Origin of the sequence: Pseudomonas sp. 32_A (assembly GCF_017490905.1) — a bacterium.
GTDB lineage: Bacteria > Pseudomonadota > Gammaproteobacteria > Pseudomonadales > Pseudomonadaceae > Aquipseudomonas > Aquipseudomonas inefficax.
Map to the genome: position 1 here is coordinate 1 of NZ_JAFGYI010000035.1, position 57671 is coordinate 57671.

A 57671-nucleotide genomic window follows, 5' to 3' on the forward strand; every position below is an offset into this window, starting at 1 on the left:
TTGGCCCTGGCGCCACCAACCTGGTCACCGCCAGCGCCTACGCCTACCTGGGCGGCATGCCGATGATGATGATCACCGGCCAGAAGCCGATCAAGAAGTCCAAGCAGGGCCGTTTCCAGATCATCGATGTGTGCGGCATGATGGACCCCATCACCAAGTACACCCACCAGTTCGCCTCCGCCGACAACATCCCGGCGCGTATGCGCGAAGCCTTCCGCCTGGCCGAAGAAGAGAAGCCGGGCGCGGTCCACCTGGAGCTGCCGGAAGACATCGCCGCCGAGCAGACCGAAAGCCTGCCGATCCCGCCTAGCCTGAGCCGCCGTCCGCTGGCCGAGCACAAGGCCATCGAAGCCGCCGTGGAAAAACTGCAGAAAGCCCGCAGCCCTATCCTGGTAATCGGTGCCGGGGCCAATCGCAAGATGACTGCCAAGGTCCTCAAGCAACTGATCGACAAGACCGGCATCCCGTTCATCACCACGCAGATGGGCAAAGGCGTGGTCGACGAGCGCCATCCGCGCTTCCTGGGCAACGCTGCACTGTCGTCCGGTGACTTCGTGCACCGCGCCGTCGAAGCTGCCGACCTGATCGTCAACATTGGCCACGACGTGATCGAGAAACCACCATTCTTCATGGTTCGTGGTGGCACCGAGGTCATCCACATCAACTTCCGCTCCGCCGAAGTCGATGCCGTGTACTTCCCGCAGGTGGAAGTGATCGGCGACATCGCCAACGCCGTATGGCAGATCAGCGAAGCCCTGACCGACATCACCCATTGGGACTTCACCCGCCTGATGGCGATTCGTGAAGCCAACGAAGCGCAGATCGCCGAAGGTGCCGACGACAACCGCTTCCCGGTGTACCCGCAGCGCATGGTTGCCGACATCCGTCGCGTGCTGCCGTCCGAAGGCATCGTCGCCCTGGACAACGGCATCTACAAGATCTGGTTCGCCCGCAACTACAAGGCGCACAAGCCGAACACCGTACTGCTGGACAACGCCCTGGCGACCATGGGCGCCGGCCTGCCATCGGCCATGGCCGCGCACCTGGTGCACCCGGACCGCCCGGTGATTTCGGTGTGCGGCGACGGCGGCTTCATGATGAACAGCCAGGAGCTGGAGACTGCAGTACGCTTGGGCATGCACATCACCGTGGTGATCCTGCGTGACGACGGCTACGGCATGATCCGCTGGAAGCAGGCGAACATGGGCTTCACCGATTTCGGCCTGGATTACGGCAACCCGGACTTCGTCAAGTACGCCGAAGCCTACGGAGCCAACGGCCACCGCGTGGAAAGCGCCGAAGGCCTGCTGCCGTTGCTCGAACACTGCATCAAGACCCCGGGCGTGCACGTGATCGACTGCCCGGTCGATTACAGCGAAAACGACCGCATCCTCAACAGCGAGCTGCGTGAGCGCGCGCTGGCGGTGTAAGGCGTAACGGCTTTATTGACATCAATCCGGCCATCACAGCGATCTCACGATCCTGCGGTGGCCGGTTGGTGCTAATTCAACCTCTTCACGCATCTCGTGATTGATCATTCTCATGTTCTCAACTCATAGAGAACACGAGACCGATGACCATCGGCTCTACACACAACCATCCTGCTGATCTGACTATCGAGCCATCCCTGCCCGTAAAGCCGTGGGCTGCGCGTTACCCTAATCCTCCTGATCTTTGCTTTGATTATCGGCGTCTACTCGAACAAGAGGGCGGAGTCGCATGCGCCACTCAACCGGATCATCGGATCTGTATTGTCGGTGCTGGTGTTACCGGGCTAACTGCAGCCCGTGAATTGCTACGTTGCGGCTTTACCCGTATCACTTTGATCGAGCAGTCCAGGCGTGTGGGCGGGCGCCATCTCACGCTGGTAAATAACGCAGGAAATCAAAAGCAGCCTGTAACCCCTTTTGAAATGGGCGCCATGCGCATGCCGTTCTTCAACAGGACTGGCGAACCCCCGAAAGATGGGCGCTCGCTTATGGCCTATTACGCCAAGCTGTTCGAGCTACGAATTTCCGATTTTCCAACTCCCGGGACACCTTGGGTGAATGCCACTGGAATATATCTTCGTGACGGGCAATTAGAGGGTAATAGAGACCCTGTGCTGTTGGTCTGGCGCAATCCTGAAGGAAACACACCACCCCCCACTGCGATGCTTCAGCAGGTCTACGATAAATGGCGCCATTTTGCGGAGCAGTTCGCCGAGCGTATTGCAGCGGGTTATGGCACTGAAAGCTGGGAATCGATGTGGTCGGCGATCGTCGAGCGCTACCATCGATTATCGTTTAGAGATCTGGTGCATTTACCAGCTCTTGCGGCTTGGGACCCTGCAAACCCTGGTGATTTTGGTGGTCTAGGTATGAGTGGCGACGAGTCGGCCATCTTCTATTCAATCGGGATTGGAGACGGTAGCTGGGGAGCGTTTTATGATGTCTGCTGCCTGTACCCGCTGCGCACAGCAATCTTTGGCTTTAGCAGTCACCTACAGTTGGTGCATGGGCGTGTTGACCAGGACGGTATGCCTTACGTTGCGCCCCATCTTGAAGCCAGCAGCGTCCCTGACAGTAAAGGGTTGATGTTTCAGGGGCCCGCCTATATCGGGCTTGCGGCGATGGACGAAAGCCTCATGTTTCTGGACGCCGGGATGGCGGCTCCTCGCTGTGTGACCACCTGCTGCAACGAGATGATGGGTTACTAACCGACACTTCGGTCTGTTCCCTACAAAAGCTGGAGGATGGTCGCATACGGGTCGGATACCGTTGGCATTGCAGTGATCCGGTGCAGGGGAACGTCCAATATGAAGACTTCGACAGTGTGATCTTGACCATCCCTTCCTGGCTGATCGAAACCAACATCCGCCTCGACGGTTTCAGCCGTCAGATGTTGCCGCAGACGATCTTGGATGCCTGGAAGCATGCTCACTGGGAGACGAGCTGTAAGGTCTATGCCCCGCTGAAGAAGAGCTTCCTGGACCGCAACCTAGCTTTTCCGCAAATTCTGGTCACTGACAGTTTCGTTCACGATGTCTATGCCTATCGCTACAACGACCATTACGCTGATGACTGCATCCTGCTCAGTTACACCTGGGAAGACGATGCAACGAAACTGGCCGCGTTCTCAGATGAGGAACTTGCCCACAAGTGCGTGAAGGAACTCGATCGGATCCTCCTTCGCTGCAGCAACGTGGCTGAACCCATATCGCCTTATATCGATACCCGCAACATTCGCATACAGCGTTGGATGACTGATCGAAACGCGCTTGGCTGCGCAAAGTTGTATCGGGCTGGGACCTATTACGATGCAGTGAGCCTGATGAAGTACAACCGTGATCTGAGTGCCAGTTCAGGATTGTATCTGGCTGGAGAGTCCTTCTCTGTTGACGCCGGCTGGACCGAGCCGTGTCTACGCACGGCGCTCGATGCGGTCATCAACCTGTGCAACAGAACATCGGCATCGTTCAACGGTGGCTTTACCCTGAACCACTACCCACATTATCAAGCTGGGAAATAGCTGCATCCGGGAGTTTTTGTGGGGAATTTCCTACTGGAAGACCTCTCTTGTCCTTCGATCCCATAGGAACTCCCCGACTGTCACTCCCCAGCCCAACCCCGCTTTACTGGCGCCCTTCCAAAACAACCATAAAAGGAAGCCGCCATGTCCGAACATTGCACGTCCGTCAGCCCTGTACGTATCGCCGTCATCCAGTACGACCCTCAGGTCGGGCTGGAGAATTGCGATGGCAACCTTAGCAAGGGCCTGGCATTGGCCCGGTGCGCGGCGCGTGAAGGCGCCAACCTGATCGTGCTACCCGAGTTGGCCAATACCGGCTACACCTTCCACACACGGGCAGAGGCCTATGCCCATGCCGAAATGCTGGAGGAGGGTCGCAGCCTGAAAGCCTGGGCGGATTTCGCCCGGGAGTACCAGGTCTACCTGGCTGCGGGTTTTGCCGAACGCGAGGGGCTGAAACTCTACGACAGTGCCGTACTGTTCGGTCCGAAAGGCTTGCTCGGGCATTACCGCAAAGCCCACCTGTGGAACCAGGAAAAGCTCTGGTTCACCCCTGGCGACCTGGGTTTCCCAGTGTTCGAGACACCGATCGGCCGTATCGGCCTGCTGATCTGCTGGGATATCTGGTTCCCGGAAGTGCCGCGGCTGATGGCCGCGCAAGGCGCCGACATCATCTGCAGCCTGAACAACTGGGTATGGACGCCACCACCGCTGTTCGATGAAGCAGGGCGCTGCATGGCGTCCTACCTGACCATGACAGCGGCGCACGCCAACAACCTCTACATCGCTGCCGCCAACCGCATAGGTAGCGAGCGGGGCGGTCGCTTCCTTGGCTGTTCACTGATTGCCGGTACCAATGGCTGGCCCATTGGCGAGGTGGCCAATGCAGAGGAGGAGTGCATTCTTTACGCCGATGTCGACCTCAGCAGCGCCCGCTCGGCGCCGATCTGGAACAGCCTCAACGACCTGCCGCGCGACAGGCGCACCGATCTTTACGATGCGACGCTTGGCTATCGCCTTCATGCACCTATGCCTCGCTGAGGAGTTGCACATGAAAACGCTACTCTTCCCCAACCGGCAGCGTTCGTCGGTGTTGATCCTTGCCTGTCTGCTGGTGCTGCTGGTTGCCAGCCTCGTACAGGGCCAATGGCCGGACTACACGCAACTGGCCGCGACGCTTGATCAGCCGCTCAGCCGCCTGCGCTGGATAGTTGGTGATATCAGCGAAGTGGCCTTCTACAAGCATGAGTTGCCTGCCCTGGGCTTGCTATTGGGAGCTTGCCTGGCGCACTGGGCCCACGTGCGCGGGTATCGCTGGCACGGCTTTGCCATCTGCTACGGCAGCGGATTATGGCCGTGGGTGTTCACCAGTTCGCTGCTGGGCTTGTTGCTCAGTCACGCGTTGTGGGGATGGACATTGGCCAGTGGCACCTGGCAACCGACCTTCGTTGCTTTCGTATCGTTGCCAGCAGCCATGGTGCTGTTGTTTGGTGCGGGTTGGCGGGTGACCATCAGCGGCGCACTGCTGGGAGCGCTGTTGGTAACACCTGCCAGCCTGCTGATGGTCAACTACCTGTGCTATCCCCTGCAGTTGCCGGTGGTAGTCGGCAACGTAAGTGGCATGGCGCTGGCAAGCGTGGTGGCGTTCATGCTGTGCTGGCACTTTCCATCATGGGTACGGCCCAGCCATCCGCCCACCACACATGAACCCGTTGCGGCCCAACCCGACTACGGTGTGTTCTGGACCCTGCGGCGTGTACTGGCCGATTTCAGCGAAGCGCCATTCTTCGGCAATGAACTGGCCAGCCTCGGGCTACTGCTGGGGGTGTTTCTGGCTTACATGCTGGCCCCCGCTGCGCCGGTCTACGGTTCGCTGCTGCTGATTCCGATGGTTGCCGGGCAGGCGCTGGCATCACTGGTAGGTGTCGTGTTCTGGCGTCGCCAATGGCAGGCGCGAGGCTGGTACCCCACTTACATTCCCATCGTCTCGATCGTCCCTGCCGCTGTGCTCACCCACGGTGGAGGCTGGCAAGTGGTCGTAGCCAGTGCAGTGCTGGGTGCGCTGGTAGCGCCACCGTTGGCAGTGGCCATCAGTCAGCGCTTGCCAGCCTACATGCATGGTTACATCGGCAATGTAGTGTCGATGGCCATCAGCACACTGGCGATCGTTCCGCTGGTCGGGCTGCTTGCTGGAGGTGGCGTATGAAAGCGCATGCAAACCTGCCCAGGTTGTCGATCGCCAGCCTGGGAGGGACGGTGAGTATGCGGACAAGTGCAAGCGAATGCGGGGTGATGCCCAAGCTTGACTGCGCTGAGCAACTGGCCGAGTTGCCACAGCTGCGTGAGATGGCCCATCTTGAGGCTGTCACTCTGGGCCTGCTCCCCAGTGCCTCGCTGGGCTTTGCGGCGATGCTCGAGGTGCTGGCCTGGGCCCGGGGCGAGGTGGCTCGTGGAGCACACGCGGTGATACTGACCCAAGGTACCGACAGCCTCGAGGAAACGGCGTATTTCCTTGATCTGCTCTGGCCGTTCGATGTGCCATTGGTAATGACCGGTGCCATGCGCGCGGCCAGCCAGCCGGGCAACGACGGCCCGGCCAATCTGCTGGCTGCGGCGCAGGTGGCATTGGCGCCTGGCAGTCGTGGTCGCGGTGTTCTGGTGCTGATGAATGATCAGGTCCACTGCGCTGCAAGGGTTCGCAAGACGGCAAGCCTCGCGATGGCTGCATTCGAATCGCCCGGGTGCGGAGCACTGGGCGATGTTGTGGAAGGTGTCGTGGTATATCGTCAACCGCCAGTCCCACGAGAGGTGCTGCCGTTACCGCATCGTACCGAGCATCGGGTTGCAATGCTGGAAGCGTGCCTGGACGCAGATACGGCGTTGTTGAAGGCTGTAGCGACACTGGGCTATGAGGGACTGGTCATAGCCGGTTTCGGTGCCGGTCACGTTTCCGCTAGCTGGTCCGAAGTGCTTGGCCATCTCGCGCCCACCTTGCCTGTGATTGTTGCCACCCGCACAGGCAGTGGTCCCACAGCCTCGGCCTCCTACGGTTTTACCGGAGCCGAGATCGACCTGCAGGCCAAGGGGGTACACATGGGCGGGCAGCTCTGCCCGCGCAAATGTCGTATTTTGCTGTGGCTGTTGATCGGCACGGGCAGGCAGCAGCAGCTGCATGGCTGGTTGCCACGTTAGATAATCTGCCCGCGTAGCTGCAAGCGCGGGCAGCCCTTCGGACGTTGCTGTGCTAGGGTGCACACACTTTTGCTTCCCAGGATGTCCACGCCATGCTCCCCCCTCTCAGCGAAAAAGAACTCGACCGCCTTGAAGACCTGCTGATCACCTACGGCAATGACTACTCGGTACTCAACCTGGCCGAGCTCAATGGCTTTTTCACTGCCCTGGCCAGCTCGCCGACTACCGTCATGCCTGAACAGTGGCTGCCTGCGGTGGCCGGCGGCAAGGTGCCGAAATTCAAGAAGCCGGCGCATGAAGAGGCGTATACGGCATTGATGCTGCGCTATGCCAGCCAGGTGGCGGAGGAGTTGGGCGACGATGTCGACCACTTTGAGCCGCTGTTCGAAGAAAGCGAAGGCGAAGAGGGCAATGTAATCATCATGGAGGAGTGGTGCTTTGGCTACATGCGCGGCACCCAGGTCGCCGGCTGGGCCGAGCTGCCGCCGGAGCAGGACCAACTGCTCAAGGCCATTTCGCTGCATGGGCTGGAGGACAACTTCGAGCTATTGGACCAGATGAGCGAAGCGGATATCCAGGCCTGCGTGCCTCAGGTGACCGAGGCGGCACGCAAGCTTTACCGTTACCACCGGCTGCAGGATTGACCTCTATGAGTAACCCCATCACCGACCAGGAGTTGGACGAGCTGGGAGAGCTGCTTTTCAAGTATGGCAATGATGACGCGATACTTGATGTCAGTGAACTCGATGGCTTTGTGAATGCCCTATGCAGCTCGCCGCATCTGCTGCCACCAAGTGAGTGGTTGCCGGAGGTTTCTGGCGGCAAACTGCCTCGGTTCAAAAGCAAGGCCCAGGCTCAGCGCTACACGGATTTGATCATCAAGTTTTACAACACCGTCGCGATTATGCTCAGCGAAGCCACGGATGAGCTGAATCTGTTCTTTGAGGTCAGAGATACTGCGCAGGGCGAAATTGTAGTGCTTGAAGAGTGGTGCTTCGGGTACATGCGGGGTGTTCGTTTGGGACGATGGACAGAATTACCTGCCCATCTTCAAGAATATCTCGACGCTATTGCCTTGCACGGTTCGGAGGAAAATTTTTCCGTCCTGGACAAGATGAGCCTCGAAGAACACCAGGCCACTGTGCCGTTGGTGGTTGATGCTGTGCATGTTCTTTACCTCTACCAACGGCAGCAGCGATTGGGTTGATTTCTCTGATTTAGCAGGGACCTGTGGGAGCGGCTTTAGCCGCGAACACCGGCGCAGCCGGTGCCAGGCACCGTGTTGGATTCTTCGCGGCTAAAGCCGCTTCCACGGGAGGGTGTAATGCTTTTGGAGCGGGCTTGCCCGCGAAGAGGGCAGAAGCCTGAGTGCATTATTCCGCCTCGCGAAATTATGGTTTCCCCGCCACGCGGATTCTGCTGTCAGTCGAACCAGTGCAGCATGTGCTCCACCAGCCCATCCCGGTGCTGACGAGGAGCCAAGCCCATGTCGAACCCGATCAAGCTTTACAACTTCCCCAAGTCCGGCCACGCCCACCGCATCGAGCTGATGCTCTCGCTGCTGAACCTTCCCACCGAGCTGGTGTTCGTCGACTTGGCCAAAGGCGCGCACAAGCAGCCGGACTTCCTCGCCCTCAACCCGTTCGGCCAGGTCCCGGTCATTGATGACAACGGCACGGTGGTCGCCGACTCCAATGCCATCCTGGTGTACCTGGCCAAGAAGTACGATAACGGCACCTGGCTCCCCGAGGAACCCGCTGCCGCCGCCCGCGTCCAGCGCTGGCTTTCTGTCGCTGCCGGCCCGTTGGCCTTCGGCCCTGCTGCTGCGCGTCTGGTCACGGTGTTCGGTGCCTCGTTCAACACCGATGAAGTGATTACCCGCGCCCACACCCTGCTGAAAGTGATCGACGCCGAGCTGGCCAACAGGCCCTTCCTGGCGGGTAGCACACCCACCATCGCCGATATCGCCAACTACTCGTACATCGCCCATGCACCTGAGGGCAATGTGTCGCTGGAGCCCTATGCCAACGTACGCGGCTGGCTGGCGCGGATCGAGGCGCTGCCGCGCTTCGTGCCCATGCCACGCACCGTGATCGGCCTGCAGACCAGCGCCTGACGCTCAGCCACTGCGAGGAACGCCGCCATGCAACAGAACCCGGACCACCACTCCTCCCCCTGGCATGCGGGAGAGAAGACCCTGCAGGAAAAAGCCGGTGTCGCGGAGCGCATGGAGGCGTTCGGGCAGAAGGTCATTCGTGACTACATGCCCGATCAGCATCGTATTTTCTATAACCAGTTGCCATTCATGGTCGCTGCCAGCGTGGACGCACTGGGGCGGCCCTGGGCGACGCTGCTGGAAGGGCCGGAAGGTTTCGTCAGCTCGCCGGACCCGCGCCAGCTGACGATCGACACTCAACTGCCGGCAGACGATCCCGCTACCCCGGGGCTGGCAGCCGGGCAGGCGGTCGGCCTGTTGGGGATCGAACTGCACACTCGCCGGCGCAACCGCCTCAACGGGCAGATTCGCGAGGCCGGCGACAGGCAACTGCAGGTGACTGTGGAGCAGTCGTTCGGCAACTGCCCGCAGTACATCCAGCTGCGTGACTACACCCGCGTCGCAGAACCCGCCCAGGGGCGTGTCGATGCGACGACACTCGATGCCTCGGCTGTCAGCATTATCCAGGCAGCCGATACTTTCTTTGTCGCCAGCTATGTCGAGCATGACGACGGCCAGCGTTCGGTGGATGTCTCCCACCGTGGCGGGCGGCCCGGGTTCGTCAAGGTCGAAGGCAACCGCCTGACCATTCCCGACTATGCTGGCAACCTGCACTTCAACACCTTGGGCAACCTGCTGGTGAACCCGCAAGCAGGGTTGCTGTTCATCGATTTCAGCAACGGCAACGTGTTGCAGCTCTATGGGCATGCCGAGTTGCTGCTGGACAGCCCGGCCATCCAGGCGTTCGAAGGCGCCGAGCGCTTGTGGACGCTGGAGGTAGAGCAGGTGGTATGGCGCCCGGCTGCCGTTTCCCTGCGTTGGGCCTTCAAGGAGTACGCGCCGACCAGCCTGATGACCGGCACCTGGGCCGAGGCCGACATACGCCTGCAGCAACGCCAACAGCAGCGCCAATGGCAGGCCTGGCGTGTGCTGCGGGTGGAGCAGGAAAGTCGCGATATCCGCTCGTTCTACCTTGAGCCTCCTGCTGGCAGTGCGATGGCTTTTGCGCCAGGGCAGCATGTTCCGGTGCAAGTCCAGCTCGACGGCGAGGCAGCACTGATCCGTACCTACAGCCTGTCCAGCGCGCCTTCCGACGGCTACCTGCGCATCAGTGTCAAAGCCCAGGGCCCGGTCTCACGGCACCTGCATGAGCGTGTCGTGCCCGGCGATGTACTGAACGTGCGCCCGCCGATGGGCAGCTTCACGCTGGACCAGCAGAGCACACGGCCGCTGGTGCTGATCGGCGCGGGTGTTGGTATCACGCCGTTACTGGCCATGCTGCGCGAGCAGTTGAGCAAGGGGCGGGCACGGTGCATCCATCTGTTCCATGGTGCGCGCAGCCTGGCCGACCTGCCGTTCCGTGAGGAGCTGGCAAGCTTGCGGCAACAGGCCGGCGGCCTGCTGCACGTGCACCGCGCCCTGAGCCAGCCGGAAGAGCATGCGCTGGTGGGGCGTGATTACGAGTTTGCCGGTCGGCTGGGTATCGAGCAGGTCAAGGCGACGCTTGCGCTGGACGACTACGATTTCTACCTGTGCGGCCCGGGCAGTTTTACCCAGGACCTGTATGAAGGGCTGCGCGGGGTGCATGTGCCAGATGCGCGGATCCATGCCGAAGCCTTTGGCCCGTCGACGCTCCGGCGGCACACCGACGATGACCAGCCCACCCTGCAACAACCGCCGGCGGCCAGCGAGCCGGTGCCGGTGTACTTTGCGGCTTCGGCCAAGGAGGCGCGCTGGGCGCCCGGTAGCGGTACGCTGCTGGAGTTGGCCGAGGCGCGTGGGCTGGCGCCGGAGTTCAGTTGCCGAGGTGGATCGTGCGGTACCTGCAAGGCCCGGTTGGTCAGTGGCCAGGTGCATTACCCGAATCCGCCAGCGGAAATGCCGGAAAGTGGTACTGCGCTAATCTGTTGCGCGATACCGGCGCGGGTGGAAGAGGGAGGGCAGGTGTTGGTACTGGATATCTGATATGCCTGTACCGGCCTCATCGCCGGCAAGCCAGCTTCCACAGGTACTCCACAGGTTTCGGCAGCTGTAGAGTACCTGTGGAAGCTGGCTTGCCGGCGATGAGGCCAGAACAGACAACACAAAACGCCCAGATAGAAAGATAATCCCACCACTTCATGGCCCCAGGAGCCCGCATGGACCAGATCCACCTGATGAAGGTGTTCGTTGCCGTCGGCGAGCTGGAAAGCTTCGCCGCCGCTGCCCGCCGCCTGGACATTTCCCCAGCCGCAGTCACTCGCGCCGTCAGCGCGCTGGAGGAGCAACTCGGGGTCAAGCTGCTGCTGCGCACCACTCGCAATGTACGCCTGACCGAAGCCGGTGGCCGCTACCTGGAAGACACCCGGCATATCCTCGCCAGCATCCACGAGGCCAACGAAGCCGCCGCCGGCATCAACGCTACGCCCAAGGGCGACCTGGCCGTTACTGCGCCCATCCTGTTCGGCAAGAAGTTCGTCATGCCGTGCATCGTCCGCTACCTGCAGCAGTACCCCGAGGTTGACGTTTCCGCCTACTTCCTCGACCGCATAGTCAACATGGTGGAGGAGGGCATGGACGTGGCCGTTCGTATCGGCCCCTTGCCCGACTCCGGGCTCAAAGCACTGCGGGTGGGCAGGGTCCGACGCATGCTGTGCGCCTCTCCCGAATACCTGGCGCGTCATGGCGTGCCAAAGCACCCGTCCGACCTGGCGGAACATGCGGTGATCGGTACCACAAACCTGTCGCCGCGAGCCGGCTGGCGTTTCGGAATAACCGATGAACCGACCCTGGTGCGCATGAAACCCCGCTTGATGGTGACCAGCAATGACGGGGCGATCGCTGCGGCCAGCGGCGGGTTGGGCATTGCCCGCCTGCTGTCGTATCAGGTCGCAGATGAATTGGCCAGCGGGCAGCTGCAGGTGATCCTGGCCGATTACGAAGAGGCGCCTTGGCCGATCCATATACTGCACCGGGAGAGCAAGTACGGTTCAGCCAAGGTCCGGGCCTTCATTGACATGCTGGCGCAGGCGCTGAGGGCTCGGCAGCTGGACTGATTCAGGTGAACTGAATGAAGAAGAACCCGGCGTCATCGCCTTCCTTGCCACGGCGCGCCTGCATGTCCACGAACAGGAAGCCGTTACCTTCGCCAAACAGCCCAACATGTTGCGGACTGGCTTTGGCCACGTCGGCGTCCACCAGTTGCATCATGAACATGTAGCGCGGTGGTTCGTAGATCGGATCCTGCAGCCAGCAGGGCCTGCCGCTGGGTTTGCTCAGGCCGATCCCGCTGTCCTCATCCTCATGCTCCTCATCATGCTCCTCGTCGGTCATCTCTTCGAAATCGATGAACGCTCGCTCCAGCAGCAGGGGCGGGGTACTGGGCTGCAGTGGCTGGCTGGCGAGTTCATGCAGGATGACCCGGGCAAAGCCAGCGCTGATGACGCTCTGCAGTTCAGACTGCTGATTGACCGTATAGCGACGTTGAAGTGGGCGGTTGAAGCTACCGTCCTGCTGTTGCTCGACTGCAAGGAAAACGGTGATAGCCATGCCTGGCGGGACGAACCGGGCCGGTTGGAACTGTTCGGTAAGGGTCAGGATGGGCGTCATAAGCCCACCGGTTTGCGGATTGGCCGGCCACAGGGAAAGGTCCTTGAGCAAAGGCGCACCACCGATCTGGCCAAAGCCGCGATCTTGTTGGGACAGCACGATTTTCTTCATGACGCACAGGAAAGCAGGGTGAAGGTAAAGCATCCTGGACATTGCCTTTCCAGCCATTCCTTGGCGCATTCGCTCAGAAAATACCCACGATAAACATCGCCTTTGAAAAAGTCGGCCTGTTCATCGCCGGCGCGCTTGATGCTGTCTATGTCGGTATCTTCATCCCAGGCGATCATCCCCTGAAGCAGTGCCGCGCCCCAGTCTCCCCAAGGGGATGGCAGGTTGTCTAAATAGTAAATGTTCATATCAGAGGCATGTTCTTTCGGCCATTCAGGCGTACTGAACGAAAAAGAACCCGGCTTCGTCGCCTTGGTTTTTTCGTCGGGCTTGCTTGTCCAGATAGATGTAACCGATGCCATCCAGGAAGATCCCTTCCTGCTGTGGGGCCCAGCGGCTGATTTCGTAGTCGGTCAGTTGTAAAAGAAGCAGGTACCGGCTTGGAACATAGATGGGATCTTGCATCCAGGCTGCTCGACCGAGTTGCTTGCTGATGCCAAGACCGGAGTCCTCGTCATCGTGCTCTTCGGCGAATTCCTCTTCGGTCATTGGCTCGAAGTCGATAAAACGGCGCTCCAGCAAGAGCGTTCCAGGCGGGGCTGGTAACTCCTCCTCACACAGCCGGTGGAGAATGAACCGTGCGTAACCATTGTGGATACCGGGTAGCTCCGCTTGCTCATGAAGTGAGTAGCGGCTGACGACGGATTGCTTGAAGCCGCCGGCGCGCTGTTTTCGAGCTGTGATGAATACCGTGGCAGCCATGCCGGGCGGAAAGATTTTAGCCGGCAGGAAGTTTTCCGTGACCGTACACAGAGGCGTCATCGGCTCCTGGGTGTCGGGCGACAAAGGCCACAAGCCTGGGTCGTCCATGCGGACGCTGCCACCCACCTGACCGAAGCCTTTGTCTTCTTCGGTAAACACGATCTTCATTGAATGCACGTCAATAACATCCCTTGCTTTTTGCATATGACCGGGCTAGCCGCCTGGCGGTGCGGAGTTGGTCCTGGGTCACGATATTACGGGTAACCAATGTGTTGTAGATAGCTTCGGACATCAGTCGGATTTCCAGTTTGCCGCGCTTGAGCATCTGGTTTGGCCCCAGTCCTCGTAGTGCTCGCAAGCGGCGCTCCTCGTCGTGAACCATGGTGTGGTTGCTACGCTTGAGCGCCATTGCCGGGTTGCCTTTTACCCGGTTAGTCGTGGCGATACCTTTGTCCTGCATGAACTTGTGACGCATGATTTCATGGGCATCGTGGCCGTCTTTTTTATGAGCATCGGTGCCGAAGCCTGCGGATTCGCCTTCTTTGAGCAGCCCCCATGGGTCGATCCAGGTAAACGGGTTGGGCGCATACTCGTAAAGGTTCAAACCACCGGCCAGACCAATCGGGTCAGGCTGGGTAAAGCGGCCTATCTCCGGGTCGTAGAAGCGGAACAGGTTGTAGTGCAGGCCGGTTTCGCGGTCCAGGTACTGGCCCTGGAAGCGCAGGTTCTGTTCTTCCGGCAGACGGGTAGCCCGCTGTTCATCCCAGCTTGCGCCCCAGGTCAGGTAGCGCGCCGACCACACCTCCTCGCCAGCGTCATCGGTCAACTGCTCCGGCAGGCCGTTGATGTCATTGTGGTAATGCAGCACTTGCTGGTGAGTACCCAGGCTGTCCACCCGGGCCAGCGGTTCGTGGCCATCGTCCTCGTACAGGTACAGCGCCTGCCGGCCATTGTGCTGCTCGCCGAGCAGGCGCAGGCCACTCCAGCTGAAGCGGGTGCGGCCGACCACCTGGCCGTCGAGCGTCGATTCGATCTTCTCGGTGCGCCGGCCCATCGGGTCGTAGCGCATGTCGATGATGCGTTCCCGCCCGGGTTGCAGGTTGCGCACCTGGACCAGCCGGTGCTCGGCGTCGTAGCGAAAATGCTGCGTACCGCGGCGGCGGCTGCGCTTTTCCACCAGGCGACCGAAGCCATCGTAGCGATAGCGCTTGTCCTCGAAAGTGAGCACGCGGTTGTGCCGGATCAGCCCGGCACCTGCCGCCAGCGGGTCGAGCAGGTTGCCGGCCGGGTCGTAGCGGAATGCTTCGCGCTGGCCGGCAGGGCTGTCCTGGCGCCCCAGCACATGGCCGCAGCCATCATGCTGATAAGCCTGCAAATAGCCGCTGCCGGGGTGCTGCACCTCGCGTACGGCCAGTTGGTCGGCCGCGTCGAACTGGTACCGCTGCTGGTCTGGCGCCGGCAGCTGGCTGGGTTGGGTTGCCGGGCGGCGCAGCAGAGTGCGCAGGCGCCCACCACGGTCGTACTGGCGTTGAATCGCCAGGTTGCCCTGCAGACGCAGCGTCTCCCGGTGTACGCGGTCACGCTCGAAATCGCACACCACCTTGCCATCGAGGTTGATCTGGTGCAGGTGCCCGCTGCCGTAGTACAGGCGGTTGATCCAGCGGCCGTCGGGGACTCGCGTGCGGGTGACATTGCCGAGCGGGTCGTACTGGTACTGCACGCTGCCCTGCGCGCTGTGTTCTTCGAGCAACTGGCTCAGTGCATCGAAGGCGAAGCCCAGTTCCTCGACCTGGCCATCCACGGCGGTACGGCGGATCGCAACCACGTTGTCCAATGCGTCGTTGCAGTAGTCGGTGCGTCCCTCATCGGTATGGCGGGTCAGCAGGCGACCGCCGGCGTCATACGCCATGCGATGAATAATGGGCGCTTCTGCGCTGCCCGGTGCAGGCAGGAAGGTCACCTGGACAAGGTTGTCCAGTGGGTCGTACTGGTAGCGCCGCAAGCCGCCGTCCAGGTCGCGTTCGGCGATCAGCCGGTCGCCTGCATCCCATTCGAAACCGTAGGCTTCGCCATTTTCGTTGTACAGCGCGAGCAGGCGCCCATGGTTATCGTACTGGTAGCGTACCTGCCGGCCGAGCGCATCGGTGCGCAGTTCCAGTTGCCCGCGGCGGTTACGCCGGTATTGGGTAACGTGACCTGCCGGATCGAGGTGCTGAACCAACAAGCCGCTGGCATCGAGGGCAAACGCTTCGCTGCGGCCATCGGGCAAGGTCACGCTACGCAAGCGACCCTTGCTGTCATGCTGGTAGTCGGTGCGCTCGCCCTGGGCGTCGGTGATCGATCGCAAGTGGCCCAGGGTGTCGTAGGCGAAGCGGGTCAGGTAGCCGGAGCAGTCCCGCTGTTCGACCAGCAGCCCTTGCTCGTTCCAGCGCAGGTGGCGGCTGGAACCATTGGCATCGATGATTTCGACAGGGTTGCCCTGGCTGTCATGGCGATACCGTGTGTGCTGGCCCAGCGGGTCGGTTTCGCGCGTGCAGTTGCCGCGTTGGTCGTAGGCGAATGTCCAGCGGTGGCCGGCCTGGTCGGTCTGGCTGCGAGGCAGCGACCAATGCTCGAGCCACTCGGTCGACTCGCTACGCCCCAGCGGGTCGACCGTTTCGGCAAGGTTGCCCGACTCATCGTAGAAAAACTGCCAGCGTCCATCCATGGGGTCGCTCGCCGCGAGCAACTGGCGCTCGTCGTTCCATTCGAAGCGCCAGGTCCGCTCGAGTGCATCGGTGTAGGCGGTGATCTGATACTGCGGGTTCCAGTGGCGCACGGCGACGCGGCCAAGGCTGTCGGTCACCCGCGTGATGCCTGCGGCCACATCGTATTCGAAGGCGTAGCTGTCGCCGCCGTTGGTCCAGTGTCGCACCACCCGCCAACCGTCCTCATGCTGCGCCCATTCGTAGTTGCAACACAGGCCGCCGCCAGTACGGTGTTCGATCATGCGTCGGGCGGCGTCGTAGGCAAAGCCGCGCAGCGGCTGGCTTGCGCCATCCAGCACCTGAGCCAGGTCACCGTTGGCGTCATAGCCATAGCTGGCCAAGCGTTGCGATTCGCCGCTCGCCGCGTGGAAGTCGACGTGGCTCACTCGCTGTGGCCATTGCTCGCTGTAGCCGAGCCGGACACGCACCTGGTCGAAGGTATCGCGCAACTGGCAAAGGCGGCCCTGGTTGTCGTAGTCCAGGTAGATCCGGTTGTCGTTGCGATCACCGATCTGGCTAAGGCGCAGTCGGTCAGGCCGCCCCGGGGTCGGCTGGAACAGCCGATACTCGCCTTCGCGGCTTTCGGTCAGCAGCTCGCCGTTGTGCGCCCGGCGTACGCTCAGCCCTTCACCGACGCTGAACACCGCATCACCCAAGGTGATGATGCCCATGTCCACCCGGCGGGCCTGCTCGTCGACCAGCACCAGGTGATCGTCTTCGCTGACCTCTACCGAAACTTCGTAAGGCAGGCTCCAGCCCGCGCCGAACAAGCCATCGACCCGCTCGTCGTGGCTGTTGTAGAGGCGTTGCCAGGCGATCGGCAGGGTGGCCTGCACGGTGAAGTCGAGGTCTTCATCGCCACACAGGACCTTGCCGCCGGTCGCCGCATGTACCGGGTTGGGCGAACCGGCCATGGCCTGGGTGAGGGCGCTGGTCACCTGGCCGGTTACGACGCTGCTCACCCCGCCCACCAGCATGCAGCCGAACTTGCTGTAGAACTTGCCGCCACGCCCGCGCAGCAGCATCAGCGCGGTCACTGCCAGGCCGATGCCCGGCGTCTTGCCGCTGCGGATCTCGCGCACAACGATCGGTTCACCGCCGATGCGCACGTTGCTCGATACCAGGCCACCGTCGACGATCACCGCTTCGCAGGTGCTGCGGTCACCGCTGCGGCAGGCCGGGTGGCCATTGATCAGCACCTTGCTTGACCCTTCGGCCAGGTACTGCGGTGGCATTGGCGGGTGCTTGCTGCACAGTACCTTGTCGTCCGGTGCTGGCAAGGTATTGGCAGCGGGCGTGGCCACGGTCGGCCGCCACATCTGCGAGAAGAAGCCCTTGGCCATGTCCAGGAAACTTTCTTCCTTCGCCTCGCCAGCCTCGGCGCCGGCCTGCTCCAGCGGTGCCGGCGGGCCAGTGACGATGCCGGCAGCACGTGCCGCGCGCATGCCGTTGGTGCGGGTGTTCGGCGAGCCACTGATGATGGTGGCCTGCACCGACGGCGGGAACAGGAAATTGCCGATGCCCTCGCATAATCGGCTCAGGCCGGTATCGGCGCCGGTCTTGGCCATGACCACACCGACCACCAGGCCAACCACCGCGCCCAGCACGAAGCAGCCCAGGCCACCGGTGGCCACGGTCAAGCCGAACGCTGCCGCCACGGCGGCAGTGGCCAGGGCGCCGATGGCCACGGTGGCGGCGATTTCCAGTACACCGCCGACAATGTCCGCCAGCATCGAGGTGTGCATAAGCGCGTCGCCTTCGCGGGCGGCCCACAGGGCGTCGGACATGGTGCGCGATCAGCCCAGGTTGTCGAAGTCGAGCGACTGCTTGATGGTTGCCCAGTGCGCCGCTTCGGCCGCGCCCAGCGGGCTGGCCTTGACGTAGCTCAAGGCAAACATCTTGCGCGTGCCCGGCAGCACCAGGGCCAGCTGGTACTGATAGACCTTTTCCTGGCCCTTGCTGAACTGGCTGCTCAGCTCGATGGCGGCGATCGCCTGCTCGGTGCCTACCCGCACCGCCTGGGCAGGCTGCATGCGCAGGTCTTTGACCTGCTGCTGCAGGCGCTGCAACTGGCCGTCGAAATTGCTCTGCAAGGTCTCGCCTTCGGCCAGCAGGCTGCGGCTGATGATCAGCGAAGTGGCCAGCGCCTCGAAGCGCAGGATGTTGATGCTGCTGTCCTGCACGGCGGCATCGGGCAGGGCCAGGCGGAATTCGTTGACGCGATAACTCATGACAGGTCTCGTTACTGGTCGGAGCCGGAGAAGATCGCCTTCACCGAGTCGTCGATGGTCTTTTTCACACCCTGGTTGTCGGGCGCGGTCTGCGCACCACTGCCGACGTTCAGGTCGAGGGTGCCGTCGGTATTGATCTCGCCGTTCTGCTTGGCATGGAAGCTGAACTGCTCGCAGCTGATGTTGATCTGGCCGCTGGCGTTGAGCTCGATGACGCTCTTGCCGCACACCAGGCGCAGGTTTTCACCCACTTCGATCAGGTAGCTGGTGCTGACGCTATCGGTCTTGCTGGCGCCGACCAGCAACATGTCGTCGCGACGCACGGCGCGGATGCGGTCCTGGCCGATGGTGATGGTTTCCAGCATGCCCACCGTCTGGGTGCGGTTGATGCCGACGGCCAGCGTCTCGCTCTGCTCGACCACGGTGTCCATGTTGCGCTCGGCATGCACGTAGATCTGCTCGGCGCCCTTTTTGTCTTCCATGCGGATTTCATTGAAATTGGCCGGGCTGCCGCCTTTGCTCGAGCGGCTTTTCATGCCGCTTTGCGTAGCATTGGCGGGCAAGTCGTAGGGCACGCTCTGTTCTGCGTTGTAGACGCGGCCAGTGATGATAGGCCGGTCGGGGTCGCCTTCGAGGAAGCTGACGATCACCTCCTGGCCGATGCGCGGGATCTGCATCGAGCCCCAGTTCTTGCCGGCCCAGGCTTGTGATACGCGGATCCAGCAGGAGCTGTTCTCGTTGGACTGGTCGTGGCGGTCCCAGTGGAAGTGCACTTTCACCCGGCCATACTGGTCGGTCCAGATCTCCTCGCCGGCGGGGCCGACCACCACGGCGGTCTGCGGGCCCTTGACGATAGGCCGCACGGTGCTGCCCTGCGGGCGGAAGCTCTGCTGTGCGTCGATGCAGCTGAGGTTGCTTTCGAATTGCGCCGCGCCGCTGCCGGTGCCGCTTTCCAGGCGCTCCTGGTGCACGTAGTAGCGTGCGCCGACGATCAGGTATTCGCGGTTCTGGTCCTGGCGGGTGAAACCGCTGAGGCTGAACAAGTGACCGCTGCCCAGGCCTCGGGCGTTGCCGCGCAGCTCGACCCGCTCGTGCAGGCTTTGCAGCGATTCCAGGCGCGTACGCGCGTAATGCTCGCCATCCTGGCTTTGCTGGTAGGCGCCGGGGTAGTCGTACAGTGGGTAGTCACCGGCCTGATGCGGGCGTGGCATGGCCGAGCGCACGTCGATACGCGCGCTGGGGCGCTGGAAGTCGTAGTCGTTGAGCTCCAGGGAACCTGGCTGGACTTCCTGGGCCAGGTGCCAGTCGTTGATGTGGTCACGCTCGCGGTGCTGCCCGTCCGGCGGGTAGAAGGGCACGGTTTCGTAACCAGGTACCTGCGGGTGCGCGCCATAGGCGTCGGCCAGCACCAGCACGTGGCGCTGCGCTTCATGGCGGAAGAAGTAGTAGATGCCTTCCTCTTCCATCAGCCGGCTGACGAAGTCGAAGCTGGTCTCGCGGTACTGCACGCAGTATTCGCGTTCGCGGTAGCTGCGGCTCAGGGCATCCTCGAAATCGGAAAAGCCCAGATCGCGAAACACCTGCTTGATGATCTGCGGCGCGCTCTGGTGCTGGAAGATGCGGCAGTCGCTGGTGCGGGTCAGCAGCCACAGCCATGGGCGCAGGGTGACCCGGTAGCTGGCGAACTGGCCCTGGTCCACCGACTGGCTGCAGCGGGCGACGATGCCATGGAAGTAACGTGACGTGCCGAGGCCCTGCTGCACGCTCAGGCTCATCGGCTTGCCCAGCAGGGCGTTGAGGTCGATGGCCGGGTCGTCGCTGGTCAGCTGCAGCTCATAGTCGAACAAGCGGCCGAGCTCGTCGCTGCCGCCCATTTCGGCCAGGATCAGCTTGTCCGGCCCCAACGGGCTGTTGATCTGCGCCAGGCGCGTGAACTGCGTGAACAGCATGGTCGGTCCTGTCAGTCGGCTGCGCCGAAGTCATAGTGCAAGTCGTTGTCGTGGCGGCTGATGCGCACGCTGGCCAGCGGCTTGCCTTCGAGCATGCGGGTGAGGAACTCGCGGCTCATGTCCGGCAGCAGGCCGTTGGTGAGGATGGCGTCGATCATGCGGCCACCGCTTTCGGTTTCGCTGCAGCGCGAGACGATCAGCTCCACCACCCCTTCGTCGTAGGCGAAGCCGACCTTGTGCGTGCCTTCCACGCGCTTGCGGATGCGCTCCAGTTGCAGGCGGGTGATGGCCTTGAGCATGGCGTCGCTGAGCGGGTAGTAGGGGATGGTCACCAGGCGGCCGAGCAGCGCCGGCGGGAAGATTTCCAGCAGCGGCTGGCGCAGCTGGCTGGCCACCGTGTCCGGGTCGGGCAGGGCCTGCGGGTCGCTGCAGGTGCGCGCGATGAGCTCGGTACCGGCGTTGGTGGTGAGCAGAATCAGCGTGTTGCGGAAATCGATCTGGCGGCCTTCGCCGTCCTCCATCACGCCCTTGTCGAAGACCTGGAAGAAAATCTCGTGCACGTCCGGGTGGGCCTTCTCCACCTCGTCCAGCAGCACCACGCTGTACGGCCGGCGGCGCACGGCCTCGGTCAGCACGCCGCCTTCGCCGTAGCCGACGTAGCCAGGTGGGGCGCCCTTGAGGGTCGAGACGGTATGGGCCTCTTGGAACTCGCTCATGTTGATGGTGATCAGGTTCTGTTCACCGCCGTACAACGCCTCGGCCAAGGCCAGTGCAGTCTCGGTCTTGCCCACGCCAGAGGTGCCGGCGAGCATGAACACGCCAATCGGCTTGTTCGGGTTGTCGAGGCCGGCGCGGGAGGTCTGGATGCGCTTGGCGATCATTTTCAGCGCATGGTCCTGGCCAATGATGCGCTTGGCCAACAGGCTGTCGAGGTTGAGCACGGTCTCGATCTCGTTGCGCGCCATGCGCCCCACCGGGATCCCGGTCCAGTCGGCCACCACCGAGGCGACTGCCTGGTAGTCCACGGTCGGCAGGATCAGCGGGCTCTCGCCTTGCAGGGCGCTCAGGCGCCGTTGCAGGTCGGCCAGCGTTTCGCGCAGTTCAGGGTTGCCAGGCACCTGCGCGTCCTGGTCGACCACCCCGGCCTGGTCGCGCAGCTGGGCACGGGTGGCCAGCAACTGGTCGACCAGGGCCTTTTCTTCGGCCCAGCGGCTTTCCAGCGTGGCCAGGCGTTGGCGCTCTTCGGCCAGCAGGGTTTCGGCCTGGGCCTGGCGCTGCGCGGTAGGCACGCCGATGGCGGCTTCACGGGCAATGATCGCCTGCTCGACCTCCAGCGCCTCGATACGCCGGCGGCTGTCGTCGACCTCGGCCGGCACCGCGTGCAGGCTGATGGCCACGCGCGCGCAGGCGGTATCGAGCAGGCTCACCGACTTGTCCGGCAACTGGCGCGCCGGGATGTAGCGGTGCGACAGCTTGACCGCGGCTTCGAGCGCTTCGTCGAGGATCTGCACCTGGTGGTGCTGCTCCATGGTCGATGCCACTCCACGCATCATCAGCAGCGCCTTGGCTTCGCTCGGCTCGTCCACCTGCACCACCTGGAAGCGGCGGGTCAGCGCCGGGTCCTTCTCGATGTGCTTCTTGTACTCGGCCCAGGTGGTTGCCGCCACCGTGCGCAGGCTGCCACGGGCGAGCGCCGGCTTGAGCAGGTTGGCGGCATCGCCGGTGCCGGCAGCGCCACCGGCACCGACCAGGGTGTGCGCTTCATCGATGAACAGGATGATCGGCTTGGGCGAAGCCTGCACATCCTCGATCACCTGGCGCAGGCGCTGCTCGAACTCGCCTTTCATGCTGGCGCCGGCCTGCAGCAGGCCGACGTCCAGGCTGCGCAGCTCGACGTCCTTGAGCGCCGGCGGCACGTCGCCGGCGACGATGCGCAAGGCGAAGCCTTCGACCACGGCGGTCTTGCCGACACCGGCCTCGCCAGTAAGGATCGGGTTGTTCTGCCGGCGGCGCATGAGGATGTCGACCAGCTGGCGGATCTCTTCGTCACGGCCGACGATAGGGTCGAGCTTGCCGCTGCGGGCCTGTTCGGTCAGGTCGACGGTAAAGCGCTTGAGCGCCTCCTGCTTGCCCATCGCCGCGGGCGCCACGGCGCCGCTGGCTTCGCCAGGTTGCGCAGCACTGAAACCGTCGGTGGCGCCCAGGTGGTTCTCCGGCGAGTCGCCCACGTATTCGCTGAAGCGTTCGCTCAACGCCTCGACCTTCAGCTTGGCGAACTCGCTCGACAGCCCCAGCAAGGCGTGGCGCAGGCTCGGGGTCTTGAGAATGCCAACCAGCAGGTAACCGGTGCGCACCTGGCTCTCGCCGAACATCAGGCTGCCGTAAACCCAGCCGCGCTCGACGGCTTCTTCCACCTGCGAGGACAGGTCGGTGATCGACGTCGAACCGCGCGGCAGCCGGTCCAGCGCATCGGTCAGGTCGCGGGCCAGGCGCGCCGGCTCTATATCGCACTGGCGCACGATACGGTGCAAGTCGCTGTCCTGCAGTTGCAGCAACTGGTGCAGCCAGTGCACCAGTTCGACATAGGGGTTGCCCCGCAGCTTGCAGAACACCGTTGCGGCCTCGATGGCCTTGTAGGCGATGCTGTTGAGTTTGCCGAACAGCGCGGCGCGGCTGATTTCACCCATGGTCCTGGTTCCTTGTATGGTGGGCGGCGGCCGGCTGGTCGGCGTAGTACCGGGCCAGCTTCAGGTCGCGTGCATCGTGCGGAGGGCGGCCGAGCCAGGTATCGAAACCGAGGCGCTGGCCGGCATTGAGTTGCAACGCAGGCACCTGGTCCTGCGCGAGAATCAGGTTGAGGTCCCAGTCCAGTTCCTGGCCCAGGTATTCGGCGACCCATGCCGCCAGTTCGACGAAGGCCTGTCCGCCGGGTAGCAGGGCGTGGTACTGGTCGAGGCTGAGCGGGCCGAGGCACAGCCGGAACTTGTGCTGGCGGTCCCAGACGTAGCGGCCCAGGCACAGGTCCACGCCCAGGCGGTTGGCGCGCACGCCGAGCTGGCTGCGTTCGGGCAGTTCAAGCCATTGGCCGACGTATTCTTCAAGCGCCACAGGCACGCCGAAATACCCGCTGAGGATGCTGCACAGGCCGTCCGGGTAACGGGTTTGCGCGCTCAGGTGGCCGGACCAGTGCAGTTTGGCGGTGTCTGCCAACGCGCCCTGGCCTTGCAGTTCTGGTTGGCCACGGCCACTGAGCGCCGCCAGGCGCGCGGCCCAGTAATCATCACCCGGGCGATCGTGGCTGACGGTCGGTCGGGCTTCGGCCCAGGCACGGTAGAACAGGCTCAGCAGGCGGTGATGGAAGACATCGAGGAAGGCCTTGCTGGTCGAGTCGGCATGGTTGCGCTGGCGCTCGCGCATGTATTCGGTCAGGTGCAGTGGCAGTGGCCCGTTGGGCCCACCGAGGCCGAAGAAGAACTGCTCCAGGCGCGCCGGCTGGTTGCCGTCGGCGCTGACAGAGGCCAGGGTCGCCGGGGCGAACCCGCAGTCCAGGCGCTGGCCCAGGCGCACTGGCTCGTCGGCCAGGCGCAGGGAATGGCCGAAGCGTGGCAGCTCGGGGTATTGCGCCTCGAGGCGGCGCAGCGCCTGGAAGAAGTCGTACGCCCAAGGCTCGTCCTGCATGGCCTGCAAGGTGTTCATAAGGTCGGCCTGCGCCCCGGTTTGGCCGCCCAGCGCATGATCTCGCCGCGTTCGCTGGTGCGCAGTACCGTTTCGGTGAAGCTGTTGATCGACACGTAGCGGGTCAGGAAGCGCTCGAACACCGCGCCGAGCAGGAACACGCCGGTCCCGCGGAAGGCGTTTTCGTCGAAGGTCAGGGTGATCTCCAGGCCACGCCCGAAAACGATCGGCCCGGGCATCGGCAGGCGTCGGGTGCAGGGCTTGCTACTGACGTCGCGCAGGCCGTCGATCTGCAGGTTCAGGGCGCTGTCCTGCGGGTCGCCATACAGGCGCAGCAATTCGCGCAGGGCGGCGGCGCCCTGGCCATGCTCGGCCAGCGACAGGTAGTTCAGCGACAGCTGGCTGATCAGGCGCCAGGCGCGGTTGTCATGGGCATGGCTGGCCTTGGGCCGACTCGGGCCGGCCAGGCATCGCACGCCGGCGACCGGCGCGCTGTCGGCCAGGCTGAAGTCGCTGCGCCCGTCGCCAACACTCATGAACAGTGGCAGGTCGCGGTTGCTGCACAGGGCGCTGATACCCAACTGGCGCAGGTCGTGGCGGTAGGGCGCCTGCTGGCCATCGACCAGGCTGATGAACGTTTCGCTGCCCATGTAGCTGGAGCGGGTGCCATTGCGTCGCTGGTCGCTGGACAACACCCGCGGCTCGCGGCGCACGATGTAGTAGGCCTGGTCGCGGCCGTAGCGCGACGGGTCGCGCACCGCGTAGAACGGCAGGAATTCCTGATCCGGGCCGGTACCATGGCCGGTGACCCGCTGCAGGGAATGGATCTCGAAATCGGTGGGCCGGGTGCGGTCGGCGATCACGTGGTGTTCATGCACCCGATCGGAAAGGTGCAGGCGGTCGACACGGCGCGGGAACAGGTTGATCGCCGGGGTGCAGAACGGCACGAACTGGCCCGCGCCGACGCTGCCCTCCAGGCTCTGGTCGAAGCGCTCGAACAAAACCAGCACTTCCAGCGTCTGGCCGGTGCAGCGCTGTACGGCCGGCTCCAGCCCGGCAAAATCGACGAACAGGAAGCGCTGCGGCAGGGCGAAGTACTCCTGCAGCAGGCGGTAGCCCTGGAAGGCCTGGGGCACCACCGGCAACGCTGCTTCGCGGTCATCGAAGCCACACGGGCGCAGGGCCTGTTCGACCGGAATACGTTCCACCCAGTCGGCGCCGGGTTGGCGCACGAACACCGCACAGGCGCTGCCCAGCAGTTGCTCGTAGAGGCGGAACGGGGTTTCGTCGGCGCCGTTGAGGTACAGCGGCAGATGGCTGAGCGGCAAGCTGGCGAACGGCACCTCGGCGCCACTGCGCAGGGTCAGGCGCAGGCCGGCGCGGGCTTGCGGCACGCTGCTGGCCAGGCGCCCGAGTACAGCGCCGGGGTTGCCGAAGTACTCGGCGCGGGCTACCTGCAAGGGCCAGAGCGTGACGTCCTGGGTGCTGCGGAACTCGCATGGGGTCTGCGAGTTGCGCCCCAGGTTGGCGCGCAGCACGCTGTCACGCGGCAGGCGGAAACCGGCGGCCAGCGAACCCTCGTCGGGGTCGGTCTGCAGTTGCACCACGGTCATCGATGGGGTCGGCGCCAGGTAGTGCGGGTAGGCGATCTCCAGCAGGTTGTGGGTGAAGGTCGGGTACTCGGCGTCCAGCTTGAGCTGCACCCGTGCGGTGAGGTAGGCGAAGCCTTCGAGCAGGCGCTCGACATAGGGGTCGGCACACTCGACCCCGGACAGCGTCAGGCGCCCGGCGATTTTCGGGTATTCCCGGGCGAACTCCGCCGCACTCTCGCGGATGTGCTGCAGCTCCTGGTTGTACAGCTCGAGCAGGCGCGGGTTCATGCACGCCTCCGGCGTTCGGCAGGGGCCACGCGCACATGGCCGGACTCAAGGTCCACCTCGGTCTGCAGCAGCAACGGCAAGGCCGCCGGCTGGGCCCACAGGTCGCCTTCGATTTCGAAACTCAGGGCGTTGGCATTCATCTCGCCAGGTGCGGCCTGGGCCCGCACCTTGAGGGTATGAGCGAGGATGCGTGGCTCGTAGGTGGTGATGGCCTGGTGGATGATGCGCTCCAGGGCGGCCAGGTCGATGTTCGAGGCGCTGTTGCCGGCCAGGGCCGGCAGGCCGTAGTTGATCACCGAAGCCCCGGCCGGGGTGCCCAAGGTAGTGGCGCTGTCGAGCAGCGAAGTGGTGTTGAGCAGCCAGGCGAGGTCGCGCAGTACCGAGGCCTTGAGCTGGTGCAGGCTGAGCACGCGCTTGTCCGGGGCTTCCTGCGGGTTGCCCGGGTCGTCGTCGGTCAGACGGTCCAGCAGCGAGGGCTGCAGGCGGTCGCGGGCGGCGATTTCGGCTACCACTCGAACAACCCCACGAAGTTCTTCTGGTCTACAGGGCCGTTCCAGCAACTGGCGCCACGCGCCAGGATGGAGGGCTCCAGGCGCTCGCCCAGCTGGCGAACAGCCTGGTACTGGCTATCGCAACGGCCGGGCTGTGACGGGTCTGGCTGCACATGGCTGACAATAATGATCTGTGCGCCATTGAACTGCTCCACGCGAGGCTTGCCGCCATCTCGCTCCGGGCTGAGCTGGCAGGGCCAGGGCATGTCCAGCTGCAACAGCGAGGCATCGGCCTTGCGCAGCGCGCAGCGGCCTTCGTGGTTCACCAGCGCAAGCGTTTTCCCGGCAAGGGTAACCTCAGGCGCCGCGTTCGACGAGGGAGCGGGGGGCTGGGCACACGCATTCAGGGCGAACGCGACCAGCAGGGCCGGGATGGCTTTGAGCGCACGTTTCATTTCAGCTCCCAGAACCAGACGGCCTTGGAACGATGGGCCTGGTCGGCGAAATAGCCCGTGACCCGGCCTCTGTCCCACAGGTCGATGTGATCGCCGGTACGGTCGTCGAATGCCTGCCCGGCACGGGCGAAGCAGTCCTTGAAGAAAATGATGCCGCGCTTCTGGCCGAGCTTGAGGCGGTCGCCTGCACTGCCGCTCAGTTGCAGCGGGGCGCCGAGATGGTGCTTCCACAGCCAGTTGGCCAGCGACTCGGCACCCCGGGCATGGCCATGGGCACAACGTGGTTCGCTGTAGGTACCGGCGTTCACCTTGATGGTGTGCTCGCCGTTGAGCGCGATACTCATGCGAATGGCGCACTGGTTGTCCCAGCCGCCGTCGCAAGGCGAGGAGTCGGTCGGGTAGGCATTCCAGAGGTTGATGAAAGAAGGCTTGGCCATTGGGGTTCACCGTGAGCGGGTGAGGTGGGGAAAGGCGCCCGCGCCAGCCAGGCGGCGCGGGCGCGGTCGGTCAGATCTTGACGTTGGAGCGGATGTTCCAGCCGTACTTGATCGGGCCGCCTTCCTTGGTGCCGTCGGCTTTCTGCGGCTGATAGTCGACGGTGACCTTGGCGAAGTTCAGGGTCACGTGCTCGGTCAGGCGGTCGTCGCTGCCCGAGCCACCGGTGCTCAGCGAGCTGATGATGACTTCTTCAAGGTTGATGATCAGGTACTCGACCTGGCTCTCGCCACCGGCCTTGCGCACGGTCAGCTTGACCTTGTCGATGTGCTTGCCGCTGGAGCAGTGGGCCATCAGGTTGGGGCTGGACTTGTCGATGTACTTGGTGATCGACAGATCCTGGATGTTGACCTTGCCCGAGCCGCCGCCGCTGCCCATGTGCATGTTGCCGGACTGGGACATGCCCCAGCTCCAGTTGAGCACGTCGATTTCGTCCTTGTGGCCCTTGTCGTGGGACTCGCCCTTGATGTCGCCGATCTTGATGAAAATATCTACAGCCATGATGTCCTCGGTATTACGCGTCAGGTTGGCGGTTTGGTGCAGTTGGGGCTGTCAGGCAGCCCCGGGGGCGGTCAGGCCCCTTTGGCCGAAGGCAGCTTCGATACCAGGCGCAGCGACACGGTCAGCCCTTCGAGCTGATAGTGCGGGCGCAGGTAGAAGCGCGAGTTGTAGTAGCCCGGGTTGCCTTCGACGTCCTCGACCACTACTTCGGCCGCTGCCAGCGGGTGCTGGGCCTTGGTGGTCTCGGTGGAGTGCGCCGGGTCGCCGTCGACGTAGTTGAGGATCCAGTCCTGCAGCCAGCGCTGCATCTCGTCCTTCTCCTTGAACGAGCCGATCTTGTCGCGAACGATGCACTTGAGGTAGTGAGCGAAGCGGCAGGTAGCGAACAGGTACGGCAGGCGCGCGGCCAGGTTGGCGTTGGCGGTGGCGTCCGGGTCGTCGTATTCGGCCGGCTTCTGCAGCGACTGGGCACCGATGAAGGCAGCGAAGTCGGTGTTCTTCTTGTGCAGCAGCGGCATGAAACCGTTCTTGGCCAGCTCCGCTTCGCGGCGGTCGGAAATGGCGATTTCGGTCGGGCACTTCATGTCCACGCCACCGTCGTCGGTGGGGAAGGTGTGCGCCGGCAGGCCCTGCACTTCGCCACCCGACTCCACGCCACGAATGCGCGAGCACCAGCCGTAATACTTGAACGAACGGTTGATGTTCACGGCCATGGCATAGGCGGCATTGGCCCAGGTGTACTTGCTGCTGTCGGCGCCGTCGGTGTCTTCTTCAAAGGCAAACGCCTCTACCGGGTCGGTCTTGGCGCCATAAGGCAGGCGCGCCAGGAAGCGCGGCATGGTCAGGCCGATGTAGCGCGAGTCTTCGGACTCACGCAGCGAGCGCCAGCCGGCATATTCCGGTGTGGTGAAGATCTTGGTCAGGTCGCGCGGGTTGCTCAGTTCCTGCCAGGAGCCCATGCCCATCACGGTCGGCGAGGCGGCGGCAATGAACGGCGCGTGCATAGAGGCGCAGATCTTCGACATCTCGCCCAGCAGTTCGACGTCGGGTGGCGACTGGTCGAAGTAGTAGTCACCGACCAGGCAGCCATAGGGTTCGCCGCCGAACTGGCCGTACTCTTCCTCGTACAGCTTCTTGAACACCGGGCTCTGGTCCCAGGCGGTGCCCTTGAACTTCTTCAAGGTCTTGTGCAGCTCGGTCTTCGAGACGTTGAGCACGCGAATCTTCAGCTGCTCGTCGCTCTCAGTGTTGTTCACCAGGTAGTGCAGGCCACGCCAGGCGCTTTCCAGCTGCTGGAAGTCGTCGTGATGGATGATCTGGTTGACCTGCGCGGTCAGCTTGGCGTCGATGGCGGCAATGATCTGCTCGATCGAGCCGATGGCATCGTCGGATACCAGGCTGGTCTGCGCCAGGGCCTGCTCGGCCAGCGTGCGCACGGCGCTTTCGACCGCTTCCTTGGCACGTTCGGTCTTGGGCTTGAATTCCTGCAGCAGCAGGTTGGCGAACTCGCTCGGGTCCTGGGTGGCAGCTGCCGGCTGGCCCTGGGCGTCGCGCAATGGATCGTTCATGAGCTGTCTCCTCAGGCCTTGGGCTCGTTGTCGACGGGTTTCGGTGCGCTGGCCAGGGCCTGCAGCAGGGCCGGGTCCTTGATGGCCTTGAGGATGATGTCCTCGGCACCGGTCTTGCCGTCCATGTAGGTCAGCAGGTTGGCCAATTGGGTGCGGGCCTCGAGCAACTGGTTGAGGGCATCGACCTTGCGTGCCACGGCGGCCGGGCTGAAGTCGTCCATGCTCTCGAAGGTGATGTCCAGGCTCAGGTTGCCTTCGCCGGTCAGTTCGTTGGGCACGTTGAAGGCCACGCGTGGCTTCATCGCCTTCAGGCGCGAGTCGAAGTTGTCGACGTCGATTTCCAGGAACTTGCGCTCGGCCACCGCTGGCAGCGGCTCGGCCGGCTTGCCGGCAAGGTCCGACAGCACGCCCATGACGAACGGCAACTGGACTTTCTTCTCGGCGCCGTAGAGCTCGACGTCATATTCGATCTGCACCCGCGGCGCACGGTTGCGCGCGATGAATTTCTGGGAGCTGTCTTTCGCCACGTTGTTCCTCCTGGTCGCCGGTGCGGCGGGGCTGTTTGTTGCGGGCGTCGGTGTTGATGCGGGCCGAGGACGTCAGTTGTCCTCGGGGCCGCGCAGGTTCTCGAATTGCGACCAGCCATCGGGGATCAGGTCGCGCACAATGGTTGCGAAATCGGCATTGACCAGCTTCTTCGCCCGGTGCAGCAGTACCGGCAGCGGGCTGGAGGGTTCGTGGCGTGCGTAGTACTGCAACAGGCGGTCGAGGCTCAGCTGCACGTCTTCGCGGCTGTTGACTTCGCCGGGGCGGGCAGCCGGCCGTGTGTCGGGGGCAGCACCGGCGATCGTCAGCCGGTCGTCATCGCTTTCGGCAGATGGCGCGTTAGCGGCTTCCGGGGCTGGGCCCGCCCCGTCGGGGCAGTAGTCGGCCAGTACCTGCTGCACCTGGCGCAGCGGCTGGCGCAAGGCTGACAAATCGATACCACTGGCCGATCCGACCTGGTCGTTGACCCGGTTCTCGATGGCGTCCACGGCCTCGCGGGCCAGCCGCAACGCCTCTTGGCATTGCTGCAACTGGTCGGCGTCGGCGTCACGCAGGGCGGCGGCCAGTTCCTCGGCGCTGAGCTGTTCGCTGGCGAAATGCTGCACGCCTGCGGCGTGCAGCGCCGCGCGCAGGGTGACCGGGCCGAAGGCACGTGAGCGCACCAGCACGGCGTCACGCAGCAGCGCGATGTTGGTGTCGCAGGTCAGGCCGGCCAGGGCGTTGACCCGTACCGTTGGGTCGTTGTCGTCGGCGGCGTCCAGTTGTGGGTGCAGGTGCAGCCAATACTCGCCGAGCAGGTCGCGGATCAGTTCCAGGCTGGCGGCAAGCCCTGGCAGGCCGTGCAGGGCCAGGTTGGCCTGAAGCAGGAAATGGGTGATGCGCAGGTCCTTGCTGCGTTGCAGCAAGGTCGTGCTTGCCTGCTCGATATCGCGCCACTGCGGTGGCTCTGCAGGCTGCACAGCGTCGCCCATGACGCGCTCGGGGCGGCCCTGGGCGTCACGTTCCAGTTGCAGAAACTCGGCGTCATATTCGAGGTCATCGCCGCAGGGGAAGTCAGCGGAAACAGCGGCGAGCAACGGCGATGCGTTCACCAGAATTCGATCTCCATATCGGCCCTTGGTGAGGGCGTGTTGTGTGTGCGTAGTTGCAAGTGTGAACTGGCGCACAAACTTTCCAAAGAGTGCCGGGGTGATATCATGGTGATATTGTTTTGGCACTTCGAAGTTGCGCATTTATGGTTTATTTATTCGCGAGTGTCAAGGTAAGCTACGCGCCCCCGAGTGCCACCTGTGAATTCGTTGGCAGTTACCGGGCACCGCTCGTCCGGTTCCATTCGGTTAGCCTCGGCGTTGGCTTTGAATAGCCCTGGCATGTTCGGTTGTATGTGCAAAGCCCCGTAAATCAAGGGGTTCAGCCATTTTTGAGTGGCTGTGAAAAAGTAACTCAAATGGATGGATCGACGTTTTAAATGGATGCATGGAGGCGTGATGGCACTTTGCCTAAATATCACTAGTTACCACAAGATTACTCCCGGCCAATGCCCGGAGATGCGGTTGGAAACCGGTGCCATCACGCTTGGCCGCGCGACGGATAATGACTGGGTACTTCCTGATCCGGAGCGGTTGGTATCGGCCAGGCATTGTGTGATCCAGTTCAAGGATGGGCGATATTATTTGACCGATGACAGTACGAACGGTGTGGAATTAGTTCGCGCCGGTATTCGCTTGCGTCGCGGTAACAGTGAGCAATTGCTGGATGGCGAAGTTATCCGCATTGGCGAATACGAGATACAGGCGCGCATCGACGCGAACCTGCCCGGCGCCCTGGATGGCGAACCCCAGGCGCACAGTTTCGAGGCGCTGATGGCCAACCAGGTGGCGGCCCCAGCCGCCCCAGCCCCGGCGATTTCCGGTGCGCCGGCTGCAAGCAGCGACGCGTTGCTGCAGGCGTTCCTGCGTGGCGCTGGTATCGAGCACCTGCGCATCGACGCCGCCGACGCCGCCGCGCAGATGGAAGCCATCGGCCATAGCTACCGCCTGATGGTAGAGGGCCTGATCGATGTGTTGCGTGCACGCAGCAGCCTGAAGGGCGAGTTCCGCATGCAGCAGACCACCATTGCCCCGGTGCAGAACAACCCGCTGAAGTTCGCCCCCAATGCCGACGAGGCGTTGCTGCTGTTGCTGCGCCACGGCAACCAGGCGTTCATGGCGCCGGACCAGGCCGTGCGCGAAAGCTTCGATGATGTGCGCGCTCACCAGTTGGCGGTGATGGCGGGTGTGCAGGCCGCAATCAAGCACTTGCTCGAGTGTTTCCAGCCGGCGCGCCTGGAGCAGCGCCTGGCACCCGCGGCCGGGCTGGCCAAGTTGTTCGGTGGTTCGCGTCAGGCCCACTGCTGGCAGCAGTTCACCGAGCTTTACGGGCAGATCTCCCGTGAGGCCGAAGACGATTTCCAGGAACTGTTCGGCCGCGAATTCAGCCGCGCCTACGAGGCCCACAGCAGCCGTTTGCAACGTAGCTGAGCGCCCCCAGGAAGACCACGGTACGTCAAGAGGACAAGGATGAAAGCAATACGACTGGTCGCAGCCCTGAGCCTGGTGCTGCTGGCTGCCTGTAGCAAGGACTCGCCGGTTGCCCCCGCTGCCGACAGTGCCCCGGACAGCGCAGCCGTGACCCTGTATTTCAGTGCCGCCGAGGGGCTGAACCCCGGCCCTGGCGGCACGCCAGCGCCGGTACGCGTGCGCCTGTACGAGTTGAAGAACAGCGCGGCTTTCGCCCGCGCCGACTACTTCGCCTTGGCCGAGCGCGCCCAGGCCACCCTCGGCGCCGACCTGATCGACCAGGACGAAGTGCTGCTGCAGCCCGGTGGGCAATTGCGCCTGGAACGCCCGCTCGATCCTGCCACTCGCCACATCGGCCTGGTGGTCGGTTACCGCGAAATCGACCAGGCCCAGTGGCGCAGCGTGCTGCCGGTGCCGCCGCGGGATTATCAGATCAGCCTCGATGTGCGTGCCGTGCGCAGCGCCGTGGCCACCTCACAACCTGAACCTGCCCGCTAGGCAATCGGAGTCCCCATGTCCTGGAACAATCGCGTGGTGTGGTCGGAAGGCATGTTCATCACGACCCAGCATTTCCAACAGCATGATCGCTACCTCGAACACTTGGTCGATGCCCGCAGCCGCCCGCTTGGCGTGGCTGCTTGGGGGTTCTCCGAGCTGCTGCTCGACCAGGGCCTGCTTGCCCAGGGCAAGGTGGCGATCCTCAGCGCCCGTGGCCTGCTGCCCGACGGCACGCCGTTCGATATCCCCCGTGACGACCTGCCACCTGCGCCGCTGGAAGTGCCCGACGATCTGCGCGATGGCGTTATCCACCTGGGGCTACCACTCAAGCGGGCGGGGGCTCGCGACACCGTCGACGAGGGCGAAGCCGTCGCTGGCGCCCGTTACATCAGCCGAGTCAGCGAAGTGCGTGACGACAACGCGCCGTTCGAAAACCGTGCTCCGCTGGCCCTTGGCAGCCGCGCCCTGCGCCTGCTGCGCAGCGAGGATGGCCTGAGCGACTACGCCGCCCTTGGCATGCTGCGCATCCGCGAAAAGCGCGCCGATCGCGCGCTGGTAGTGGATGACAGCTACATCCCGCCGGTACTCGATGTGGCAGCCAGCCAACAACTGTCTGGCTTCTGCGGCGAGTTGCTGGGCCTGCTGCACCAGCGTGGCGAAGCGCTGGCAGGCAGGGTGGTCGCCTCGGCCAATGGCGGGGCGTCGGAAATTGCCGACTTCATGCTGCTGCAACTGGTCAACCGTGCCCAGCCGCTGGTCGAACACCTCAACCAGCTGAGCCCGCTGCACCCCGAGCGGTTGTACAGCGAGCTGGTGGCCCTGGCTGGCGAGTTCGCTACCTTCACCCGCGATGGCCGCCGCCCGCACAGCTTCCCGGTCTATCAGCACGACGACCTGGCGGCGACCTTCGCCCCCGTGATGGCAGCCTTGCGCGAGGCCTTGTCGACGCTGATCGACAGCAAGGCGGTGGCCATTCCCATCGTCGAAAAGGCCTATGGCATCCACGTTGGCATGCTTGCCGACCGCAGCCTGCTCGACAGCGCCAGTTTCGTCCTGGTGGTGCGTGCCGACGTGCCCAGCGAGACCCTGCGTAGCCGCTTTGGTCAGCAGAGCAAGATCGGCTCGGTGGAACACATCCGCGATCTGGTCAACCTGCAACTGCCGGGCATCGGCCTGCTGCCGTTGCCGGTGGCGCCCCGGCAGATTCCGTTCCATGCCGGCGCCACCTATTTCGAACTCGACCGGGGCAGCGAGCACTGGAAGCAGTTGCAACACTCCGGTGGCTTTGCCTTCTACGTCGCCGGCGAGTTCCCCGGCCTGAGCCTGGCCTTCTGGGCCATTCGAGGATAACCCGTGATGCACCCGGACGATCCGCAGGCCAACGACCGTACCCAGTTCATGCCGCGCCCTGGTGGCCGTGCTGCGCCGCAACCCGCTGCGCCAGCACCGCAGCTGCCGCCGTTGCAGGTACCGGCCGAGCCCCTGGCACCTGGCCAGGGCAAGGGACTCAACCCGCTCGAGCAGGCTGCCGGCCCGTTGCTGGCCTTGCTTACCCGGCTGCGCAACACCATCGCCCACTCGGCACCGGCCAGCCTGCGAGCGCAGTTGCTGGCCTATCTGCGCCAGTTCGAGACCCGTGCCGAAGCCGCCGGGGTGGTGCGCAACGAGGTGCTGCTGGCGCGCTATGCGCTGTGCACCGCGCTGGACGAAGCGGTGCTCAGCACGCCGTGGGGCAGTGCCAGCGACTGGAGCCGGCAGAGCTTGCTGATCACGGTGCACAACGAGGCCTGGGGCGGTGAGAAGGTGTTCCAGCTGATGGAGCATTGCCTGCAGAGCCCGCGCGAACGGCTCAACCTGCTGGAACTGTTGTACCTGTGCACCAGCCTCGGCTTCGAAGGCCGCTACCGGGTCATGAACGATGGCCGCAGCCAGCTCGAAGCGCTGCGCGAGCGCGCCGCTGCGGCGATTCGCAGCGCCCGTGGCGAGCGTGAGCGTGAACTCTCGCCACACTGGCGTGGGGTGGCCGTCAGCCGTGACCGTCTGGCCCAGTTCGTGCCGCCATGGGTGGGCCTGGCGGTGGCCGTGGCGTTGCTGTTGCTGTTGTTGTTCGGCCTGCGCCTGAAGCTGGCGGCCGATGCCGAGCCGGTGTTCCGAGGTATTCACGCGCTGGGCGAAATCCCGGTACAAGCCATGGACCGCCCGGTGTTGCAGCCCAAGCCAGTGGAGCGCCCGCGCCTGGCCGGGTTCCTCGCCGATGACATCAAGGCTGGCCGGGTCGCCGTAGAAGACGCGGTCGACCGCTCGGTGGTGACCATTCGCGGCGACGAGCTGTTTGCCAGTGCCAGCGCCAGCATCAAGGGCGATTTCCAGCCGTTGATGCTGCGCATCGCCGAGGCAGTGGCCAAGGTCAAGGGCAATGTCCGGGTCACCGGGCACAGCGACAACCAGCGCATCGCGACGCTGCGCTTCCCGTCCAACTGGGCGTTGTCGCAGGCACGCGCCGAAGAGGTCAGGAGCATCCTCGCCGCGCGCACCGGGCAACCCGAGCGCTTCAGCGCCCAAGGGTTGAGCGATACCGAACCACTGGCGTCGAACGACACCGCGCAGGGCCGGGCGAAGAATCGCCGGGTTGAAATCACCGTTCTGGCGGAGGGCGTCGAGTGAAGGCGTTTTTCAGTTTTGTCATTCGCTGGGTAATCCCGCTGCTGGGCCTGATCGCCCTGAGCCTGATCATCTGGTTCGTCGGGCCGTTGCTGGAAATGCTGGCGTCGCCCACGCCACGCTGGCTGCTGATTGTCCTGCTGTTCGCGCTGTGGGGCGCTTACCGTGCCTGGCGCATCGTGCAGGCGCGCCAGCAGGCGGCCAAGGTCATGCAAAGCCTGGCGGCCGAGACCGCCGCGGACCCTGCCAGCGTGGCCACCGCCGAAGAACTGTCAGCCCTGCGCCAGCGCATGGACGAAGCACTGGCCCTGCTGAAGAAGGCCCGCCTGGGCGGTGACGAACGGCGCAACCTCTACGAGTTGCCGTGGTACGTGATCATCGGCCCGCCCGGTTCGGGCAAGACCACCGCGCTGGTCAATTCTGGCCTGCACTTCCCGCTGGCCGCGCAACTGGGCGAGGGCGCCATCCGCGGTGTCGGCGGCACGCGCAACTGCGACTGGTGGTTCACCGACCAGGCGGTGCTGCTCGACACTGCCGGCCGTTACACCACCCAGGACAGCCACGCCCAGGTCGACAAGGCGGCCTGGCTGGGCTTCCTCGACCTGCTCAAGACCCAGCGCTCGCGCCGCCCGATCGACGGTGCGTTCATCGCCATCAGCTTGTCTGACCTGCTGCTGGGCAGCGACGCCGAGCGCGCCGCACACGCAGCGGCGATCCGTGCGCGCATCCAGGAGCTGTACAGCCAGCTGGGCGTGCGCTTCCCCGTATACCTGATGCTGACCAAGCTCGACCTGGTACCGGGCTTCATGGAGTTTTTCGACAACCTGGGCAAGGACGAACGCGCCCAGGTGTGGGGCATGACCTTCCCGCTGGATACCCTCGAGCAGGGCGGTGATGGCCCGTTGGCGCAGTTCGACAACGAGTTCGGGCTGCTCGAGCAGCGCCTCGGCGAGCGCCTGGTCGAACGCCTGCAGCAGGAGCGCGACCCGGCCCGGCGCGACCTGATCTACGGCTTCGTGCAACAGTTCGCCGCCCTGCATGGCAACCTCAAGGGGTTCCTCGATGGCATCTTCAAGCCCAACGCCTTCGAGGCGCGGGCGTTGCTGCGCGGGGTATATTTCACCAGCGGCACCCAGGAAGGCAGCCCCATCGACCGGCTGATCGGCAGCATGGCCCAGAGCATGGGCCTGGACCGTGCGCACCTGGCACGCCAGAGCGGTAGCGGGCGCAGCTATTTCATCGAGCGGCTGTTCACTGCCGTGGCTTTCGCCGAGCGTGGCCTGGTCGGCAGCAACCCGAAGGTGGAGCGGCGGCGCCGGTGGATCGCCCGTGGCGCGCTGGCCCTGAGCGTGGCCCTGGTGCTGCTGGTCGGCACCTTGTGGGCCGTCAGTTACCGGGCCAACCAGCAATACATCGCCGAGGTCGACAGCCGCCTACAGCCGCTGGGCAAAAGTGTGCAAGGCCTGAGCCCTGCGCAGCGCAACGTGGTCGACGTGCTGCCGCTGCTCAACGCCGTGCGCCACCTGGCCGACGACCCACCCAGCTGGGCCGAAGGCCTGGGCCTGTACCAGGGCGACATGCTCGAAAGCGAATCGCAGAGCCTGTACCGCAAGCTGCTGATCGCAATTTTCGCCCCACGCCTTGTCACCCGCATCGAGGAACAGCTGTACGCCGGCGGCCCGTCAGACTACCTCTACGAAGGCCTCAAGGCCTACCTGATGCTGGCCGATGCCGAGCACTACGACCCGGACTTCATCAAGGCCTGGATCACCCTCGACTGGGAACGCCAGTTGCCCCGCGACCTGGCGCCGGATCTGCGCAAGGCCCTGGAGCAGCACCTGGCGGCGCTGTTCGACAAGCGCCCGCCGAATGCCCGCCTGGACCAGCGCCTGATCGACGACACCCGTCGCCAGCTGCAGCAATTGCCGGTGGCCCAGCGGGTGTACGACCGGGTCAAGCGCCAGAAACTGCCAGGCGGGGTCGAGGATTTCCGCGTCAGCGACGCGGCCGGGCGCGATGCAGCCCTGGTGTTTCGCTTCAAGAGCGGCAAGCCGCTGAGCGAGCCGCTGCCGGGGCTGTTCACCGTGCAGGGCTACCGCCAGGCGTTTCTTGCCGCCAGCCTGGCGCAGAGCACCACGCTGGCCGAAGAGCGCTGGGTATTGGGCCGCGCGCCGGGCGAGGCAGGTGATGCCAGGCGCCTGGCCGATGATGTGCAGCAGCTCTATTACCAGGACTACATCCGCCACTGGGATGCCCTGCTCGACGACCTGGACTTTGTGCCGATCACCAGTGTCGGCCAGGCCGCCGATGTACTGCGGGTGCTGTCCGGGCCCACTTCGCCAATGAAGCAGCTGCTGCAGGCGGTAGCCCGGGAAACCAACCTGGCGCAGCCGACCACACTCGACAAGGTCCAGGACAAGGCCGAACAGGCCGGTGTCGACCAGCTGCGCCAGCGCCTTGGCGGGCTGCTCGGCGACGCACCGCTGCCCGTCGACAGCCCTGCTTCCCGCACGCAGGACCCGGTGACGGCGCACTTCGCCGAGTTGGCCGCGCTGGTCGGCAACGGCGAAGGCCAACCTGCCGCCATCGACGGCTTGCTCACCGACCTCAATGCGCTCTACGTGCAGGTCAGCGCCATGGTCGGCGCCAGCGGCGATGCCCTGCTAGGCGAGGCCAAGAACCAGGCCCAGGCGGCGGCGCAACGGGTTGCCCTGGGCGCGGCGCGCCAGCCCAAGGTGGTGCAGAACCTGGTCAGCTCGGTACTCGGCTCGACCCACGGCGTGGTCATGGGTGGGGTGCGCAACCAGCTCAACGCCGCCTGGGCCAGCGAAGTGCTGAATGTCTACCGCCAGTCGCTCAGTGGCCGCTACCCGATGGCGGCCGGCAGCTCGCGCGATGCCACCCTGGAAGACTTCGGCCAGTTCTTCGGGGTCGGCGGGGTGATGGACAGCTACTTCCGCAAGTACCTGCAGCCCTACGTCAACACCTCCAGCACACCCTGGAGCTGGCAGCCGGGTGCGGCGCAGAAGCTTGGGATCAACAGCAGCGTGCTGTACACCTTCCAGCGCGCGGCGACCATTCGCGATGCCTTCTTCCGCAGCGGCAACGGTCTGCAGCCAGGCGTGCGCTTCGAGCTGAAGCCAGTGGCGATGGACGCCAGCATCACCCAGTTCCTGCTCGACCTCGACGGCCAGCAGGTCAGCTACGATCACGGGCCGAGCCGCCCAGTGGCGTTGCAGTGGCCCAACCCCAACAGCATCGGCGTGGTGCGCCTGTCGATTGCGCCGCCAGCGGCCAGCGGCCGGTCGGGGCTGACCGTGGAAGGCCCGTGGGCGTGGTTCCGCCTGCTCGACCAGTCCGACCTGGTGGCCGGCAGCTCGCCGGAGCGCTTCAACCTGCGCTTGCGCGTGGACGGCGCCAGCGTGTCATACGAGCTGCGTGCCAGCAGCGCCTTCAACCCGTTCCGCAGCCGAGTGGTCAGCGGTTTCAGCCTGCCGGAGCACCTGTGAACGACGTGGGTTTCTACGGAAAACTGGCCTGCCGCGGCGACTTCGTCAGCCGTGGCTTGCCGCAGACCTTCATCCAGCCCTGGGACCAGTGGTTGGCCGCCGGTATCCAGGCCAGCCAGCAGGCGCTTGGCGAGGCCTGGCTGCAAGCCTACCTGGTCAGCCCGTTGTGGCGCTTTGCCCTGGCGCCTGGTGTGTGTGGCCCGGATGCGGTGGTCGGCGTGCTGATGCCGAGCATCGACCGGGTGGGGCGGTATTTTCCGCTCAGCGTGGCGCAGGTGCTGGAGCCCGGGGTGGCGATAGCAGGCGTCGTTGGCGGCGCGGATGAGTGGTTCGAGGGGGTCGAGGCGGCGTTGCTGGGCACACTTGAAGCAGAGGCAACCTTCGAGCATTTCGAGGCGGCCCTGCAGCCTTTTCGTCACGACCAGCCATTGTTGCCAGGGCCACGCGTGACCCTGGGCGGCTTGCAACGGCTGGACGGCACCACCCCGCAGGGCCGGGCCCTGGCCCTGGCCGAATGTGCCTGCGAAGGCATGAGCCTGTGGTGGGGGCAGGGCAGCGAGCGGATCGCGCCAGGCCTGCTGCGTAGCCAGGGCCTGCCGCGCAGCGAGCAGTTCGCCGCGTTTTTGCTGGGCAGCGAGGCGAGGCCGGCATGAGCAGTGTGCACTACAGCGCGGCCAGCTACAGCCATGTAGGCATGGTCCGCAAGATCAACGAAGACGCCTGCCTGGAGCTGACCTGGGATGGCCTGTGGGCCGTTGCCGATGGCATGGGTGGGCATGCCGCCGGCGACTATGTGAGCAGCCTGGCCGTGGACAGCCTGCGCCAGTTGCCGCTCGTCGATGGGCTGGAGGATTTCACCCAGGTCTTGCGCGACACCCTGGCGCGGGTCAACCGCGCCGTGCGCGAGGAAACCTTGCGCCGGGGCGTGGCGATGATGGGCAGCACGGTGGTGGTGCTGGCCGCACGCGGCGACCGCGCCGTAGGCCTGTGGGCCGGGGACAGCCGGCTATATCGGCTGCGCGATGGCCGCATCGAGCGCCTGTCGCATGACCACAGCTACGTCCAGGAGCTGCAGGACAGCGGCCTGCTCAACGAGGCCGAAGCCCGCGTGCACCCGCGCGGCAACATCGTCACCCGCGCCATCGGCGTCGAGGACCAGCTTGAACTGCAGGCGGTGAGCGTGCAGGTGCAGCCCGGCGACACCTACCTGCTGTGCAGCGACGGCTTGAACAAGACCGCCGAAGACCACGAGATCGCCGACGTACTCGGCCATGCCGACCCCTACCAGGTGGTCCGCAGCCTGGTACACCTGGGGCTGACCCGTGGCGCCCCTGACAACATCACCGCCGTGGTGGTGAAGGCGAATTGAAGAGCACCCCGAACATGCAGATCCCCGGATTCGACATCGACAGCGAGATTGGCCAGGGCGCCATGGCCAGTGTCTACCTGGCCACCCAGCGCTCGCTGCAGCGCAAGGTGGCGTTGAAGGTGATGGCCGCGAGCCTGGCCGCCGACCCTACCTTCTGCGAGCGCTTCCTGCGCGAAGGACGCACCCTGGCGCGGCTGTCGCACCCGCACATCGCCACCATCCATGACATCGGCAACGTCGGCGAGCTGTACTACATGGCCATGGAGTACCTGCCCAGCGGCACCCTCAAGGAGCGCATCGCCGCCGGGCTTACGCCCGAGCAGGGCTTGCTGTACGTACGGCAGATCGCCCAGGCGCTGGGGTATGCCCACGACCAGGGGCTGGTGCACCGTGACGTGAAACCGGCCAACATCCTGTTCCGCGCCGACGGCACGGCGGTGCTCTCGGACTTCGGCATCGCCAAGTCGCTGGACGACCGCACCCAGTTCACCCAGGCTGGCTTCGCCGTCGGCACCCCCAGCTACATGAGCCCTGAGCAGGCGCGAGGCATGGACATCGACGGCCGCGCCGACCTGTATGCGCTTGGGGTGGTGCTGTACGAGATCCTTGTCGGCGAGTTGCCCTACCGTGGCACCGATGCGTTGTCGACCGCACTGGCCCACCTGACCGAGCCACTGCCGGAGCTGCCCATCGAGCATGGGCGCTACCAAAGCATCCTGCGCGGGCTGCTGGCCAAGGACCCCGATCAACGCTTCGCCGATGCTGCCGCGTTGCTGGCCGCACTGGATCGCTTGCCTGTCGATGACCAGGACAGCACCGTGATCCGGCCGTTGCCGGTCGCGATGCCGGGCAAGGCTGACCTGGGCGGACTGATGCCGGTATCCATCGAGATCCCGCACGCCGTGGCTGAGCCGGTCGCCAGCCCCGCGCCTGAACCCGAGCCGACCCGGCCGCAACCGAGCGTGCCAGCGAAGGCCAGTACCGGCAAACCGGCCAAAGCCCTGCTGGCCGTGGCCATTGCTGCGGCGCTGGGCCTGGGGGCGACCTGGTTGTGGTGGCCCGCTGATAACGACCAACCGGCTTCGCAGCCACCCGTGGCGCAAGCCGCGAGCGAGCCACAGACGCCAGCTACGCCGCCTCTGGCTGCCAGCGAGGACGGCCGGCCATTGCTGATGCCGGGCAAGAAAACCCTGTTCCAGCGCGTGCTGAGCAAGCCCGAAGCGCAACTGCTGGCCAGGCCCGGTGATAGCGCGGGTGAGCCCCTGCCGGCGTTTTCGGTGTTGTACGTGTACCAGCGCAAGGACATCGACGGCCAGCCATGGCTGGAGGTTGGCGCCTCCAGCAGCGGCCAGCGCGACGGCTGGTTGCCGGCGGCACAAACCAGCGACTGGAAGCAAAGCCTGGTGCTGAAGTTCACCGAGCGTTCCGGCCGTTCACCGGTGATGTTCATGCGCCAGGCCGATGACCTGCAGCAGTTGCTCGATGACACCGGCAAGGCCCGCGCCGACTTGCTCAAGGCGCAGAACGAGCCCGACCAGGTGCCCCAGGTGCTGGCCCTGGAACCGGCCGCCAGCGCGGTGCCGCAGAACCAGTTCTACCTGATGCCGATCTTCGACTACCGCGAGAGCTTTGGCGCCGACGGCCAGCCGGTGCAGTTGCTCAACGTCGCCTCTATCGACCCCGGCAGCAGCGTTCGCAGCCAGGCGGCCACGGCTGCCGGTGCGGCCGTGGCGGCGGACAACCGCTTCCGTACCGGTATCGTCCTGGTGGTCGACACGTCGGTGTCGATGCAACCCTACATCGACCGCGTGCGCCAGGTGGTCAGCGAACTGCAGGCGCAACTGGCCGCGCAGGGCGAGCTGGACAATGTCAGCTTCGGCCTGGTGGGCTTTCGCAACAGCGTCAAGCGCACCCCGGGCCTGGACTACCTGAGCAAGACCCTGGTCAGCCTGGAGGAGGGCCGCGACCCGGCGCGCTTCCTCAAGGCTGCCGCGCAGGTCAAGGCCACCAGCGTCTCCAGCCATTCGTTCAACGAAGATGCCTTTGCCGGCGTGATGCAAGCCGTGGAAGGCATGGACTGGTCGGGCTATGGCGGGCGTATCGTGCTGCTGGTCAGCGATGCCGGTGCCCTGCGCAAGAACGACCCTTACAGCAGCACGCAGATGAACGAGGCCGAGGTGCGCCAGGCTGCGTTGAGCAAGCAGATCAGGATCTACGCCCTGCACCTGCGCACCCCGGCCGGTGTGAAAAACCATGGCGCTGCCGAAAGCCAGTACCGCGTGCTTACCGCCGACAGCAACCCGCAGATCGGTGACCTGTACGTGGGCGTGCCGGGCGGCGATGTGGGCGCCTTTGGCGAGCGCGTGCGCGAGATCGGCTCGACGTTCGCCCAGCTGGTGCACCAGGTGCGTGAACAGCAGCCACAGCCATTGCCCCAGTTGAGCTCGGGCGCGAGCCTGGCGGCGAAGTCCCAGGCGATCGGTTATGCCATGCACATGGACTTCCTCGGCCGTAACGGCGCCAGCCAGGCGCCGCAACTGGTCAGCGCCTGGGCTGCCGACCATGACCTGGCCAACCCGGCGTTACCGAGCCTGCAGGTGTGCGTGATGCTGACCAAGTTGCAGCTCAATGACCTGCAGCAGTCGCTGAAGCTGATTGTCGACGCCGCGCGCAAGACCCGCAGTTCGCCGGGGGATTTCTTCAACGAGATCGCCAGCGCCAGCGCCTACATGAGCCGCGATCCGGGTGCCCTGCGCAAGGGCGCCAACCTGGCCCAGGGCGGGGTGCTGGGCGAATACCTCGAAGGCTTGCCGTACCGCAGCAAGTCCCTGAGCATGACCGAGGACCTGTGGCTGTCGCTGTCGGTGGCCGAACAGGAGGATTTCATCGACGAGCTGGACTCGAAGATCCGCCTGTACGAAACCTTCCACAACGACATGGCCAACTGGGTGCGCTTCGGCAAGGCCGAGCCGGGCGATGCCCTGTACCGTGTCCCGTTGTCGACGCTGCCGTGATGATCAGCCTGCACGGGGTGCGCAAGACGCGCGGGCAGGGCGCCCAGCGCTACAGCCTGCAGGTCGACCAGCTGCAGCTGGCGGCGGGCGCGCGGGTGGCGCTGGTCGGTCCCAGCGGCTGCGGCAAGAGTACCTTGCTCGACCTGTTGGCGCTGGTGCTGGCGCCGGATGCTGCCGAGGGCTTCGTCTTCGCCGGCACCGATGTGGCTGGCCTGTGGCGCCAGCGCCGCCTCGACCAGTTGGCGGCGCTGCGCAGCCGGCAGCTGGGCTACGTGCTGCAGGCTGGCGGATTGCTCGGTTTCCTCGATGTGCGTGGCAATATCCGCCTGCCACGGCAGCTGTTGGGGCTGGGCGAGGACGGCAGCGTCGAACGCCTGGCCGAGGCGCTGGACGTGCATGACCAGCTGGCCAAGAAGCCTGCCGCGTTGTCGCTGGGGCAACGTCAGCGGGTCAGCTGCGCCCGGGCCCTGGCGCATGCGCCGGCCTTGTTGCTGGCCGATGAGCCTACTGCGGCGCTGGACCCGGTGAACGCCGAGCGGGTCATGCAGTTGCTGCTGCGCGAGGCACAGGCGCGCCAGGTGACCTGCGTGCTCGCCACCCATGACGAAGCGCTGGCGCGCCGGGCCGGGTTGAGCGTGCTGCGCATGGCCTGCCGGCGCGATGCCGACGGCGGCGTCACCGCCACTTTGGCGCAGGCGGTCTGATGCGCCCGTGGCTGATCGCCGGCCTGGCCTGGCAGGACTACCGCAACGATGCGCGGCTGTCGGCGTGCAGCGTGCTGGCGCTGGTCGCGGTGATCGCGCCCTTGCTGGTGCTGTTCGGGCTCAAGTTCGGCCTGGTCGGCAGCCTGACCGAGCGCCTGCAACGCGACCCGGCGGTGCGCGAGATCGTGCCGCTGGGCGGTGGTCGGTTCCGCGCCGATTTCATCCATGAGCTGGCGCAGCGACCGGACGTTGCCTTCGCCATCGCCCGTACCCGGCAGATCGCCGCTACCGCCGAGCTGTTGCTGCCGGCACGCGGGCGTGCGGTGACGGCCGAGATGCTGCCGACTGCTGCCGGCGACCCGTTGTTGCAACAGGTGGCGCCGCCGCAGGGGCTGCAGCAGGTGGTATTGAGCTTTACCGCCGCCGAAAAGCTCGGTGCCGCGGCCGGTGATGAACTGCAGGCCAGCTTCAGCCGGCAGCAGGCCGGGCACCTGCAATGGCGCCAGACCCGCCTGCAGGTGGCTGCGGTGCTGCCGCTGGCGGCGTTCGAACGCGATGGCCTGTTCGCCTCCCTGGCCCTGCTCGAGGCGGTCGAAGACTACCGCGACGGGCGCGGCGTGCCAGCACTGGGCTGGCCGGGCAATGCCGCAGGCAGCGATGCCCGGCGGGTGTACCCGGCGTTTCGCCTGTATGCCAAGGAGCTGGCCGATGTCGAGCCGCTGCGCGCCTATTTCGCCGAACGCAAGTGGCTGGTGTCGACCCAGGCGGCGCAGATCGCCCAGGTGCAGGCGCTCAGCCGCAACCTCGACCTGGTGTTCTGGATCATCACCAGCCTGGCCGTGGCCGGTGCCGTGGCCGCCGTCGCCGCTGGCGCGGTCGCGGCGGTACAGCGCAAGCAGCGTGAGCTGGCGGTGCTGCGCCTGCTGGGGTTCGGCACGGCCGCGCTGCTGCTGTTCGTGGTGCTGCAGGCGCTGTACAGCGGCGTACTGGCGGCCGCAGTTGCCGGCGGCCTGTACCTGCTGGCCGAGCAGGGCCTCAACCGGATCTTCACGCAGGTGCCTGGCGAATACGCCAGCCATCTGTTGCCAATGCATTACTTCGTTGCGTTGTCCGCGGTGCTGCTGGCCAGCACAGCCGCTGCTGCCCTGGGTGGCTGGCGGGTGACGCGCATCGACGCCAGTCAAGGAATCCGTGATGTCTGAATATCGCCTCGGGGCTACGGCTCTGCTTCTGACAACGCTGGGCCTGGCGGCCTGTTCGCCGGGCGCCGACGAGCCGCCTGCCAAGCCGGTCAACGCCGCTGCCGCCAGCGCCCCGGCACAGGCGGTCGACACCAGCAAGCTGGACAACCCCAAGCCCTTGCCGGGCGACGTCAGCCTGCCGCTGCCGTGCGGCGGCGAGCTGGTGCTGCGCAGCGTCTACGTGCTGGCCCAGGGCAGCCTGGACGACCGCGAGGTCAACCTCGGCTACCCGTTCAGCGAGGGCGAGGCCGGCTACCAGCAGTCGTTCATTTCCGGTTATCGGCGTGACTTCATCAATGGCCAGTTCAGCCTTCAGGACCTTTCTGCCGATTGGCAGAAGGCCGTCGCCCCCAGCTTGCCCAAGCTCGACCAGGCAGGCCCGCTCAAGCCGATGATGTATTTCATCGGCAAGTACGAGGTCACCGCCCGGCAGTATGCCCAAGTGATGGCTCAGGCCCAGTCGCTGGCCAGCGGCGAGCCGGCGCCGGCCTGCCAGCCCGATACCACGGCGGCGGGGCGTCTGCCCAAAGTCAAGCTGTCGCGCTTCGAAGCCGAGCGCTTTGCCGCGGTCTATAGCGCCTGGTTGCTCAAGTATCACCGCGACCTGCTGCCGGTCAGTGGCCGGGGCAGCAAGGCCGAGGACGGCGGGGTCGGTTTTGTGCGCCTGCCCACCGAAGTGGAGTGGGAGTTCGCTGCCCGTGGCGGTTCTGCGGTGAGCCGCCAGGAACTGGAAGGGCGCCTGTTCCCGCGCAAGGTCCAGGGTAGTGACAGCGACGGGCCGCTCGGCGACTGGGCGGTATTCAACCAGGTGGCGGGCGGCACCGGGCAGGCCGCACGGCTGATGCCGATCGGTACCCGGCTGCCGAACCCGCTGGGGCTGTTCGATGTGATCGGCAATGCTGCCGAAATGGTTCAGGAGTCGTTCCAGCTGGTACATGCCGGCCGCTTGCAAGGCGCCTATGGCGGCTTCGTGGTCAAGGGTGGCAACTACCTGGAAGGCGAGGGCACGCTGTTCACCGGCATGCGCCGCGAGTACCCGCTGTTCGGCGCTGACGGTACCGAGCAGCGCAACGAGACCACCGGCTTCCGGGTGGCCATCGGCGCCCTGTCGGCGCCCCGTTCGCGTTACCAGGAGCTGTTCGAGCAGTGGCAGAAGGTAGGGCGCCTGGCCAGCCTGACCGACGACATCGATGCCGCGCAGGATCCGACCAAGCGCCTGGACAGCATCATCGCCGCCACCGCCGACCCGCGCCAGCAGGCCGAGCTGGGGCTGGTCAACGAAGAGCTCAAGCGCAGCGTTTCGCTGATCGGCCGCCAGCGCGAAGAGGCTGCCGGCAACCTGATCCAGTCCGCCGCGCTGGTGGCCGAGACCATCAACAACTACAACATCCGCCTGACCAACCTGCGCACCACCCAGGCCGAGGCCAAGGCGCGTGGTGACCAGACCACCGTGCGCATGTACGCCGCAGCCATCACCAACGGCCGCGCCGCGCTCGATGGCGCCGTGGCGATCTACATCGACAACCTGGCCAGTGGTACGCGCTACACCGATGCGGTGATCCAGGCGCAGTTCCAGCGGGTCAAGGAAGAACTCAACCGCAAGCCGGTCCTGGGCAAGAGCCTGGTGAGCCGCGCGACCCTGTTCGTTCGCCACGTTGGGGAGTACCGCCAGAACCAGCGGGCCGACCCGGCGACGATCCTCAAGGAGCTCCTGGCATCGGCCGCCGCGCGGCCCTCGTAGTGGCTTCTGCCTGACCAACCGCGGGGTGGCATGAAGCCCCCCGTTTTAACCACCCACGTGAGAAAGTGACATGTTCAAGACCATCTTCACGGCTACCCATGCCCGTTCCGCCCTGCTGATTGCCGCCGGTTTCAGCACTGTCCTGCTGGCGGGCTGCTCCAGCTCTCCAGTGTCCAAGGTTGGTGCCACGACCAAGGTCGAGTACTACCCGAGCTGCTACCAGCCCGTGCAGCACCTGCGTTCCACCGACGGTGACATGACCCGCTCGGTTGCTACAGGCGCCGTCATCGGGGCCCTCGGCGGTGCCCTGACCGGCGCCCTGGTCGATGGCGACAACCGTGGCCGCAACGCTGCCATCGGTGCGGCGGGTGGTGCCCTGGTGGGCGGTGCGGCCGGTTACTACACCGAGCGCCAGAAGCAGATCAGCGACGACAAGCAGCGCATTGCCTCTTACGCCACCGACATCGACAAGAGCGCCGCCGACCTGGACCGCACCACGGCCTATGCCAAGGCTTCGCAAAGCTGCTACCAGCGTGAGTTCACCAGCCTGATCGAAGGCCGCAAGGCCAACCGCATCAACGACACCGAAGGGCGCAAGCGCCTGGCCGAGATCGTCTCGGGCCTGCAGGAGTCGAACAAGCTGCTGGCTACCGTCAATGGCCGCGTTGCGGAAAACCTCGACAACTACACCCAGGCCTACGAGCAGGACCTCAAGCAGGTTGGCGTGGCCCGTACCGACGTAGCGACCGTGGCTGAACCGCCGAAGGCCACCACCGGCAAGAAGAAGACCCAGGCCGTCAAGGTGAACACGAACGTGCCGCAAGAGGCGGTCGCCACCGAGAAGACCCTGCAGAAGGCCACTACCAAGAAAGCCGAGGCCCAGCAGGTGGCCAATGCTGGCGTCGACCAGGTCAACAAGATGTGCCGCAGCCCCGACATGGGTGACTGGGCGCCGGTGCCTTGCCCGAACGTGTAACCCACGCTCCGTTGCGCTTGCGCCGGTGCACGTGCTGCTCTCGGCAGGTCGCCTGACCTGCACGGGGCATGCGTGGGCCGGCGCAGCGGCTTTTCGAAACAAGGAGAGTTGTCGTGACCGATCTGATGTCCGGCGTCCTGGGCGGCTACCAGCAGCAAATGGCCCGTCAACGGCTGCTGTTGACTGTCGACCAACAGAAGCTGTTCAGGGCTATCGATGCCGACCCGGGTATCGTTGGTGCTGGTGTTGTCTATATCGATGCCCAGTACAACGTGATTGTCCTGCGCGAATTCAAGCCTATCTGCAGCATTGCGCCCAAGCGTGTGATTCTGCAGGAGGCACCCCCATACAAGTCGCCTGAACAGTTCATGACCCAGCTGCAAACCGGCGCGCGTGAGCGCAAGGTGATGGCAGAGGCCGTGAACGCCAGTTTGGGTTGCCTTTCCGCCTATCTTGGCTGGGTCGTCATGTTCAGCGGCACCATTGCTGTACCCTTCACTGGCGGCGCCAGCATGGTGTTGACGGCGGTCGGTTATGCCGCCGCAGCTGCGGGTACCGGGCAGTGCATGATGGGCGGGTACCGGGTATTCAACGAAGTGTTCGACCCTGGGCAGAACGACTGGCTCGACAGTAATGACACGGTCCAGACAGTGATGAGCATACTCGACGGCGTAGCGCTGGCAGGTGTGGGTGCATCGAGCCTGAACACCGTGCGTTTCCTGCAGGCTCGCAAAGCGGCGACCGGCAAGGGCTGGAGAGAGCTGTTCCATAGTCTGTCCCGGCAGCAACGCAAGGCCTTGGCCGAGGAACTGCTGCTCATCAAGCATCCGTCGCTCACCGCCAAGCAGCTCAAGCTGAAGCAGGCGGCGGGTACCGCGATCAAGCGTTTCACCCCTACCGAAATTCAGCACGCCACGCGTACCCTGATCAAGGACTCGATAGGCGGCCTATCGGGTTTTGCCAGCAGTAGCTTTGTGCAGTCGGTTGCCGTGGGGCTTTACGAGGAAGTTGACGAATGACCCAGGGCCAGGAACTGAAGGCATTTCTTTCCCGCTACTTCGGCGTGTTCATCGCCGAGTTCATGCTGTCCTGCTTTGCCATTGGCGGCTGTGTTTCACTGGTGTTCTCCACCTGGCTGCGCAGCCCGGACCGATCGCTGTCGGTGCTGGTCCTGGCGCTGGCAGGGGCGCTGAGCGTCGCCTCGCATATCGCCATGGTGCGGGGTTATGCCTGGGGTGTGCGCGGGCTGGTCGGCCTGAACGGGCTGGCCGTGCTGGCCGCGTTGCCCAGCTACGCTTACCGGCCGCACATGGGCGGCTACGTCTCGGTATTGCTGTTCGGGCTGCTGGCCTTGCTGGTGATCAATAGCCAGCGCTACCGGGAAATGCGCGTGCGCCTGGTGGGCTACCGAGAAACGCGCAGGGCCAACCACCAGGCGGCGAAAGCTGGCAAATGATGGCTTGGCTGATGTAACGAGGCTTCTGGATGAATTTGCGCCGAATGCGTAGCGGGTTCGCTGCTTTGCTGTTGCCCTTGCTCGTTGCCTGCAACGGGCACAAGGTCGAACGCGTCGTGGTTTATGAGAACAACGTCCATCACTGGCGCATCGAGCATGTGGTGGAGCAGAACTGGCCGGTGGGGCCTCGACAGTACTATGAGGTGTTTCTCAAGGACCGCTTGCTGATCCTGCCTGCCAGTGTTTTCAATGACGAGCGCGACATTCGCGAATTCGTTGCTGCGGGCGGTTTCGACATCAGCAACTGGCGCAATGACACGATCATCGTGGCGTTCGAGAACGTGCAAAAGCGCGAAGGCGGCAACGAGCATTTTGTCCGCACGCTGATGATCACCCCGGAGTACAAGGAAGGGGAGGTGATACTGACGGATATGGCGAACCATCTGCAGATCGTGGTGCAGCGGGTGGAGCCGGCTGATGAGGGGAAATAGCCTTTGGGCTGCCTGAACAGTAACTAGCTGCGCATGGCACCGGCTCAAACCGCTCCCAGAGGGCACCCCGGTTACAAAGCCCGATATTGAATCCTGAACGCCAGGCTCATCATTTGCCCACGCTGCAACAACCGCAACCCCGGCCGCCCCGGCAGGTGATGCGCATTGACCGGGTGGCTAACCGGCTCAAAGCAGAAAAAACCCTGCCCCTGAGGGCAGAACAGCAAGAAGTGCTCAGCCCCGCTGGCGCTACATGCCAACCGATACCCGGCTCCCGGCTGTTCGATCACACACGTCCCCGGCCAGCCACTGAAGGCGTGATCAACCACCGTTTCGGGCAGGCTGGCCAGCGTTGCAAAACTCCACTGTTCAGGTACTTCGGCCTGGTACGACGGCAAGCGCCCATCCTCGGCCAGCCAGACCTTGCGTGCCGCTGCATACAGCCTGGTATCGGGATAGCGTGGAAAGTAAGGGTGCAGCCCCAGCCCATACCAGTTAGCCGATTCCTCCAGGTGCGTTACATGCAGGCCCAGGTTCAGGCAACCCTCTTGCAAATGCACATCCAGGGTGGCGTGGTAGGCAAACGGTACGGAACTGTCCAGCGTCAGTCGCGCACGCCGTTCACTGTAGTGCACCACCTGCCAGGCCTGCTGCCAGGCGCTGCCATGAATCGGGTAAGGGTCATGCGCGGTATTTGGCGCCAGAGCCTGCCAACCCTCGGGCCGGGCAAAGCCGCCTTCGGCGATACGGTTGGACCACGGCGCCAGCGGGTAGCAGGCTAGCCGTCGCGGCGTACCGCTGGCCAGCGCGTCGTGGTCGGAATGACGCAGCAGAGTCTGCCCGGTCGCCTTGACCTGCCAGTTGACCAGGCTGGCGCCCAGTTCCGGGGCCAGGCTCAGGCGGGTCAGGCGGTCCTGCAGGTGCAGTTCGGTCACAGCCATTCAAGGCTCCTTTGAAAAAGCGTCAGGCGGGGCGCCGGTAAGTGAGCAGCACGATGCCGCACACCACCACGGCACCGCCGAGCAGTTGCAGGGTACCCAGCTGCTGGCCGAGCAGGGCCCAGCCAAGCAGCAAGGTCGCGACAGGTTCGACGTTCATGACCGGCGCGTTCTGTGCCATGTTCAGCCGCGGCACGCAGACAAACAGCAAGGTGAAGGCCAGGCCATACAGCACCACCAGGCTCGCCAGCGCCGCCCAGCCGCTGCTGCTGCCCGGCAGCGACAAGCCGGACGGCATTACGCCGCTTGCGCCTGCGACCAGCATGCTGGAAAACACGATCAGCAGCGTCAGCAGGCTGCGCACCGGGCCGCGCACGGCGGCCAGCTTGTGGTCGGTGATCCACAAGGCGCAGGCAAAGGCACAGGCGGCGCCGAAGGCCAGGCCGACACCCAGCGCCCAGTGCGGGTTGGCATCGCTGCTGTCGGCCAGGCGTGCCGGCACGTCCAGCGCCAGTACCAGGCCGCACAGGATCAGGCCCATGAACAGCACGGTGCGGCCAGTGGGGCGTGCTCCACCCAGCGCCCAGGTGAGCAGTGCCAGCAGCATCGGGAAGGTGTTGCCCACCAGCAGCGCCAGGGCCACCGGAATGCGCGCCACCGCCGAGTACAGGCACAGGCTCTGGGTGGCGATCAGCAGGCCGAGCAACAACTGCCAGCGGCGAGTGCCGGCGGGCAGGGCCAGGGCCTGGCGTTGCCATAGCAGCAGGCTGGCCAGGACCAGAAACGTGATGCCCGAGCGGCAGAGGATGGCCAGCAACACGCCGGTGCCGTCATCGAAGGCGATCCGTGCGGCGATGTGGTTACCGGCGAAGGAGCAGGCCAGCAAAGCCAGCAGGGCGATGGCCAGCTTGCGTGGGAACAGGGGGATAGCAGAGGAGGGGACAGCCATGTGCAGGATCCGTTTGCAGATAGATTTTCCAGCCGCATCACGGTCGTTGTAGGAGCGGCCTTGTGTCGCGATGGGCCGCAAAGCGGCCCCAGCACTATCAGCATCAACGCCGAAATCCTGGGGCCGCTTTGCGGCCCATCGCGACACAAGGCCGCTCCTACAGGGACCGCAAGTGCAGTTACAGCACCACGCTAGGCAGCCACAGCGAGATGGCCGGAATGTAGGTCACCGCCATCAACACCAGGAACAGCGCCAGGTAGAACGGCAGCATCGCCTTCACCGTCGATTCGATGCTCACCTTGCCAATTGCCGAGCCGACGAACAACACAGCCCCCACCGGCGGCGTTACCAGCCCGATCCCCAGGTTCACCAGCATGATCATGCCAAAGTGCACCGGGTCCACGCCGATACCGGTTATCACCGGTAGCAGGATCGGCGTAAGAATCAGGATCAGCGGTGCCATGTCCATGACCGTGCCCAGCAGCAATAGCATGAAGTTGATGCACATCAGGATCACATAGCGGTTGTCCGACAGGGTCAGAAACGCCGTGGTGATCTTCGACGGAATCTGCATCAGCGTCATCACGTAGCCAAAGCTTGCAGCGAAGCCGATCAGGATCATCACGATCGAGATGGTGCGTACCGTGCGGTGCATCAGCTTGGGCAGGTCGCGCCACTTGTAGTCGCGGTAGACGAACATGGTCACGAAGAACGACCACACCACCGCCACGGCTGCCGATTCGGTCGCAGTGAACACCCCGCTGAGGATGCCACCGAGGATGATGACCATGGCCATCAGCCCCCACAGTGCTTCACCGGCAATCTTCAGCGCCTGGCGCATCGGGATCACTTCGCCCTTGGGGTAATTGCGCTTCTTGGCGAACAGCAGGCACAGGCCCATCATCACTGCGCTCAGCAGCAAACCGGGCATCACCCCGGCCATGAACAGCGAGGCAATCGATACCGTGCCGCCTGCCGCCAGCGAGTACAGCACCGAGTTGTGGCTGGGCGGGGTCAGCAGCGCCTGTACCGAGCCGCTGACGGTCACTGCGGTGGAAAACTCGCGCGGGTATCCCCTGCGCTCCATCTCCGGGATCAGTACGGAACCCACCGACGCGGTGTCGGCTACCGACGAGCCGGAAATTGCCCCGAAGAAGGTCGAGGCCATGATGTTGACCAGCGACAGCCCGCCGCGCACGAAGCCCACCAGCACACCGGCAAACGCCACCAACCGGCGTGACATGCCGCCTTCGGCCATGATCGCGCCGGCCAGGACGAAGAACGGAATCGCCAGCAGCGAGAATTTGTTAACCCCACTGGCCACCTGGATCATCATTGCCTGCAGTGGGATGTCGATCCACCAGGCTCCGATCAGCGCCGACAGGCCCAAGGCGTAGGCCACCGGCATGCCCAGCAGGATGAGAGCGATGAAACTGCCCAACAGAATGAACGCATCCATTTATGCCGCCCCCTCGTTTTCTTCCAGCTGGTCGAAGCGCACCACCTTGCGATGGCTCTGGTCGCCCAGCAGCAGTTTCTCCAGCACGAACACCAAAGTCAGCACGCCGCCGACCGGGATCGGCGCGTAGGTCATGCCCACCCGCACCCCCGGCAACGACGCCAGAAACTGGTTCCAGGTGGTGATGCACAGCTTGCTGCCGTAATAGGTCATGAACACGCACACCAGGATCATCAGCAGTTGCACCAGCAGCGCCACCAGTTGGCGCTGCTGCGCTGGCAGGCGGTCGGTGATCATCGCCACCGCCATATGCGCCCCGGCACGGTAACTGGCCGCTGCGCCGACGAAGGTGAACACCACCATCAGCAAGATCGCCACGGGTTCCGGCCAACTGGCGCCAGTGCCGAGCACGTAGCGGGCGAAGATGCCCCAGGGAATGATCAGCGACATGGTCAGGATCGACAGGCCGGCAACCCAGATACAGGCGCGGTACAGCGTGTCGTTGGCACGTAGAAAGAGGTTTTTCATCGGCATCACCAAAGCGGCAGGGCGGCGGGCGCCGCACTGCCGGGGTCGTTCAGGAAGGGGCCGCGATTACTGGACGGCGTCGATACGTTTCATCAGGTCGGCGTACTGCGCACCGTATTTTTCGCGGACCGAAGCGGTAGCTTCGTAGAACGGCTTCTTGTCGACGGTGATGAACTCGACACCGGCGGCCTTGAGCTTCTCTTCGCTGGCGGCGGACTTGGCGTCCCACAGCGCGCGCTCCTCCATCTGCGCCTCACGCGCGACCTTCTTCACCAGCACCTGCTGCTCGGGGGTGAGCTTGTTCCAGGTGGTCTTGGACATCACCACCGGCTCCGGCAGGATCAGGTGGCCGGTCAGGGTGTAGTACTTGGCGCTCTGGAAGTGGTTGTGCTCGAGCAGGGTTGGCGGGTTGTTTTCGGCGCCGTCGATCACCCCGGTCTGCAGGGCGCTGAAGATTTCCCCGGTGTCCATGGCGATGCCATTGCCGCCCATGGCGTTCATCATGTCGATGAACAGCGGGTTGCCCTGCACGCGAATCTTCATGCCCTTGAGGTCTTCCAGGCTGCGCACCGGCTTCTTGGTGTAGATGCTGCGCGAGCCACCATCCATCCAGGCCAGGGCCACCAGGTTGAAGTCGGAGTTGGTGATCTTGTCGAGGATCTCCTGGCCTATCTCGCCGTCGATGATCTTGCGCATGTGGTCATGGTCGCGGAACACGAACGGCATGTTGAACACGTTCACATCCGGTACCACCGGGCCGACGATACCCAGGCTGACGCGGGTCATCTGCACGGCGCCGACCTGCGCCTGTTCGATCACTTCCTTTTCCGAGCCCAGCACGCCGCCCGCGAACATCTTGAAGGTGATATCGCCATTACTGGCTTCTTCGAGCTTTTTACCCATGTTCTGCTCGGCGACCACGGTCGGGTAGCCGGCGGGGTGGATTTCGGCGAACTTGATGTCCAGGGCCGAGGCGGGCATGGCCACGCTGAAGGCGAACGGGAGAACGGCAAGAAGCAGCTTGCGTTTGAAGGTCATGATGAAACTCCGTGGTTTTTATTATCCGGTTTCGAGCGTGCAAGTGTGGTGGTGGATGGGGGCTTAGCCCCGGTAGACAGGTTCCTCCAGGCCCTTGGTGCCAGGGTTGAGGGCAAATACCCCGCCAGCCAGTGGCTGGTCGCCGAGGTCGATGCCCGAGGGGCGGATCGAGGTGACGTACAGGGTGTCGAGGCAGGCGCCGCCGAAGGCACACATCGCCGGCTTTTTCACCGGCACGCTGAGCGAGCGGTCGAGTCGGCCATCGGGGGTGAATCGGTGGATCTGCCCGGCGTCGTTGCCGCAGACCCAGTAGCAGCCATCCTGGTCCATGGCGGCGCCGTCGGGGCGGCCGGGGTGGCTGCGCATGTCGACGAACAGCCGCTGGTTGTGCGGGGTGCCGCTGTCGATGTCGTAGTCGAACGCCCAGACCTTTTGCACATCGGGGTGTGAATCGGACAGATACATGCGCTTGCCGTCGGGGCTGAAGGCCAGGCCGTTGGGCACGATCATGCCGCCCTGCTGCAGGTGCAGCCGACCTTCGCCGTCATGCCGGTACAGCGCGCCGACATGCGCGCCTTGCTGCATGTCCAGCAACATGGTGCCGGCCCAGAAGCGGCCCTGGCGGTCGCAGCGGCCATCGTTGAAGCGCATGCCAGCCTGGGCATGCTCCACGCTGCTGAGCAAACGGCTATCCAGGCTGCCATCTGCTTTGGCCTGCAGCTGGAAGATGCCACTTTCCATACCCGCCACCCAGCCGTCACCGCTGCGGGCGATGCAGGCTAGCATCTCGTCGCCTTGCCAGACCCGGTGGGTGCCATCGGCCGCCTGCCAGCGGTGCAGCTGGCGGGCGGGAATGTCGACCCAGTACAGGGCCTGTTCGCTTGGGTGCCAGACGGGGCTTTCGCCGGTGCTGTTGCGGGCGTCGACAATCAGTTCGCAGTTCATGGCCGTGCCTCCCCCCAAGGTCAGTTGAACGGGCCGGCCACGGCGAAGGCACCGCCCTGATAGACCATGCTCGGGTCGTCGGCAGCGAGCGCCGGCTGGGCTTCCACGGCGGCGCGGAAGGGTTCGGAGCTGTCCTTTGGCACGTAGCCCAGGTGCTCGGCATGGCGGTTGTCCCACCACACGGTGCGGTTGTCGGAGGCGCCGTAGACGATGGTGTGGCCAACGTCGGGCGTGAACAGCCCGCGCTCGATCAGTTGCACCAGGTCGTCATAGCTCAGCCAGGTGCAAAGCATCCGCCGGTTCTGTGGTTGCGGGAACGACGAGCCAATGCGGATGCTGACGGTCTCGATGCCGTAGCGGTCGAAGTAGAAGCTGGCAACATCCTCGCCGTAGCACTTGGACAGCCCGTAATAGCTGTCCGGGCGGCGTGGTGAATGGGCGTCGATGCGCTCATCCTGGCGGTAGAAACCGATGGTGTGGTTGGAACTGGCGAAGATGATGCGTTTCACGCCATGCTTGCGTGCTGCCTCGTAGATGTGGAACACGCCGCAGATGTTAGGGCCGAGGATCTCTTCGAAGGAGTGCTCGGTGGACACGCCGCCGAAATGGATGATGGCGTCCACGCCTTCGACCAAGGCATGTACTGCAGCCTTGTCGGCCAGGTCGCAGGTGATGATCTCTTCATGCGGACCTGCGGCAGGTGCCATGGGGCTGATGTCAGAAAGGCGCAGGACTTCGGCGTAGCCTTGCAGGCGTTCGCGAAGGACCTTGCCCAGGCCGCCTGCGGCTCCAGTGAGCAGCAGGCGATTGAGGGGAGTAGTGGTCATGGCCAGCTCTTGTTGTAAGTTGTTGTAGGTTGTCGTATGACTGCGGTGAATATTGGCGGTGGTTCTGGTGGTTGTCAATGAGGCATGCACAGCCCTCGACGGGTTACGCGGTCTCTTGTGGGAGCGGGCGCGCCCGCGAACACCGGCGTAGCCGGTGCCATGCACCGAGTTGCCGGCTTCGCGGGCATGCCCGCTCCCACAGGGATCGCGTTCGCCTCGCCCTTGGTTACAGCAACGACAACGGATAGTTGAAGATCAACCGGTTCTCATCAAACTCGTTATTGCTGTAATCCCGACGAATCGACGAATTGCGCCATTTCACACTCAAATCCTTGAACGCCCCGCTCTGGATCACATACGCCAGTTCCGTCTCACGCACCCACTCCTTGCCATCAGTCACCACCCCGCTGTGCACATCGCGCCCGCTGATATAGCGATTCATCAAGGTCAGCCCCGGCACCCCGACGGTGACGAAGTTGAAGTCATGGCGCAGCTGCCACGAGCGCTCGTTGGCGTTGTCGAAGCTGGAGTTGTAACTGTCGTTGGCCAGGGTGCCGCCACTGGTGCCGTTGACCCGCATCCAGGTATCGCCATCGACTTTCTGCAGCCCGACCCAGAAAGTGCTGCCACCATACTTGGCCGAGAACATTCCCGAGTAAGTCTTGTTGTCCAGCTCGCCAGCGCGTTTGGCGCCATCGTCATCGCCATTGAAGTAGCCCAGGTTGGCGCCCAGGGTCCAGCCACCCACCGGCTGACTGTGGCTCAGTTGCAGGTACTGTTGCTGGTACACATCCTTCAGCGCCGCATTCCACAGCCCGACCAGGGTGCGGTCCTGATTGAACTTGTACTCGCCACC

Annotated in this window: 48 protein-coding genes and 1 pseudogene (1 of these 49 running past the window's edge); 25 read left to right on the forward strand and 24 right to left on the reverse strand. The window is 64.4% G+C overall.

The window, feature by feature from the left end:
- From J5M58_RS19495 to J5M58_RS19540, 10 genes and pseudogenes are all read left to right on the forward strand, one after another.
- On the forward strand, positions 1-1430 hold a 1430-nt coding region (locus J5M58_RS19495), incomplete at its 5' end, for an acetolactate synthase large subunit (RefSeq protein WP_207879216.1).
- A gap of 143 nt (positions 1431-1573) precedes the next feature.
- Positions 1574-3510, forward strand: a pseudogene (locus J5M58_RS19500) (flavin monoamine oxidase family protein).
- A 144-nt stretch (positions 3511-3654) separates the two neighbouring features.
- Positions 3655-4551, forward strand: coding sequence for a nitrilase family protein (locus tag J5M58_RS19505; RefSeq protein ID WP_207879218.1), 897 nt, complete (start codon positions 3655-3657; stop codon positions 4549-4551).
- Between the two features lie 10 nt (positions 4552-4561).
- Positions 4562-5716 carry a hypothetical protein gene (locus tag J5M58_RS19510; protein WP_207879220.1) on the forward strand — a complete coding sequence of 385 codons (1155 nt, stop codon included), beginning with the start codon at positions 4562-4564 and terminating at the stop codon, positions 5714-5716.
- Entirely contained in the window at positions 5713-6702 is a 990-nt protein-coding gene (locus J5M58_RS19515; protein WP_112253420.1) for an asparaginase, read from the forward strand. Before J5M58_RS19510 ends, J5M58_RS19515 begins: the two co-directional genes overlap by 4 nt.
- 92 nt (positions 6703-6794) lie before the next feature.
- The gene (locus tag J5M58_RS19520; protein ID WP_112253421.1) at positions 6795-7346 is read left to right on the forward strand and encodes a UPF0149 family protein; all 552 of its coding nucleotides are present in this window, start codon (positions 6795-6797) and stop codon (positions 7344-7346) included.
- Positions 7347-7351: 5 nt separating this feature from the next.
- Positions 7352-7909: a UPF0149 family protein gene (locus tag J5M58_RS19525; protein WP_112253422.1), complete on the forward strand. Its 558-nt coding sequence runs from the start codon at positions 7352-7354 to the stop codon at positions 7907-7909.
- Between the two features lie 279 nt (positions 7910-8188).
- Positions 8189-8818, forward strand: a complete 630-nt coding sequence (locus J5M58_RS19530) for a glutathione S-transferase family protein (RefSeq protein WP_112253423.1) — start codon at positions 8189-8191, stop codon at positions 8816-8818.
- 27 nt (positions 8819-8845) lie between these two features.
- Positions 8846-10882 carry a pyridoxamine 5'-phosphate oxidase family protein gene (locus J5M58_RS19535; RefSeq protein WP_207879222.1) on the forward strand — a complete coding sequence of 679 codons (2037 nt, stop codon included), beginning with the start codon at positions 8846-8848 and terminating at the stop codon, positions 10880-10882.
- Positions 10883-11055: 173 nt separating this feature from the next.
- On the forward strand, positions 11056-11952 hold the full coding sequence (locus J5M58_RS19540; RefSeq protein WP_207879230.1) for a LysR family transcriptional regulator: 897 nt from the start codon (positions 11056-11058) through the stop codon (positions 11950-11952).
- Between the two features lies 1 nt (position 11953).
- On the opposite strand, the gene J5M58_RS19545 is transcribed toward J5M58_RS19540, so the two are convergent.
- The 16 genes from J5M58_RS19545 to tssA form a co-directional block, all read right to left on the reverse strand.
- A complete protein-coding gene (locus J5M58_RS19545) occupies positions 11954-12604 on the reverse strand; it encodes a hypothetical protein (RefSeq protein ID WP_368857204.1) in 651 nt (216 codons plus the stop codon).
- An 8-nt stretch (positions 12605-12612) separates the two neighbouring features.
- Positions 12613-12861 carry a hypothetical protein gene (locus J5M58_RS19550; protein ID WP_207879231.1) on the reverse strand — a complete coding sequence of 83 codons (249 nt, stop codon included), beginning with the start codon at positions 12859-12861 and terminating at the stop codon, positions 12613-12615.
- Between the two features lie 25 nt (positions 12862-12886).
- Positions 12887-13543 carry a hypothetical protein gene (locus J5M58_RS19555; RefSeq protein WP_112253427.1) on the reverse strand — a complete coding sequence of 219 codons (657 nt, stop codon included), beginning with the start codon at positions 13541-13543 and terminating at the stop codon, positions 12887-12889.
- Between the two features lie 10 nt (positions 13544-13553).
- A complete protein-coding gene (locus tag J5M58_RS19560; protein ID WP_207879232.1) occupies positions 13554-17909 on the reverse strand; it encodes an RHS repeat-associated core domain-containing protein in 4356 nt (1451 codons plus the stop codon).
- Positions 17910-17918: 9 nt separating this feature from the next.
- Positions 17919-18353: a DcrB-related protein gene (locus J5M58_RS19565; protein WP_112253429.1), complete on the reverse strand. Its 435-nt coding sequence runs from the start codon at positions 18351-18353 to the stop codon at positions 17919-17921.
- Positions 18354-18364: 11 nt separating this feature from the next.
- The gene (locus J5M58_RS19570) at positions 18365-20302 is read right to left on the reverse strand and encodes a type VI secretion system tip protein VgrG (RefSeq protein WP_207879233.1); all 1938 of its coding nucleotides are present in this window, start codon (positions 20300-20302) and stop codon (positions 18365-18367) included.
- An 11-nt stretch (positions 20303-20313) separates the two neighbouring features.
- Complete coding sequence (gene tssH, locus J5M58_RS19575; RefSeq protein WP_207879235.1) at positions 20314-22989, reverse strand: type VI secretion system ATPase TssH; 2676 nt, start codon at positions 22987-22989, stop codon at positions 20314-20316.
- Positions 22982-23998, reverse strand: a complete 1017-nt coding sequence (gene tssG / locus J5M58_RS19580) for a type VI secretion system baseplate subunit TssG (RefSeq protein WP_112253432.1) — start codon at positions 23996-23998, stop codon at positions 22982-22984. Before tssG ends, tssH begins: the two co-directional genes overlap by 8 nt.
- Positions 23995-25857 (reverse strand): type VI secretion system baseplate subunit TssF, encoded by a 1863-nt coding sequence (gene tssF, locus J5M58_RS19585; protein WP_112253433.1) that lies wholly within the window; start codon positions 25855-25857, stop codon positions 23995-23997. The genes tssG and tssF overlap by 4 nt, the downstream gene beginning before the upstream one ends.
- Entirely contained in the window at positions 25854-26369 is a 516-nt protein-coding gene (gene tssE, locus J5M58_RS19590; RefSeq protein ID WP_112253434.1) for a type VI secretion system baseplate subunit TssE, read from the reverse strand. The genes tssF and tssE overlap by 4 nt, the downstream gene beginning before the upstream one ends.
- The gene (locus J5M58_RS19595) at positions 26363-26803 is read right to left on the reverse strand and encodes a hypothetical protein (protein ID WP_207879237.1); all 441 of its coding nucleotides are present in this window, start codon (positions 26801-26803) and stop codon (positions 26363-26365) included. Before J5M58_RS19595 ends, tssE begins: the two co-directional genes overlap by 7 nt.
- The gene (locus tag J5M58_RS19600) at positions 26800-27240 is read right to left on the reverse strand and encodes a type VI secretion system amidase effector protein Tae4 (RefSeq protein ID WP_207879239.1); all 441 of its coding nucleotides are present in this window, start codon (positions 27238-27240) and stop codon (positions 26800-26802) included. The genes J5M58_RS19595 and J5M58_RS19600 overlap by 4 nt, the downstream gene beginning before the upstream one ends.
- A 70-nt stretch (positions 27241-27310) precedes the next feature.
- A complete protein-coding gene (locus tag J5M58_RS19605; protein WP_112253436.1) occupies positions 27311-27799 on the reverse strand; it encodes a type VI secretion system tube protein Hcp in 489 nt (162 codons plus the stop codon).
- 71 nt (positions 27800-27870) lie between these two features.
- The gene (gene tssC, locus J5M58_RS19610; RefSeq protein ID WP_133974866.1) at positions 27871-29367 is read right to left on the reverse strand and encodes a type VI secretion system contractile sheath large subunit; all 1497 of its coding nucleotides are present in this window, start codon (positions 29365-29367) and stop codon (positions 27871-27873) included.
- 11 nt (positions 29368-29378) lie between these two features.
- Positions 29379-29894, reverse strand: coding sequence for a type VI secretion system contractile sheath small subunit (gene tssB / locus J5M58_RS19615; RefSeq protein WP_025340314.1), 516 nt, complete (start codon positions 29892-29894; stop codon positions 29379-29381).
- A 72-nt stretch (positions 29895-29966) separates the two neighbouring features.
- Positions 29967-31004, reverse strand: a complete 1038-nt coding sequence (tssA, locus tag J5M58_RS19620; protein ID WP_207879241.1) for a type VI secretion system protein TssA — start codon at positions 31002-31004, stop codon at positions 29967-29969.
- 396 nt (positions 31005-31400) lie between these two features.
- On the opposite strand from tssA, the gene tagH reads away from it, so the two are divergent.
- From tagH to J5M58_RS19695, 15 genes are all read left to right on the forward strand, one after another.
- The gene (tagH, locus tag J5M58_RS19625; protein WP_207879243.1) at positions 31401-32432 is read left to right on the forward strand and encodes a type VI secretion system-associated FHA domain protein TagH; all 1032 of its coding nucleotides are present in this window, start codon (positions 31401-31403) and stop codon (positions 32430-32432) included.
- Between the two features lie 39 nt (positions 32433-32471).
- Positions 32472-32969: a type VI secretion system lipoprotein TssJ gene (gene tssJ, locus J5M58_RS19630; RefSeq protein WP_207879246.1), complete on the forward strand. Its 498-nt coding sequence runs from the start codon at positions 32472-32474 to the stop codon at positions 32967-32969.
- A 15-nt stretch (positions 32970-32984) separates the two neighbouring features.
- Positions 32985-34319, forward strand: a complete 1335-nt coding sequence (gene tssK, locus J5M58_RS19635; RefSeq protein ID WP_112253441.1) for a type VI secretion system baseplate subunit TssK — start codon at positions 32985-32987, stop codon at positions 34317-34319.
- A 6-nt stretch (positions 34320-34325) separates the two neighbouring features.
- Positions 34326-35633, forward strand: coding sequence for a DotU family type VI secretion system protein (locus tag J5M58_RS19640; RefSeq protein ID WP_112253442.1), 1308 nt, complete (start codon positions 34326-34328; stop codon positions 35631-35633).
- Positions 35630-39139 carry a type VI secretion system membrane subunit TssM gene (gene tssM / locus J5M58_RS19645; protein ID WP_207879249.1) on the forward strand — a complete coding sequence of 1170 codons (3510 nt, stop codon included), beginning with the start codon at positions 35630-35632 and terminating at the stop codon, positions 39137-39139. Before J5M58_RS19640 ends, tssM begins: the two co-directional genes overlap by 4 nt.
- Positions 39136-39792 (forward strand): type VI secretion system-associated protein TagF, encoded by a 657-nt coding sequence (tagF, locus tag J5M58_RS19650; protein ID WP_207879252.1) that lies wholly within the window; start codon positions 39136-39138, stop codon positions 39790-39792. The genes tssM and tagF overlap by 4 nt, the downstream gene beginning before the upstream one ends.
- Positions 39789-40508: a PP2C family serine/threonine-protein phosphatase gene (locus J5M58_RS19655; protein WP_112253445.1), complete on the forward strand. Its 720-nt coding sequence runs from the start codon at positions 39789-39791 to the stop codon at positions 40506-40508. The genes tagF and J5M58_RS19655 overlap by 4 nt, the downstream gene beginning before the upstream one ends.
- Before the next feature lie 14 nt (positions 40509-40522).
- Positions 40523-43522, forward strand: a complete 3000-nt coding sequence (locus J5M58_RS19660) for a serine/threonine-protein kinase (RefSeq protein WP_207879254.1) — start codon at positions 40523-40525, stop codon at positions 43520-43522.
- The gene (locus tag J5M58_RS19665; protein ID WP_112253447.1) at positions 43522-44226 is read left to right on the forward strand and encodes an ATP-binding cassette domain-containing protein; all 705 of its coding nucleotides are present in this window, start codon (positions 43522-43524) and stop codon (positions 44224-44226) included. Before J5M58_RS19660 ends, J5M58_RS19665 begins: the two co-directional genes overlap by 1 nt.
- Positions 44226-45428, forward strand: coding sequence for an FtsX-like permease family protein (locus J5M58_RS19670; RefSeq protein WP_112253448.1), 1203 nt, complete (start codon positions 44226-44228; stop codon positions 45426-45428). The genes J5M58_RS19665 and J5M58_RS19670 overlap by 1 nt, the downstream gene beginning before the upstream one ends.
- Positions 45421-47208: an SUMF1/EgtB/PvdO family nonheme iron enzyme gene (locus tag J5M58_RS19675; protein WP_207879258.1), complete on the forward strand. Its 1788-nt coding sequence runs from the start codon at positions 45421-45423 to the stop codon at positions 47206-47208. Before J5M58_RS19670 ends, J5M58_RS19675 begins: the two co-directional genes overlap by 8 nt.
- Positions 47209-47278: 70 nt before the next feature.
- Positions 47279-48184, forward strand: a complete 906-nt coding sequence (gene tagQ, locus J5M58_RS19680; RefSeq protein WP_112253450.1) for a type VI secretion system-associated lipoprotein TagQ — start codon at positions 47279-47281, stop codon at positions 48182-48184.
- A 125-nt stretch (positions 48185-48309) separates the two neighbouring features.
- Positions 48310-49203, forward strand: coding sequence for an NAD synthetase (locus tag J5M58_RS19685; protein ID WP_112253476.1), 894 nt, complete (start codon positions 48310-48312; stop codon positions 49201-49203).
- Positions 49200-49640 carry a hypothetical protein gene (locus tag J5M58_RS19690; RefSeq protein ID WP_112253451.1) on the forward strand — a complete coding sequence of 147 codons (441 nt, stop codon included), beginning with the start codon at positions 49200-49202 and terminating at the stop codon, positions 49638-49640. The genes J5M58_RS19685 and J5M58_RS19690 overlap by 4 nt, the downstream gene beginning before the upstream one ends.
- Before the next feature lie 29 nt (positions 49641-49669).
- Positions 49670-50131, forward strand: a complete 462-nt coding sequence (locus tag J5M58_RS19695; RefSeq protein WP_112253452.1) for a hypothetical protein — start codon at positions 49670-49672, stop codon at positions 50129-50131.
- A gap of 71 nt (positions 50132-50202) precedes the next feature.
- Here J5M58_RS19695 and J5M58_RS19700 read toward each other — a convergent pair whose 3' ends face one another.
- The 8 genes from J5M58_RS19700 to J5M58_RS19735 all read right to left on the reverse strand — a co-directional run.
- A complete protein-coding gene (locus tag J5M58_RS19700) occupies positions 50203-51072 on the reverse strand; it encodes an aldose 1-epimerase (protein ID WP_207879260.1) in 870 nt (289 codons plus the stop codon).
- A gap of 22 nt (positions 51073-51094) precedes the next feature.
- Complete coding sequence (locus tag J5M58_RS19705) at positions 51095-52018, reverse strand: EamA family transporter (RefSeq protein WP_112253454.1); 924 nt, start codon at positions 52016-52018, stop codon at positions 51095-51097.
- A gap of 178 nt (positions 52019-52196) precedes the next feature.
- Complete coding sequence (locus tag J5M58_RS19710; RefSeq protein ID WP_112253455.1) at positions 52197-53477, reverse strand: TRAP transporter large permease; 1281 nt, start codon at positions 53475-53477, stop codon at positions 52197-52199.
- The gene (locus J5M58_RS19715; RefSeq protein ID WP_112253456.1) at positions 53478-54005 is read right to left on the reverse strand and encodes a TRAP transporter small permease; all 528 of its coding nucleotides are present in this window, start codon (positions 54003-54005) and stop codon (positions 53478-53480) included. It lies immediately after the preceding gene.
- Positions 54006-54071: 66 nt separating this feature from the next.
- Positions 54072-55043: a TRAP transporter substrate-binding protein gene (locus J5M58_RS19720; protein ID WP_207879262.1), complete on the reverse strand. Its 972-nt coding sequence runs from the start codon at positions 55041-55043 to the stop codon at positions 54072-54074.
- Positions 55044-55106: 63 nt separating this feature from the next.
- Positions 55107-55988 carry an SMP-30/gluconolactonase/LRE family protein gene (locus J5M58_RS19725; RefSeq protein ID WP_207879264.1) on the reverse strand — a complete coding sequence of 294 codons (882 nt, stop codon included), beginning with the start codon at positions 55986-55988 and terminating at the stop codon, positions 55107-55109.
- A gap of 20 nt (positions 55989-56008) precedes the next feature.
- Positions 56009-56815, reverse strand: a complete 807-nt coding sequence (locus J5M58_RS19730; protein ID WP_207879266.1) for an NAD(P)-dependent oxidoreductase — start codon at positions 56813-56815, stop codon at positions 56009-56011.
- A 226-nt stretch (positions 56816-57041) separates the two neighbouring features.
- A protein-coding gene (locus J5M58_RS19735; RefSeq protein WP_207879268.1) for an OprD family porin crosses the window boundary here: on the reverse strand, positions 57042-57671 show its 3' portion. The gene runs 609 nt beyond the window's last position; only the last 630 of its 1239 coding nucleotides appear in the window; its start codon lies beyond the right edge, outside the window — the gene reads right to left on this strand; it ends in the stop codon at positions 57042-57044.

Bases quoted from the DNA above. Each gene is read 5' to 3' on its own strand.
- J5M58_RS19505 (WP_207879218.1), top strand. From the start codon at position 3,655: ATGTCCGAACATTGCACGTCCGTCAGCCCTGTACGTATCGCCGTCATC.
- J5M58_RS19510 (WP_207879220.1), top strand. From the start codon at position 4,562: ATGAAAACGCTACTCTTCCCCAACCGGCAGCGTTCGTCGGTGTTGATC.
- J5M58_RS19515 (WP_112253420.1), top strand. From the start codon at position 5,713: ATGAAAGCGCATGCAAACCTGCCCAGGTTGTCGATCGCCAGCCTGGGA.
- J5M58_RS19520 (WP_112253421.1), top strand. From the start codon at position 6,795: ATGCTCCCCCCTCTCAGCGAAAAAGAACTCGACCGCCTTGAAGACCTG.
- J5M58_RS19525 (WP_112253422.1), top strand. From the start codon at position 7,352: ATGAGTAACCCCATCACCGACCAGGAGTTGGACGAGCTGGGAGAGCTG.
- J5M58_RS19530 (WP_112253423.1), top strand. From the start codon at position 8,189: ATGTCGAACCCGATCAAGCTTTACAACTTCCCCAAGTCCGGCCACGCC.
- J5M58_RS19535 (WP_207879222.1), top strand. From the start codon at position 8,846: ATGCAACAGAACCCGGACCACCACTCCTCCCCCTGGCATGCGGGAGAG.
- J5M58_RS19540 (WP_207879230.1), top strand. From the start codon at position 11,056: ATGGACCAGATCCACCTGATGAAGGTGTTCGTTGCCGTCGGCGAGCTG.
- J5M58_RS19550 (WP_207879231.1), bottom strand. From the start codon at position 12,861: ATGAACATTTACTATTTAGACAACCTGCCATCCCCTTGGGGAGACTGG.
- J5M58_RS19555 (WP_112253427.1), bottom strand. From the start codon at position 13,543: ATGAAGATCGTGTTTACCGAAGAAGACAAAGGCTTCGGTCAGGTGGGT.
- J5M58_RS19560 (WP_207879232.1), bottom strand. From the start codon at position 17,909: ATGTCCGACGCCCTGTGGGCCGCCCGCGAAGGCGACGCGCTTATGCAC.
- J5M58_RS19565 (WP_112253429.1), bottom strand. From the start codon at position 18,353: ATGAGTTATCGCGTCAACGAATTCCGCCTGGCCCTGCCCGATGCCGCC.
- J5M58_RS19570 (WP_207879233.1), bottom strand. From the start codon at position 20,302: ATGCTGTTCACGCAGTTCACGCGCCTGGCGCAGATCAACAGCCCGTTG.
- tssH (WP_207879235.1), bottom strand. From the start codon at position 22,989: ATGGGTGAAATCAGCCGCGCCGCGCTGTTCGGCAAACTCAACAGCATC.
- tssG (WP_112253432.1), bottom strand. From the start codon at position 23,998: ATGAACACCTTGCAGGCCATGCAGGACGAGCCTTGGGCGTACGACTTC.
- tssF (WP_112253433.1), bottom strand. From the start codon at position 25,857: ATGAACCCGCGCCTGCTCGAGCTGTACAACCAGGAGCTGCAGCACATC.
- J5M58_RS19595 (WP_207879237.1), bottom strand. From the start codon at position 26,803: ATGAAACGTGCGCTCAAAGCCATCCCGGCCCTGCTGGTCGCGTTCGCC.
- J5M58_RS19600 (WP_207879239.1), bottom strand. From the start codon at position 27,240: ATGGCCAAGCCTTCTTTCATCAACCTCTGGAATGCCTACCCGACCGAC.
- J5M58_RS19605 (WP_112253436.1), bottom strand. From the start codon at position 27,799: ATGGCTGTAGATATTTTCATCAAGATCGGCGACATCAAGGGCGAGTCC.
- tssC (WP_133974866.1), bottom strand. From the start codon at position 29,367: ATGAACGATCCATTGCGCGACGCCCAGGGCCAGCCGGCAGCTGCCACC.
- tagH (WP_207879243.1), top strand. From the start codon at position 31,401: ATGGCACTTTGCCTAAATATCACTAGTTACCACAAGATTACTCCCGGC.
- tssJ (WP_207879246.1), top strand. From the start codon at position 32,472: ATGAAAGCAATACGACTGGTCGCAGCCCTGAGCCTGGTGCTGCTGGCT.
- tssK (WP_112253441.1), top strand. From the start codon at position 32,985: ATGTCCTGGAACAATCGCGTGGTGTGGTCGGAAGGCATGTTCATCACG.
- J5M58_RS19640 (WP_112253442.1), top strand. From the start codon at position 34,326: ATGCACCCGGACGATCCGCAGGCCAACGACCGTACCCAGTTCATGCCG.
- J5M58_RS19655 (WP_112253445.1), top strand. From the start codon at position 39,789: ATGAGCAGTGTGCACTACAGCGCGGCCAGCTACAGCCATGTAGGCATG.
- J5M58_RS19660 (WP_207879254.1), top strand. From the start codon at position 40,523: ATGCAGATCCCCGGATTCGACATCGACAGCGAGATTGGCCAGGGCGCC.
- J5M58_RS19665 (WP_112253447.1), top strand. From the start codon at position 43,522: ATGATCAGCCTGCACGGGGTGCGCAAGACGCGCGGGCAGGGCGCCCAG.
- J5M58_RS19670 (WP_112253448.1), top strand. From the start codon at position 44,226: ATGCGCCCGTGGCTGATCGCCGGCCTGGCCTGGCAGGACTACCGCAAC.
- J5M58_RS19675 (WP_207879258.1), top strand. From the start codon at position 45,421: ATGTCTGAATATCGCCTCGGGGCTACGGCTCTGCTTCTGACAACGCTG.
- tagQ (WP_112253450.1), top strand. From the start codon at position 47,279: ATGTTCAAGACCATCTTCACGGCTACCCATGCCCGTTCCGCCCTGCTG.
- J5M58_RS19685 (WP_112253476.1), top strand. From the start codon at position 48,310: ATGTCCGGCGTCCTGGGCGGCTACCAGCAGCAAATGGCCCGTCAACGG.
- J5M58_RS19690 (WP_112253451.1), top strand. From the start codon at position 49,200: ATGACCCAGGGCCAGGAACTGAAGGCATTTCTTTCCCGCTACTTCGGC.
- J5M58_RS19695 (WP_112253452.1), top strand. From the start codon at position 49,670: ATGAATTTGCGCCGAATGCGTAGCGGGTTCGCTGCTTTGCTGTTGCCC.
- J5M58_RS19700 (WP_207879260.1), bottom strand. From the start codon at position 51,072: ATGGCTGTGACCGAACTGCACCTGCAGGACCGCCTGACCCGCCTGAGC.
- J5M58_RS19705 (WP_112253454.1), bottom strand. From the start codon at position 52,018: ATGGCTGTCCCCTCCTCTGCTATCCCCCTGTTCCCACGCAAGCTGGCC.
- J5M58_RS19710 (WP_112253455.1), bottom strand. From the start codon at position 53,477: ATGGATGCGTTCATTCTGTTGGGCAGTTTCATCGCTCTCATCCTGCTG.
- J5M58_RS19715 (WP_112253456.1), bottom strand. From the start codon at position 54,005: ATGAAAAACCTCTTTCTACGTGCCAACGACACGCTGTACCGCGCCTGT.
- J5M58_RS19720 (WP_207879262.1), bottom strand. From the start codon at position 55,043: ATGACCTTCAAACGCAAGCTGCTTCTTGCCGTTCTCCCGTTCGCCTTC.
- J5M58_RS19725 (WP_207879264.1), bottom strand. From the start codon at position 55,988: ATGAACTGCGAACTGATTGTCGACGCCCGCAACAGCACCGGCGAAAGC.
- J5M58_RS19730 (WP_207879266.1), bottom strand. From the start codon at position 56,815: ATGACCACTACTCCCCTCAATCGCCTGCTGCTCACTGGAGCCGCAGGC.